Genomic DNA, 57,516 nt, shown 5'->3' on the forward strand with positions numbered 1-57,516 from the left:
TAGTTGGAAGAAAACTCGTATTATTGAACAAGACGATATTGAAACGTTGGCAACATCGGAAGAAGCTTTGATCGAAGTGGGCGAAAGAAGAGCCTAATCGCTTGTCAGTATTGGCTTAATCAGTCTCCGTACATTAGAGTTTTCTGTTTTATGAGTGGTAACCTAGCGGTGTATTTCTCCACCTATAAGTTACTGCTTTATCATGCAAAAAATTATCTCAGCCTTGATTATATCCATATTGCTTTCAGCTTGTGGTGGCGAAGAATCTGACACTCCCGATACGAATATTTCCATTCCAACATCCCCTTTTGCTACGGAAGTCGTGGATAGCATGACTAAAGCGAACGAAGCTATTTTGTTAAACGCTTCTGCAGAAGCCAGTTGGTCGAAAAGCGGGCACATTACACAAGGGCTACCGAGAGGGGATGCTGCACCAGCATGGTGGGCAGATTCTGTGCTTGACGACAGAATGAAAACATCCGCCTCATGGAGTGCACTCACGGGCTGGTTTACGATATTTGAATCGAACACCAATACAGATCAACACGTGAAGATCTACTACAGCGATTTTGAAATTTGGCTGCTAAAAGGTAGTGATGTAAACCACGCTTTTTGGGAAAAATTAGCTGTAACACCAACAACTTGGGCCTCATATTACGACTCCGATATTGTCACTTGGCAGGGCAGTGCGTTACCTGATGATAGTTCTGGCTACTACGAGTTTCAGCATCCGGATATCTTGCATGGCGGAACCAGTAAAGTGGCTTTCGATGGGGATGATGTTCTTGGAGTATTTGTTCGCACACAAGCTTGGCTTGATCGTGTAGATGAGGATGCCGAGTTGCTGATGAGTATCGGTGTGGATTACTACCCTACAGTCGACAGCTCTGTATCCAAGGGGGATTTTGCAAATGCAAATTATCTTCCTGGGGCAGGCACCAGCCGATTTGTCTATCTCACTACAGAACCCAAATGGTTCACAATGGCAAATGTAGCCGACGATGCTTTGGTCAACGTCGATAAGTCCAGCCCATTTTTCATCAATGGCGGTAAGACATACTTAACCATTGAAGAATGGATGAATAACCATCCACCACTCGATCAATGAGCGGTATTAGCCCGATTACTCTACATCACCAGACCACTCTTCTGGGTGGGTAAGACGAGTTTTGTCTTCAAAGGTTTCTGCGCGAATATCCTGCGGGTTGTAAATGGCACACGACTCCATTGACAAACAACCGCAGCCAATACAGCCACCAAGATCGTTTTTTAACGCCTGTAGCTGTTGAATACGGTGTTCGAGCATATCGCTCCAATTCGAAGCCATCTGCTCCCATTGTTGACGGCTAGGTGCCTGATGCTTCGGTAAATCTGCCAATGAGGCAGAGATCTCTTCTAATGTCAGACCGACCATTTGTGCCGCTTTGATTACGGCGATTCTGCGAAGAACATTTCTATGATATCGACGTTGATTACCTTGATTTCGCCAACTGAAGATCAATCCTTTTTGTTCGTAGAAGTGCAGGGTGGAGACATTCACACCAGAGCGTTTAGCCACTTCACCCACAGTCATCTCCATATCTAACTCTCCATTTTTTCTTGCTATTTATCTAAATTATAGGCAAATAACGCTTTACCTAAAGTTAACTTGAGGTATTAACCTGACTGCAAATTAATAGCAGATGGAATAGAAATATGGAAGCAACAGAAAAAACACGCGCAAGTGCTTATCTAACAGGGCGCTTCTTTGATGGTATATCGTCAGGACTGTTTATGATGGCGTTACCTTGGGTGATGCTCTCGGAACCCAATATGGGTGCGTTTGTCGCTATGGTTGCTTTGGTGTGTACTGCAATTTCTTTTTTCCTAACCCCGTTTTTTTCCACCTTGATTGACCGAAATTCAAGAAAGCAATTGCTGGTATTGGTACAGCTTCTGCAAGCGAGTACCGCTGCTTTTGTCACGCTGGCATACAGTTTCGGATTTGAATCTCATTGGTTGCTTGCAGTGGCACAACTTGTATTTTGGACTTCGAGTAATTTGGCGTGGACAACCAACAATGCGTTCACTCAGGAGAACTTTCATCAACATGAATATGCGGCTATCTCCGGCAAACAAGAAGTGATCATGCAGGTAACGACACTCGGTTCTGGTGCGTTGGGAGTTATGTTGCTCGAAATGTGGGGAATGTTGGAATTTTCTGCATTCGCGGCAATAGCCTCTGCAATTGCGAGTGTTAGCTACATATTGACGCCTTATCGCCAACAAATACGCGCTAGCCAAACCATCTCTTTTGTCGAACAAATGAAAGAGAGTAGGGATATCTTTACCTCAAAACCTCATTTTTACGCATTTTTAATGCTCTCAGCATTGAGTTACCCGATTCTCACCTTTCTGACCAAATTGGTACCGATATGGTTTGCTGAAACGGGTATCTCTGGCGACTGGTTTGCTGGCTATAACATCGCGTTTGGTATGGGATCACTAGTCACAGGCTTACTGGTCGGAAGATTTTTGGGGCTAGGTTCTCATCAGGGAATTATGGTTGGTGCAATGGGGTTGGCTACGATTATGCTTTTTGGTATGAGCTTATCACCAACCCCAATGATGTTGCTGATATTCACTTTTTTCTTTGGCACTTTTAACGCATTAAATCGAATCGCTCGGACAAACTGGATGCACCACAGTATCAGTATTCACCAACGCGGCCGAGCGGATGGTGGCTTACAAATGTTTGCCACGTTGGCACAAAGCATCAGCTATGTTGCCATCGCGTTTTTGAGTCATTTTGGTATTACTCAGTCAGGTTTCTTTCTTGCTTCAATGGTTATGGCGATAGCTGTGTTGTTAATGTTACGCCTGAGCAAAGCTTTGGAACTTAAAGTGAGTACGGTTTAATTTTGCGTTGGCTTTACTTCCCGGCTTAACATTAATGATGCTATGAACAACACCATACTACTCATTCCATTATTTTATGGGGCGAGTAGTTTTAAGGTTATATCAAAAAATGCTTTGGTCTGTTGGGGATCATAACGTTGCGGTTCTATCGGCGATACGATCATCCATCCATCGACGAGGGCACTCAACTGATCTGCGAGAAATGCAGCATCAATATCGGTTCTAATTTCGCCACGCGCTTGTCCTTGCTCTAAAGTCGCGGTTAATGAACTTCTCATTTTGACATACCACTTTTGCAGGTGCTGGGCGTAATTAGGATCTTGTCTTGCATAAACGAACAACTCAGCGACGATTGGAGCGACCTCTGAACTTTCACTGAGAGACCAGTTAAGCCAGTTATCTAATACAATTTTCACATCCCCATTTTCTCCTGCCAAAATGAGTTCAAATTGACCAAATAAATAATCAGTAGCAGCAATCAGCATCGCTTCTTTATTTTCAAAGTAGTAGGTCACAGCGCCAGTTGTACAACCTACTTTGGCGGCTACTTTGCGAAAAGAGATACCTTGGCATCCTTTCTCAGACAGCAACTCAATCACTGCATTAACAAGTTCATTTCGCTTTGAATCATGGTCACCAACAGGGCGGCCTCTTTTTTGTTTTGCAATGGCATTGTTGGGTTCTTGATCACTTTTGCTCATCTAAAGGTGTCCACTCGTTGCTTAGGTTTTGCCACACAGGCTAGTTTGGAATTTTCATTAAAGTAACAGGTGTTGTTAAAAAAGGGTAGTCATGTGTTGATCTGTTCCGATGATCGATGCTGAGCTAAGTCACTACTGGATAATTTAATTCTTCAGTTTAGTTGTGGGCGTTCATTAACTTAATGATTTTAAATTGATATTTTTGTTGTTTGTCATTTCTGCTTCTTATTCATTTTCATGATTCATATTTCATTAATAATTAATATAACAGGTGTTGTGTTAATTAATGATCTTGTAATAGAATCCCCTTAATCAAGGCGAAGTACACAATTTAGACAGCAGCATGTATTCGCCAGTAACCGTCCGTTTATTGTGGAGGAATACATGAATGACTTATGCCAACGTTTAAGGTGGACCGTGCTTGTATTGAGTACTGCGTTCATTATGGCGGGATGCGATCAGCAACAACCACACGAGAGCGAACAGGTTTCTAGACCTGTTAAGCTTTATACGTTAGGTGGTGATGCGCCTCAGATTTTATATAAATATCCAGGCAGTGTTACTGCAGTAAACAAATCGACTCTGGCTTTTGAGGTGCCCGGTAAAGTCACTGATATAAAAGTGAAGGAAGGTGATCTCGTTGTTGCCGGGCAAGTATTAGCCCAACTTGATCCCAGAGATTATCAGGCTCAGTTTGAAAGCGCCAAGATTGAAAAAGATGCCAGTCACAAGGATTATGAGCGATATAAAAAAGCCCTAGAATCCAATGCTGTAACCCCTCAGGCATTCGATCAGGCAAAGCGCAATATGGAAGTAGCACAAGCTGCATTCAAACAAGCAAAAAAAGCACTGGAAGATACGTCGTTACAAGCGCCTTTTTCTGGTCGAATTGCACGTAAAGACATTGAGAAGTTTGACACTGTCTACGCAAAACAACCGGTTATTCAACTGCATAGTGACTCTGCTTTGGAGATGGTTGTCGATGTACCAGAGGTTGATTGGGTACAAGGAGGAAGAGTCGCTTCAGCCAAAGACATTAATCTCTCAGAACAGCTGTTTGTTACCGTAAGTGCCTTACCGAATGAACGTTTCCCAGGTGTCATTAGTGAGTTCTCTAGCGTCGCTGATCCCATCACTCGTACTTACAAAGTCACCGTTGAGTTTAATGTGCCACAGAATATTTCATTGGGTTCGGGTATGAGTGGTCATGTCTTGTATCAACCCAAATCAACGGAGAACGCCAACATATATGTTCCGATAGAGGCGATTGTTGGTAACTCAGACAATAAAGCTTTCGTATGGTTATACGATGCTGATAAGGGTGTTGTTACAAAGCAAACAATAGAATTGGGCAACATTACAGCGAAGAAAGTCTTGGTGAAATCTGGGTTAAAGAAAGGGGACCGTATAGCGGTATCAGGTGTTCACAGTTTATTCGATGGCTATTCCGTGTATCCGCTGGAGGATTGAATCGATGAATATAGCGTCTATCGCAATTGAGAAGCGAGTTGTTACACTGGTCTTGACCGTCGTTATGTTGGTTACTGGTCTTATGGTTTTCAGAGATATGAGCCGACTAGAAGATCCAGAGTTCACGATAAAAGAAGCGCTGATTGTTACGCCGTACAAAGGGGCGACTGCTCTAGAAGTGGAGCAGGAAGTCACTGAATTACTAGAGAAATCCGTTCAGCAATTAGGGGAACTCGATAAAGTCACTTCTAAGTCTGAGCCCGGACTTTCTACGATCACGGTTTCAATCAAAGACAAATATAACAAGGAAACCCTACCTCAGGTTTGGAACAAACTTAGGCAAAAAGTGGGTGATGTTCAGCAATATCTTCCGCCCGGATCTGGGCCTTCTCTGGTTATTGATGATTTCGGTGATGTTTACAGTATCTTCATGGTTATTACGAGTGACGGATACAGTTACGGTGAATTGAAAAAATATGTCGATGATCTGCAACAGCAGCTTCTTCTCGTTGACGGTGTTGGCAAGATAAACACTTATGGCGAGCGTACGGAAGCGATTTTCGTTGAGTTTAATCGAGACAGATTAGCGCAGTTAGGCATCTCTTCGAATGTAATTGCACAGCAATTGAGTAGTAAAGGTGTTGTTGTAGACGCTGGTAATGCCAAGATTGGTTCTTCCTACGTTGCTATTTCGCCGACGGGAGGTTTGGAATCCGTTGCAGGTTTCGAATCGATGTTGATTACAGACGGTTCAAGCAAACAGTTCTACCTTCGTGATATTGCCAAAATAAAGCGAGGTTATGTTGACCCACCGTCGGCACTTATTCAGTTTGATGGAAAGTTAGGTATCGGTATAGGGATCTCAACCGTAACGGGCGGTAATGTCGTCGATATGGGTGAAGCTGTCCTGAGCAAATTGACTGAGCTAGAAGGTCAGCGACCTGCGGGAATTGAGTTTGGCTTCGTTTCTTTGCAGTCAGAAGCGGTAACAGAAGCCATTTCTGGTTTTATCGCGAGTTTAGTGGAAGCGGTAGCCATCGTAATCGCGGTATTGCTGATTTTTATGGGATTGCGTAGTGGCTTATTAATTGGCTTTATCCTCGTCCTTACTATTGCTGGTTCATTCCTATTTCTAGACCCTATGGGGGTGGCGTTAGAGCGGATTTCTCTCGGTGCTCTCATCATTGCTCTGGGTATGCTGGTTGATAATGCGATTGTGATCGTTGATGGCATTTTGATACGTATGCAGAAGGGGGAAAGCGCACGCAGCGCCGCCCCTATCGTCGTTAGTCAGTCGGCTTGGCCGTTATTGGCAGCGACATTAATTGCAATTTTGGCGTTTGCGGCAATTGGCACATCAAACGATGCCACGGGAGAGTACTGCCGTTCATTGTTTCAGGTAGTGATGGTGTCCTTGTTGCTAAGTTGGGTTACCGCAGTGACGGTGACGCCATTGCTGTGCGTTCTTTTTTTAAAACCGCCTAAGCAAGCCTCGGAATTAAACGATCCTTACGCTGGAAGATTCTATTCCAAATACAAACGACTGTTGAAACACTGTATTCGTCATCGATATTTAAGTTCCGCATCCGTTTTGGCGATATTTGCGGTTTCTCTCTGGGGCTTCTCATTCGTTAGCCAGAACTTTTTCCCTGATTCAACACGGGCGCAGTTCATGGTTGATATGTGGTTGCCGCAAGGCACGCACATTGACGAAACCAAGCAAAATGCGGGTTCAATTGAGCAGTATTTACGAGAGCAATCTCATGTCACTCATGTAACCACTATGACTGGGGAAGGCGCATTAAGGTTTTTGTTAACTTATGAACCTCAACAGCCTAATACGAGTTATGCTCAGTTTTTAGTCGACGTTGATGACTACAGAGCGATCAAAGAACTGATTCCAAAAGTTGAACAACAGCTAGCCGAGAAATATCCCAATGCTTTGATATACGCCTCTCCGTTTGCACTTGGTACCGCAGCTTTGGGCAAAATTCAGGCGAGAGTTAGTGGGCCTGATCCGGAGCAGTTAAGAACCATTGCTGACCAAATAACGGAGATATTTTCATCTGCACCTAATGCAAAAGCTATCCGCACGGACTGGCGACAGAAGATCAAAGTGGTCAAAGCGGTGTTACTGGAAGAGCAGGCGAATCTGAATGGTATATCTCGATCAATGGTGGCTGAAGCAATTAAAGAGTCATTCGAGGGAGTAACGACAGGCGTATTCAGAGAGAATGATCTGCTATTGCCCATTATTGTTCGGGCAGACGATAGTGTTAGATACGATATTGGTAGCTTGGGAAATATTCAGATCTGGAGCCCTTTCGCTCAGCGAATGATCCCTTTAAGGCAAGTGGTACAGTCATTTGAATTGGTTTTCGAAGATGGCTTAATCCTTCGTCGCAACAGAGAAAGAACCATAACAGTGTTTGCTGATCCCGTCGATGGAAATGCCAGTCAACTCTTTGCTCAATTACGCCCTCAAGTGGAGTCTATCTCGCTTCCCAAAGGCTATAAATTGGAATGGGGCGGTGAGTATGAAGAGCAAAATAAAGCGGAAGCTGGGATAGAAACAAGCATACCTTTGTTCATTCTGGCAATGATATTGCTGACTATTACTATGTTTAACTCGTTGCGACAAACGGTAGTGATATGGTTATGCGTGCCCCTTGCTTTAATCGGTGTGACCGTTGGTTTATTGGCAACGGATCAGCCATTCGGCTTTATGGCGTTATTAGGTTTTTTAAGCCTAATAGGGATGCTGATAAAGAATGCCATTGTTTTAGTAGAAGAGATCAACATAGAAACAAGATCTGGGAAAGTCCTGATGGAAGCGATTGTTGATTCCTGTGTGAGCCGTTTGCGTCCTGTCGCAATGGCTGCGCTCACCACTGCTTTGGGGATGACCCCTCTTATTTTCGATGCATTTTTTGTATCCATGGCAATCACTATCATTGGTGGGTTGGTCTTCGCTACCGTACTCACTATGGTTGTATTACCTATATTTTATGCCCTAGTTTTTAGAGCAGAAGATGGGCTCTAGGTTGGTTAAAATACAGCTGGCCGCGCTACTTTGATATAGCGAACACCGTTTAAAGATGAAAAAGTAAAAAAGCCACAAATTCCTGAGCGTTTGTGGCTTTTTGTTGGGAGTAATAATGTTGATGGTTAAGTCACCTTTCTCGTTTGATGCTTAAAATGGCGCGATTGCCTTGTCGATAGGCATCAATTTTGAGAGATAAAGAGCTAAAACGGGTAAATCCTTTTATTGTGTTATGAGCATGGGCTTTTTACTCTAGAACCCTGCCTATACTTAAAGCCTGCTGCGTATAATCTGAGGATTTTTAGTATGAGCTTACAACTCGCTTTCTTACTTACCTTCATCGCTGGAGGGGTATCCGTATGGTTGTTGATGAGAGTGTCCAAACAGTCTGAACGTGAAAGAGTGGCGGTTATCAATAACAAGATTCGTTCGGTTGGTGGAAGCGTTGTTAGTATTGATCTGATAAAACGCTCACGTTGTCCTTTTAGTTCTGAATATCAAGACCCCGATCTGGTTTATAAATTCTATAAGGTTACCTATGATATCGAGTTGGAAATAAAAGAGTGCTGGGCCGTTTTAGCAATGAAACAACGCAGCTATGGCCCCGGAAGCGCTATTGATTCGAACTGGATATGGCGAGATCTAGACTAACTTGCCGTACTTAAAGAAAGAGGAAATATGAGCAAAATCTATTTTGTATGTGGCTTCATTGGGTCTGGCAAGACCACTTATTCCAAAGAGCTTGCAGAAGCTCATGGTGCATTTCGCTTCTCAGTTGATGAATGGATGATTCCTCTTTACGGCGAGCATATGGAACGTGAAGTCTTTGACCATCGCTTAGCCACTCTCGAAGAATTATTTAAAAGCTCCGCTATGCAGCTTTTTTCGCTTGGTGTGCCCGTGATTTTCGATTTCGGTTTTTGGCGTAAAACTGATCGCAGTACTTTTATGGAGTGGGCATCGAGCATAGGTGTGGAGAGTGAAATGCACTATTTGGATGTTCCCTTTGAGGTTTGTAAACAAAGGGCAACCGCTCGCAACTCGAAGTTGGAAGGTAAGTCTTACGAAATGACGCCGGAGATGTTGGATTTATTCTGGTCTTGGTTTGAAACTCCTACAGCGGATGAAGATGTTGTTTGGGTTCATCGAGAGATAACTCCAACGGTATGACGGACAAGGTAGATGAATTTTTCAGTCACCCTATGGCTATGAATGACTTTTCTCCGCGCTGATCAAGGAGAAAAGTCATATGGAAGGTTAGGGCTCTGGGTGAAAACTAGTTCAGAGACACTTCAACATCGGAATGAATTTGGCAGGAGCAGGCGAGTACGAACCCGTCAGCGATTTCTTGTTCAGTTAAGGTTTCGCTACTGGTACGTGTGAAATCACCACTGGTGACTTTGCATTTGCAAGAACCACAAATACCGCTGCGACAAGCCGCAATGACAGGTACTTTGGCACTTTCTAACGCATCAATAAGCAGGCTTCCTGTAACGATTTTAGTCTCAGCTGCAAACGACGGTACAAATACGGTGGCATGTGCTAATGCCGCAGCTTTACTCTCGGTGTCTTCAACTTTTGGTTGTGTTGATTCAGCAGGCGTAAAGCTTTCTTGATAGAACAAGGTCATATCCATCCCCAACGCTGCTAAGTTATCTTTCATCGCTTGCATGAAGCCCACTGGGCCACACAAGAACGCCGTTCTAGAAGCGATATCCGGGCAGTAATTGGCAAGCGCTGCTTGGGTTAAACGTCCTTCCAAGTAATTCGTGTTCGCTGCATCCTCCAGCATAATGTCGAGTATGAAACGAGGGTGCTGCTGCTCCATTTGTTGTAGCTCAGCATGATAAATCAACTGCTCTGCACAGGTTGCTGCATGAATGAAATGTATCTCTGTGCGATCTTGGTTGTCTGCCAACAATGTTTTCGCCATCGACATAACCGGTGTTATTCCGCAACCCGCACTGAGCAACAAGATCTTATCGGTATGGGGCTGTCCAATGTGAAATTGCCCAGCGGGTGGAAGTACCTGCAATGATTGACCCACTTGTAAATGGTCATTGAGATAGTTCGATACTTTACCGCCAGCAACCCTTTTCACGGTAAATTGCATTTCGGTCTGGTTTGAAAGGGAGCTGAGAGAATACGCGCGGTACTCAGTGTAGCCATCTATCTCTACCCCTAGAGTCACAAATTGCCCTGAAATGAAATTAAAGGTTTTGTCTTGTTCTTCACTGGTTAAGGTAAAACTGATGCAATCCGGCGTTTCCTGCCATCTGCTTTTACAGATTAAGCGTGCAGCGCCTTGGCTCGGCCATTGAAATTGTTCCATAATCATCTCTTCAATAAGCACAGGTGGGCGATACCCACCTGTCATTAAACACATTTACGCAGCGGCTTTTTCGCCAAGGATTTGCGCAAGATCTTGTTCAACAGTCGAGATGGCTCTTAGGTCGAATTTGTCCTGAATAATGGCCATTAAGTTGTCAGTAAGGAATGCTGGTTGAGTTGGGCCGGTGTAAATACCTTTCACACCCAAAGCGAGTAAGGTAAGTAAAACCACAATGGCCTTTTGTTCAAACCAAGATAATACCAGTGTCAGAGGTAAGTCATTGACACCACAATCAAACTCTTCTGCCAGCGCTAATGCTAATTGAATCGCGGAGTAGGAGTCGTTACATTGACCAACATCGAGAAGACGAGGAATGCCGTTAATTTCACCATGTTGTTCTTTGTTAAAGCGGAATTTGCCGCAAGCGAGAGTCAATATCAGGCTGTCTTCTGGCGTTTGTTTGGTAAATTCGTTGTAGTAGTTGCGCTCTGCTTTATCGCCATCACAGCCGCCTACCAAGAAAAAGTGACTGATGTTGCCCTGTTTCACTTGATCAATCACAGCTGGTGCTGCTTCCATTAAGGCATTACGGCCGAATCCGACAGTGATCATCTGTTCAATTTCATCATGCTGGAATCCGTCCTGAGCTAATGCACATTCGATCACTGTTGAGAAATCATCACCTTCTAAATGAGATACGCCCGGCCAGCCGACAATGCTGCGAGTGAACAGGCGATCGGCGTATTGACCGACCTCTGGATTCAGTAAGCAGTTTGATGTCATCACAATCGCACCCGGGAAGTTAGCAAACTCTTTTTGCTGGTTTTGCCAAGCACTACCGTAGTTGCCCGCCAAATGAGGGTACTTGTTCAGCTCTGGGTAACCATGAGCAGGTAACATTTCACCATTGGTGTAGACGTTAATGCCTTTGCCTTCGGTTTGTTGCAGGATTTTTTCTAAGTCGTGCAGATCATGGCCAGAAACAAGAATGCACTTGCCTTTCTTTGTTTTAACGTTGACTTGCGTTGGTGCCGGGTGACCGAAAGTTTCCGTTTCGCCTTTATCTAATAGGGCCATGATCTTGTAGTTCATTAAGCCAATTTGCATTGAACAGTTGAGCAGTGCATTGAGATCTTGCGGTTCAGTACCTAACCAAGACATGATTTGATGATACTCAGTGTGGATCTCTACATCGCTTTGTCCTAAAACACGGGCGTGTTCTAAGTAGGCTGCTGCGCCTTTTAAGCCGTACAAGCAGAGTAAACGCAAACCCATCACATCAGGGTCGACGGTTTCATGACCACGGTTTACTGCGGCTAAAGGTGCAAACTTTAACAATGCTTCACGATCCGTTGGAAGTTCAAACTGAGCCGCTGGAGAGAGCTCAGGAATTGATTTGTCAGCTAACGTTGCGGCAGCTTTGACTCGCTGCTCTAAACTCTGTTTGTATTGATAAGCTTGGTTTGCGAACTCAACGATGCGCTTTTCATCAAAGTTTACGTTCGTCAGCGTTGCAAAGAAGGCTTTCGGTGCCCACTCGTCGATTTCAGTGTCGATAATTTGATATTCACGGCCAAGTTGAGCCCAGAATGAAACGCCTTGTAGCGTATAAACTAAAATATCTTGTAGATCAGAGACATCACTTGTTTTTCCACACATACCTTGCGAATACGCGCAACCTTTTGCGATAGGGGTTTGAATGGTTTGCTCACATTGAATACAGAACATAGTTGGGGCTCCAGTGATAAGTATTAAAATTGGCCGCTTAACGCGAAGGGAGCGTTAAGCGGCCTTTAAATTTCATCGCTGGTATTGCAGAGAGTATGCCAGTTTGTATCTTATTGATTTTATGTGGTTTTTGTTTTTTCTCTCAAAAATAACGTTGTTATAAAGACATCGTGCGTTGTGATTAATACAACGCTAAATGCTTATTTAGAGGATTCATAGGCTTGTACGCCCAATTTTTTGCCCATTTTGAACAAGTTACCTCTGTCCATCTGTAGAAATGCAGCCGCCTGAGACCAAACACCGTTGTTCAGTTGCAATGCATGTTCAATAAGCTGCTTTTGAAAGGCTTCTACCGCTTCGCGCATAGGCACTGAAGAGTTGGGAAGTTGAGGAGAGGCATTGCAATTCGCCTTTCCATTGGCGGATTGTTCAGACAAGTCAAAATCGTTCATAAAATGAAGAGGTTCAATCAGCTCTGATTGCGTTCTCATAGCGTGTAAGCCCGCACGCATTAAGGTGTGCTCCAGTTCCCTGACGTTACCTAACCAAGACTGCTTTTCTAATAATTGCAGTGCTTTAGGATGAATGTGTAGCGTTTTCAGGTGAAACTGACGGCGAATGTTATCCAGTATATGTCCCACTAAAACCGGAATGTCTCCTTCACGAGAGCGTAATGGAGGAACCTGAATCGGGAACACATTCAAACGGTGGAAAAGATCGGAACGAAAACGTCCTTCAGCCACTTCTTGAGCAAGGTCTCGGTTGGTGGCCGCGATGATGCGAACATCTACGATATGGTTTTTATCTGCCCCCACTCGTTGCACTTCACCTTGCTGAATCACACGCAACAGTTTGGCTTGTAACAACAGAGGCAGTTCACCGATTTCATCAAGGAAAATCGTGCCACCGTCAGCCAGTTCAAATTTACCCGCACGTGAAGTATTGGCACCGGTAAACGCCCCTTTTACGTGTCCAAACAGTTCACTTTCAGCAATGGATTCGGGTAACGCTGCGCAGTTTACATAAACCATAGGCTTGTCACTGCGCAGGCTCTGCGCGTGAACTTGGTGAGCAACCACTTCCTTGCCCGTACCTGTTTCGCCGCTGATCAAAACCGCGTAATTTGAGTGTGCCACCATCTCAATGTTGGCTCTGAGCCGCTTCATCTGGGGACTGACACCAACCAGTTTTCCGCCTTTGCTTCTCGCTTCGTCAATCAGCAATTGATTCACGGAATGTTGCTGACGATTGGCTTTATTCAATGCTTCAAACAGACTGATATTGCGAATGATCCCCGCAGCGAGCGCTGCAAAGGTCTCAATGGTTTTGTCTGGAATGCCGTTAAAAGCACCGGGTTTTGCAGCGTCCAGCGTTAGCGCACCAACCAAAGTATCGCCCACGTACAAGCTGCAACCCATGCAAGAGTGAACATCAATACTATGGTGGATATCTTCACTCAGTAAGCCGTCAAAAGGGTCGGGCAGGCTTGAATTCTCAGGGAAACGCACCGGTTTTCGGTTGGCTAAGATCATAGCCAAACGCGGGTGAACATCAGGTAGGAAGCGTCGCCCGAAAACCTCAGAGGACAAACCGCTGATGGCAATTGGTACTAAGTGCTTTTCGTTATCGAGTGTAAATAGAGCGCTGGCATCACAGGGAAGCAATTGTTGTAAGGCATCAATCAATTTTTGGTAGTGCTGAGTGGAAGGTTCTCCCATGTTCAGCTCTACCGCAATGTTCAACAGTACTTGTTCTATGGATGGTTTGATGACGTGTGTGTCCATTTGGGCTTCTACGTTGCGACAAAAACGTACTGATGATGTATTTATTACAACGCTATTGTCAAGCTTTTTAAATGTAAGTTATTAAAAATCAACAACTTAAAGTTGGCTTAATTCGTGCTATAGCTATTGCTTCGTTATTTAGATGTATTGCTAGGAATCGCTCGTTTATGCTCAACATCACCGATAAGAGTACAGAAGATAAAGTCATCCCCGTTTTGCGCTTAGGCTTCAGACCTTTCTTTTTATTTGGCAGCGTATATTCAGTTATCGCGATCGCCATTTGGGTATATGCCTTTCAACATGGTCAGCCCGCTCAATTAAGAGTTCCTGCTTTGTGGTGGCACGTTCATGAAATGTTTTTTGGCTTTGCCATGGCGATTGTGGCTGGTTTCTTATTGACCGCTGTTCAAAACTGGACAGGTGTGAACGGCACCAAAGACAAATGGTTAGGTGTGCTTGTTTTACTATGGATGCTGCCGAGAGTGTTGCTTTGGACAGACGTTCCGCTTTGGCTTACCTCTTCCATTGAAGCGCTGTTTCTTGCTTTAGTTGCGTATGAGATTTCGTTTCGAGTGGTGAAAGCTAAAGGCTACCGTAACCTGATCTTCTTGCCATTTTTTGTCTTGGCCATTGTGGCGAACTACGCCAGTTACGCAACCATCAAGGGCATGCCTCCTTTCCCTTCAATTGCGGTCTGGCAGGCGATGCTGTGGTGGTTTGTACTGCTCATTTCAATTATGGGCGGGCGAGTGATTCCGTTTTTCACCGCGCGTCGATTTAACTTCGAGAAAGCCGACACTCTTCTTTGGTTGGATGCCGCGGCCAATGTACCGTTGGTTATGTTATTTGCTTTAAGCTTTTTCCCGTTAACCAGTGAACAAGTTAGTCCAGCTATCATGCTATTCGCAGCGGCGATGCAATTGGTTCGTTGGCTACGTTGGAAGCCATGGACAACGCTAAAAGAGCCGTTAGTGTGGTCGTTACATCTAACTTATGCCTGCATTCCTTCTGGGCTGTTTATCAAAGCGTTAGCGGAATTAAATTGGATTCCTAACGGCCTGTTTGTATCCCACAACATGTTACACGTGATCGCTATCGGAGCGATTGGTGGGCTTATCTTATCGATGATCTCTCGTGTGACTATGGGGCATACAGGGCGAATGATTTATCAAGGCCCAAACATGTGGTTTGCGTTTGCAGCCATCGTGCTTGCTGCTTTTGTGCGAGGTTTTGGTGTCGCTTTCTGGCCGCAGCACATGTTGCTGATGGTGGATATCGCGGCAGCGCTTTGGATCATCGCATTCACTTTATTCATCCTGAAATTTGGCACCATGCTGTTACGCCCACGAGCTGACGGTCACCCAGGATAATCCCATCAACAGACAAACGTTCATAACCATTAGTCTTGCTCAACTATTCTTATTTCAATATGACGAATGGCTTGATGCGTTTGTTATTCAACGTTGAGACCTCAAGTTCTATAACTTGCTTATTATTAGTAACTAGATAATTACAAAGAAATTGCATAGGAAATTTCAAATGAAAGAAAGTCAAAAGTCATTAGTGTTAGCCACCGTTCCTGTTTTACGAGAAAGTGGTGTCGCACTGACTAGCTATTTTTATCAACGGATGCTCAAACACAATCCCGAGCTGAAAAACGTCTTCAATCAATCACATCAAAAAACCGGCAATCAGCCTCACGCTTTAGCTATGGCAGTGCTTGCTTATGCTGAAAACATTCATGATCCTTCCGTATTGTTGTCGGTTGTTGAGCGTATAGCTCACAAACACACCAGTTTAGGTATCCGAGCTGAGCAGTATAGTATTGTCGGTAAACACCTTTTAGCTTCAATCAAAGAAGTACTGGGTGATGCTGCAAGCGATGAATTGATCGATGCTTGGGCTGCGGCTTACCAACAGTTGGCCAATCTGTTTATTGATGTGGAATCTAAGCTTTATCAGGCATCTGTAGAAAAGGCGCAAGGCTGGACAGGGGGGCGTCCATTCCGCGTTCGCAGCAAAGTGGCAGAAAGTGAAGAAATCACTTCTTTCTATCTTGAGCCGACAGATGGCGGAACACTACCGGTATTCAAACCGGGGCAGTACATCAGTGTTCGCGTGTTTGTCAAAGAAACGGGCCTGTATCAGCCTCGTCAGTACAGTTTGTCTCAAGCACCCAATGAGGAGACACTGCGAATTTCAATCAAAAAAGAGTCCGCGGCAGAGCACAAACCTGCTGGGCTTGTGTCTAACCATATGCATGGAGAAATCCAACAGGGCGATGTGATTGAAGTCTCTGCACCGTATGGCGAATTTGTGCTGAATGAACAGAGCGAGCGTCCAATCGTGCTGCTGAGTGGCGGTGTGGGTATTACGCCGATGATGGCAATGAGCAGCTATCTGAATAAGAAAGATGCTCTAGGCTCAGTGCATTTCATTCATAGTGCTCGCAACCCTCAAGTTCATGCATTTAAGTCGGTCACTGATGAGTATGCCGAAAAAGGGATGAAGGTGAACTATTTCTATGACCACGGAGCTAATCAGGACAACGGTGCACAACAAGCTCCGTTCGATCTAACTCATGTTTTGCCGCAAGATTTTACCCAAGCGGATTACTACCTGTGTGGGCCAATGGCGTTCATGTCTCATTACATGACACAGCTTCGTCAACTAGGTGTATCGGAGACGCAAATATATGCAGAAGCGTTTGGTTCTGGTGGCGTAGCCTAATATGAAAATCCCCCAAGCCGTAAAGCTTGGGGGATATGAATTACTTAATATTCAGTGTTGAAGTCATGATTTACCTTCTTCCTCAATATCGGCGTTGATAATGACGATGTCATCGTGGTCGCCGTCAATTTCGTCGTCTTGGTAATCACTGTCGTCCTTTTCGCTCTCTTCTTCTGCTTCAAACGAAGGTGTCATTTCTTCCTGAACGCTTTCCACATCGACACGAGGGTCAAGTGCTACTGCAAGAGGGGAGGACACTAAGTCACCCGTGGCCATAATGTAGTCTTCCGATACGTAGACTTCGGCCTTTTTCTGGCGAGCATTGATGTATTGCAAACGGAAAAACATCACTAAGGTACATGCAGCCATGAAGCCATAAAGCATGTTGTTGCCAAACCACTGCATGATGGTGGAAGCAATCAGTGGCCCGATAGAGGCTCCGAGACCGAATGTCAGTAAGATAGTGGCGGATAATCCTACACGCTCTCCTTGTTCAACACGCGAGTTTGCTAACGCCGTCGCCAGAGGATACAAGGTGAATCCCAAAATACCGAATAGGAAAGTCATGACCAGAGATAAATGGTTCTCATATGGCAGAACGGCAATAGCCGCCGTTAAACCACCGAGCAATACACAGTTAATTCGAATTAGGCTGCTACGGGAAATCATGTCGGAGAGCTTACCCATAGGCCATTGAGCCAACAAACCCGCCATGATAGTCGCCGTCATGTACGTTGCAACTTGGTCTGGATGCATACCAAGGTTACTTGTGTAAGCAGGGGCAAGCCCATAGAAAGAACCGACGATCATACCGCCTATAGCCACGGTGGTCAGTGCCTGAGGCGCTTTTTTCCAGTAGTAAGTGATTTGCAGCGGTGCAGGAACTAATGGATCTGGGTGAATTCGTTTCGTCAGCGCAATGGGCACAATACACAAAGCAAAACAGATAGCGATAAGCAGTATCGGCTCTAACCCGAGATCTGGGTAGAAGCTGATTGCGCCTTGGCCGAGAATCAACCCCAAATAGGAGACAATCATATAGCTGGCAAATACAGCACCACGTTGGCTGTTATCTGCCTGCTCATTGAGCCAGCTTTCCAACACCATGTACTGACACATCATTCCGATACCAATGATCAGTCTGAGAATAATCCAGATTGATAAGTCATCCACCAATGCGTGCCCAAGTGCAGACGCTGTGACTATGCCAGCACTGGCGACAAAAGCACGAATGTGGCCAACTTGAGCGACCAATCGGTGTCCGATTTTAGAACCTGCAACTAGCCCTGCGTAATACGCAGACATCATGGCCCCAATCCATAATTCAGGGACTTGCATTGCTGAAAGTCTAAGACCTAAATAGGTTGTGAGTAAGCCACTCGCTAAAACGGTGAGTAGTGTTGTGAGGTATAGTGCTGAGAAAGTACGTAGCGGGTTTGTCATTTAATATCCCTAAGGTGCCTACCTGCGTTGAGTCGATTATTAGAATTTATGGAGGGGGAAAAGAGCATCTAGTTCTAATGAGTCTAACGGTTATACAACTGTTATTAAATAAGCAATTTTCTGATTTTTTTGGTTAATCGAACGTCTGTCTTTTAGGTTTATCAGCGAGCAAGCAGCTTAACCATAACCTTAATAAGCGTTTTATAAAAAGTAGGGCTGCATAACGCAGCCCTACTTTATAGATCACAAGAGGAATCGGTGACTATGACTCTTAAACACCTTCTTTCACTATCAATCTGTTCTTATTGTCTCTGTTTGCCAACACTTGCTGGTGATGATCGATGTTACCCATGGTTTTTGCCATGCGGTCATACAGCACGACATTCACTGTAGCCGCAAGGTTCATACAGCCGGTGGTCGGAACATAGACAACATGATGAGCTTTGTCGACGACCTCTTGCGGTAGAGAACCATCTTCTGGACCGAACACGTATATCGCTTTATCTGGGTGCGCAAAGTGAGGGAGTGGGACAGCGCCAATTGCCAGCTCAACGCATACGATCTCAACATCATCAGCAATAGCTGCGGTGAGATCTTCCATTTCCACCAGACCAATTCGCTCGTGGGCATGTTTTGTATCCGTTTGGAACTTTGCGGCTCGGTTATAGCGTGTTCCGTTGTAACGAACTTGCGTTGCGTTGTAGCAACCTGCTGCGCGCAATACTGCGCCTACGTTGGTTGGGTTTTTAGGGTTATGCAGTCCAATAATGGCTGTCGACTCTGTTGTCATTACTGTCTTTCACTTCTGATTTCTTTAGGTGAGAGTATAAAACTCACGAGTGAGCCGAATTATGGCCTTAAACCTGAAAAAGTACTATGGATGAATGAGTATTTTATACAGCCTATAGCGTGATTTCGAAGCGCAAAACCGATCATTGTGGGTAACAATTTTTATAACCAGTTCCAGTATTCGCAGCCCAACAATAGGAAAGATCTCTATTGTTTGTCAGCGATTTCTTGCTTTGTTCTCCGTATGAGCTAAATCAGGAATTGATATGCTCAAGTTGCATAACATAATATGCTCAAGTCGCATAATATAGAAAAGTGGAGTCGAAGTGGTGAACGATGAAATGAATGAAATTTATCAACATGTAATATCTCAAAATGGTGATTTTGAGCTTTTCCGCACGGAAGATGGCAATTTTATGATTAATACAGATGCTTTAACCATTGAATTCCCTAGTCAAGCGGTGGTGTTAAGAATCAATCCTCATTCAAATGCAAAGGCAGAAAATGGTGCAAGCATGAGTGTGAAATGGGGCTTTGGGCACCAGATTCATTTTACTGCTCGTTTAGCGAAGTCGACCGCTTATAAGATTTCTCGAATGTTCCCTGAACTACAAATGATCCACTGCCCTGAAGATCCTATTCGATTGATTTGAGTTGGCAGTGATTGAATAACCCCGTTTCGTTGACGAACAACTTCGCACTAACTCTCAAACTCTTCTTCTATCTCTTCTCTTTCCAGAGTTACCCATTCGTAAAGGGTGATTAATTCTGTCTTATTCCTGCTAAACAATAGGCTTGTTTTCTAGAATTTTGTGTGCAACTTCTCAAAACTTATCTGTATTAATAAGTTAATGAATTTCATAAAAATAACGGTTGATTGCTCCGAGATAAAGTGCGAAGGTCAGTTTGATTTTATGAACTGGTTGCATATTGAGTTTCTACGCTCAGAATAGGGAGAAAACGGTAATGAATAAGTTTATAGCATTGATGCTATCGTTCATGTTTGTCGGCTATGCGCATGCATATAGTGATTCGCAAATAGCGACGGCGGAAAAATTGTTGGGCACTATGAAAGTCGATGAACAAATGCTGGGCGGTTTTGAGAGCATGCTTCCGATCGTCAATCAACTGGCTGACAATCTACGACTCAATGATGAAGAAACGGTTGAATTGAAGAACATTTATCGCGATTGGTTCAATAATGATTTGGACAGGGAAGGGCTCAAAAGACAGATTGCGGTTCTTTATGCGCAAACTTTTACGGTCGGTGAAATGGAAGACATTATTCGTTTCTTTGAAAGTCCAACAGGGCAAAAACTGGTGGTTACTACACCAACATTGACTCAAAAAGGCGCTCAATTGGGCATGAACGAAGCGCAAAATAAACAGCATTTATTGTTGGAAAAGCTGACACCGTTTATTGAAAAACATCAGGCGAAATAGTCTGGTTTGTCATAAACATAACTGCACGGAGGCAACATGAAGCAATTAGGAAAACTGTTCTTTTTCTGCGGGAAAATGGGTGCAGGTAAATCGACCTATTCCAAAGTTGTTGCTGCTGAAAACAGTGCAGTACTTGTCTCTGAAGATGAGTGGTTGGCCGCTCATTTCCCCAATCAGATTCAGACCTTTGATGACTACATTCAGTTTTCTACGGCAATTAAACCGTTCATCAAGCGCCATATTCAAAGCATTTTGAAAACAGGGACGAATGTGGTGATGGATTTTCCTGCCAACACAGCCCGACAAAGACAGTGGTTTATTTCTATATGCTCAGAATTAGGATGTGAGCATGAGTTAATGTTTCTGGATCTTACAGACGGCCAATGTCTGTCTCAAATAGCAAAGCGACGAACTGAGCAGCCAGAGCGAGCACAGTTCGATACGGATGCCGTTTTTCATCATGTGACTCAGTATTTCGAACCTCCAACCAGCGATGAGAATTTGAATATCGTGCGAGTGGAAAGAAGCTAAATTAATTGCGTTTTTAATGGACTATTACGGGAGCAAAAATGCAGCTAGCAAAAGCATTTCAATATAAACAATGGGCAAACGCTGAGTTACTTGTGTTAGGTGAACAGCAGTTTGACAAGTTACCGCAAGATGATGCGATTTTCTTTGTCCGAATTCTCAACCATACCACTGTGGTTGATAGTCTTTTTATCAGCCGAATTTTGGGTGAACCAGAGAAATACAGTGCTGATAATACCGTTGAAACACCTACGATCGCAGAACTTCGTCAGACGATGGAAGAGAATGATTCATGGCTAGTGAACTACGCTCAGTCGCTAACGCCCGAAGAGCTTCAGAGAAGCATCGTTTTTAAATTTGTCGATGGCGACTTAGGAACACTGACGGTGGAAGAAATTCTTTTGCACTTGTTGACACACGGTAGTAATCACAGAGGTATGGCTTCCAGAACTTTGGCTGCGAACGGTCTTGAGCGTCCGAAAGATACCTTTACTCGTTACCTGCATCAGGCCGAACCTTCACGCAGGCAAAACTAGTTTCAGTTCTTGCTATCACACACTTCTGTAGGTTGAATGAAGGCTGAAGATAGTTCTATCTTCACCTATAGAGAATCGAAACGTCACCGAGTTGGAAAGCTGATCTACTTTGCTGACAAATCAAAACACTCGGAATAACTTACGCACTCTTCGCAACTTGGCGAACGACAAACATAGTCACCTCCGTTTTCACACAGTTGACGGTACAAAAAGCGCTTCCAGCGCATGTTATTGACGTTTTTGGCGTGCAGTGATGGAAAAAAGTCTCGAAACAGAGCCGTTAGACGAGGGCGTTCAGGCATACCTAAATCTCGCCATAAATGCTGACTGCCCAAACAAGCACTGGCTAAGACGGTGACCATTTCGCAGCCAAAAGTAACGTCTGGATTGAGCGACTCAACCAACAGCCTCTCAAGCTCTTCCAACTCACTGATTCGAATATTGAGCAGCTCCAATCGCAGCTGGAGCTTCGATTCTACCTCTTGTGATAGTTGTGGGCATTGATAACCAATGGATACCATCAAAGAGTCAAATTCGCGCGGGTTTAAACCCATGAAAAGAGGCAGGGCTGTTTCGCCCCTTTGATAGCTCTCTACTATTGGCTGCCAATAGTCGTGAATCACGTTATCCATCATGTGTGGCCTCGCTATTTTTTTGCACTAGCCTGTTGCGACATCTGATTAGCAACGATAGCGGGCATTAAACTGCCTATCGGGTTGAGAGGATTTCTAGTGCTATCAAGAATGGCTTCCTCAACAGGGCAGATGCTTGCACATTGTGGATTGTCGTAATGCGCCGAACACTCATCACACCGTTTGGGATGGATATGGAATTGATTCGCGAGCTCCGCATCTGGATAGACGGCTTGATTTGGGCACACCACCATACATGCGTGGCAGCCAACACATTTATTGCTGATGACAAAGCTCATAGTCAGCCTCCCTGTTTTGGTTTGCGATAAGATCTTGGGCAATGCTCTCCAAGCTGGTTGCGACTGGCTGAAAAGCAAAGTCTACATTGGGTTGAACGCCCAGTTTTTCCAAGTCTCGCCATGGGGTAATGCCTATGCGTGCACTCAGTACCATCTGACAGTCAGCGATAGTTTCAATCAGAGCTTGTTTATCGACATCGCTGCCATCATCACAGTCATCTTTCCCGTTGCAGTACAACTCAACATGGCGTGTTTCCTGATAGAGAAACTGTTGTGATTCCTCACTGAACAGGTAAATTTCAAAACGTGTCGCATGACCAAAATGGAGCTGAATATGTTCGCTGCCGCTACCATCACTGGCAATCGCGACACGGAATTTATTCTCATTTGACGGCTTGCTTATATTCGCTAGATCGTTCTCATGCGATTGGGAAGCGCTAGAGCATGGTGATTCGCCGTTGCCCAGCATACCGACAGCATCCGCTCGGCACTGCTGGCAGTGGGTCATTTGTGGCATGTGATCACCACACTGCTCACGGGCAAGAGCAACTTCTTCTTCGGTTGGCCCTCGTTGACCACTTAAACCAAAATAGGTGCCGTGGCTTGGATCTGAGATCAAAGGCATGATGTTGTGCAGCAGTGCACCCCGTTGTTTAACAGCTTCAGATACCGCTGCCACGTGGTGGTCATTGATACCGGGAATCAACACGGTATTCACCTTCACTAACATGCCAGCCAAAGCAGCCATTTCAAGACCAAGCAACTGCCTTTCAATTAAGGTCTGCGCCGCTTCTCTGCCTCGCAAGCGCTGATTATTGAAATAGATCCAAGGATAGATTTTTTCACCGATATCTGGGTCGACAGTGTTAATGGTAATGGTCAGATGGTGAACGCCCACTTCGGCTAATTGCTCAACGTGGTCAGCTAACGCCAAACCATTGGTTGAAATACACAACTGAACATCAGGCTGAACTTCTTTCAATAAACGCAGCGTTGTGAAGGTCGCTTTCGGGTTTGCCAACGCATCACCCGGTCCGGCTATGCCGGCTACTGTCAAATTCGGCGCTCGCTTTTTAATGGCATTGAACTGCTTTAATGCACCGCTGCTGTCCATTACGCGTGAAACCACACCGGGGCGTGACTCATTACTACAGTCATATTTGCGGTTGCAGTAGTTACATTGGATATTACAGGCAGGCGCTACAGGCAGATGCATCCGAGCATACTGGTGCGCTTCTTTGGAGTAACAAGGGTGCTGCTGAATTTTTTCTTGTACCTGTTTGGTAAAGAAATGGTGCACCTTATCTTGGGTTGAGTGTTGCGGCCCGACAGCGCGAGAATGACTTTCCATGTCTACCTCTTGTTTACTGCTGAAATCAAACGATAGGGTTGCTCTGCAAGCTTTGTTCCTGTGTAAAAATGCTATTATTCAATTACTTATATTATTGTCCGGTAAGGTTTGTCTGCCACAATGTCTGAAAGCAGACAAAGGTTCCCAGTTGTTGTTCGCACTCCGAGCTAAATTTGTTTCATTTCGATGTTCATAATTTGGATACGGTAGGCGATTTGACGCGGCGTCATGTTCAGCAGTCTTGCCGCCTTTGCTTTTACCCATCCTGAACGCTCAAGTGCGTCTATTACCATCTCTCTTTCATCACCTGTTGGAATATCTTGCGGCGAATGAGGATAGTCTGGCATTGATGCCCCGTTCATCGGCGAGACATGAGTAGCCGTATGATGGGAGGAGTGATTATGATTGTTAACGGGATGGTGAAGCGTTGGCTGAGCCGGTGCCTGGAACACTGGCTGAGATTTATTGAGAGAAATCAGCTCTGGGCCAATCACGCCGGATTCGCATAATACCGACGCTCGTTCTAACGTATTTTCCAGCTCACGTACGTTACCCGGCCAATGATGTGACATCATCAGACGGATCGCTTCATCGCTCAGTGTCAGCTTACGTTGTTGGGCTTTGCTGAGGTTTTGCATCATGTGTTCAGCTAGCTCTGGTATATCTTGCAAACGCTCACGTAGTGGTGGCAGATACATAGGCATAACGTTTAGGCGATAATAGAGATCCTCACGGAAATTTCCTTGCGCCACCTCCTGTTCAAGGTAGCGGTTGGTTGCCGCGATGATTCGAACGTTAACCGAAATCGTCGAGGTTCCGCCCACACGCTCAAACTCTTTCTCCTGCAATACTCGTAACAACTTTGCTTGAAAGGCAGGACTGGTTTCGCCAATTTCATCAAGAAAAATGGTACCGCTGTCGGCCATTTCAAAGCGTCCTTTGCGCTGTTTTATCGCGCCAGTAAATGCGCCTTTTTCGTGACCGAACAACTCGGATTCGAGTAAGTTATCGGGCAGCGCCGCGCAGTTCAGTTTTACAAAGGGTAAGTTTGCCCTTGGTGAATTGTAGTGAATGGCGTTGGCTACCAACTCTTTACCTGTACCGGATTCGCCGCGAATAAGTACCGTAGAATCCCAACGAGAGACCAGTCGGATCTGCTCGAAAATCTGACGCATGGTTTTAGTGTGTCCAACCAAATTGCGGAAGCTGTAATTATTGCGAACCTTACGTCTAAGATTATCTCGTTCGTCCACTAATTGCTGCTGGTGAGTTTCTACCTTGTAGGCCAGTTGAACGTTTTTGGCTATCAAGTTGGCAATCATATTCAGGAAGTTGGTTTGTAAGGTGATAACGCCTTCAACAAACTTTGGCGGCTGAGCTGATAAAGCACCAATCACTTTGCCATTGGCGTCTTTCAAAGGGACGCAGATAAATGGTTTGTCGTAATCATACAGTGCCAGTTTGTCTGCAAAACGTTGGTCGCGACCCAGATTGTGAATCACAATTGAGCTGCCTTGACGCAGTACTTCGCCGACCAACCCTTCGCCCACTTTGTAGGAGACCTGTTTGTGCTGCGCTGCCGCATTCGGTTGCGGAGAGTGAACCGACTTGATTAGCAGAATGTCGCGAGCAGTGTCGAGTATCGTCAACATTCCGCATTGTAAAGCGCATTCGTCATGCAGTACTTGCAGGATCTTATCCGACGATTCCACATAGTTGAGGCTAGTGTTCAGTACACTGGAAATCTTGTACATGGCCGCCAGCAATTGACGTTCTAAATTCAATAAAGTCATTTCGTCTGTCATAGTCGATCACCATTGGCTGATGGGAAAAGTAAGACAGATGTGCGCGCCACGTAAGCGCTCACTATTGCTGACTTTGATGGTCGCTGAGTGTTCATTGAGAACCTGCTGCACAATCGACAGCCCGATTCCTCGGCAACCCGTCTGGTGTTTGGGTTTGGTACTGAAGAAAGGTTGGAATATTTTGAGTCGTTGCGACTCTTCAATACCAATACCGCTGTCTTCCACAATCACCTTAATTTCACCGTCACTTTCGTAAGTGCAAATGATGATGGTTCGGTCGCTGGTTTTCGCCGCTTGGATGGCATCAATCGCGTTATCAATCAGTTGCTTTAATGCCAGAATTAGTCGGTGAGACATCCCATTAATAGCTGAGAGACGAGGAGCCAGTATGAGTTCCAAATTCGACGATGACTTGAGCAGTTCATCAGTGCTGATATCACTGACATCTCGAATTACCTGATTGAGATTTACTGGCTGAAACGCTTCGCTGGTGCGCTCGGGAATCGCAAGTTTGATATCTTGCATTGCATCCAGCGCGATATCCATCGCATCATCCATCGCGACTAAGCCAGGGCAGGATGGATTGGTGCGTTTGAGTATTCTTACCGCAGATTCAATCATATTGAATGGACCTTGCAACTGATGCAGTGTTCCCATCAACGCTTCCTGCATAGCATGCACGTATTTGTTGTCGCGAGCCATCAGCTTCATTGCATTGATGCGGCGTTCTTCCACCAGTTGTTTCTCGCGTGTTCTTTCTGAAATCGCGATGACCGTATAGTCATCATCTTCAGGCATAAAGTAAGCATCCACGCTGCTGGCGGCAACTGGCGTTTTCACCAAAGCGTATTCAAACCAACGTTCGCGAGAGTGTTCGCAGGATTCGATGTATACCCCTTTGTAACGGCTATCCTTTTTGCCGAGGAAATCGGCTACCGAGTCATGCCCGTAGTCATTGAGCAAACTGTTGAGCAGCGCATCAATCGGAGACTGCCCAATGCTCTTTTCAATATTAATGAACTTCTGATTACTAAACAGAACACGGTGTGAGCTATCAATCAGTGCGATGGCGATAGGTGCAGCATTCAGCACTGCCTGAAACATCGTAAACTGGTTTTTCTGTTCGGTAATCAGTTGGTGACGCTCGGTTATGTCTTTATGAATGGCGTAATAGCAAATTTCACCTTGAGGATGTGACAGGCGTGAAATGGAGATTTCTGCAATATACGCTTCACCGCTTTTCTTACGGTTAACCAACTGTCCCTGCCAGTGATTCCCTTCCGATATGGTTTTCCATAAGTTTTCGTACACGCTTCTTGGTGTGGCTTTGTAAGAGAGAAGAGAAGAGTTTCTGCCGATGAGCTCACTAAAACTGTAGCCTGTGATATCCGAGAATGTTTGGTTCACAAACAGGATAGTGCCTTTGTGGTCAGTGATGCTGATCGCGACTGGCGCATGTGAGACGATCTGTTCGAATGCTTGGTAATTGAAAATAGGCGGAGTTGCGCCTTCTAAGAGTGTGTCTACTTGTCCCATAAGTGCCATCCTTCGCTCTGTTTGGTCCTTTGTCACAAGCAACAATGCATTTCTTATTCCATGTAAAAAGTATGGGAATGGTTGAGCTTCACTAACATCATCTTGTTTGATTTAAGACAAACGAAAGATAAATTTTGAACTTTGTCACCTTTCTTACAAAAGAAATTTAGCCTGAAAATGAACGCTTAATCTTGCGTTAACAGTGGTGTTTTCAGGGCTGCGCGAATCAATTTAGTGCAAAAAAAGCCTCTGGCATAACGTATGCACCAAGCTAGGGAAAGGTCAATTGACCCTAGATGCAATTACCCTAGTAGAAAAGGAATGAAGTTATGTCAGAAGGATTGATTATTTTGCTCAGTGCCGCGTTCGTGAATAACGTGGTATTGGCTAAGTTTCTCGGTCTGTGTCCGTTCATGGGTGTTTCGAGCAAGATCAGCAGCGCAGTGGGAATGGGGGTGGCGACCACGTTCGTACTCACCATAGCAACGGTTTCAACTTGGCTGCTTGAGTTCTACATATTGCGTCCATTAGGGCTCGAATTTATGCGTATCATCTCTTTCATCCTTGTGATTGCGGCTGTGGTTCAATTCACCGAGTTGTACGTAAAGAAAAGCTTTCCGGCGCTCTATCAGGCTCTGGGGGTTTACCTTCCACTTATTACTACCAACTGCGCCGTATTTGGTGTCGCGCTGCTCGCCGTTCAGGATGACCTTTCTTTTATCGATACTCTGATGTTCAGCGTTGGCTCGGCAGCCGGTTTCTTAATCGTCATTACTCTCTTTGCGGGCTTACGTAGTCAGCTAATACTCAGCCATGTTCCTGTTGCATTTAAAGGAACACCTATCGCTTTTATTACGGCAGGGTTTCTATCCATGGCCTTTATGGGCTTTTCAGGAATGGCGTAACGTATAGATCTAATGTTTGGGTGCGGTCAAGGAGGACTGTCGATGTTAATCATAGCTTTGGTGTTTTTTGTCTGTCTGGGTGCATTACTGGGTATTGCCCTTGGTTATGCCGCCATCTTGTTTCGAGTAGAGAGCAACCCACTGGTTGATCAAATCGAAGCCATTTTGCCCGGAGGTCAATGTGGACAGTGCGGTGAAGCTGGCTGTCGTCAAGCGGCTGAAAAAATGGTGGCAGGAGAGCTTAATCCGAATGCTTGCCCACCTGGCGGTGCGAACTTAGCTCTGTCAGTTGCCGAGATGTTGGGAGTGTCGATTGATGTCGCCGAACAAGATAAGCCTTTAGTGGCATACATCGTAGAAAGCCAGTGTACGGGGTGTAACCGTTGTTATAAAGCGTGTCCGTTTGATGCCATCGTTGGCGCGCCAAAACAACTGCATACTGTCATTAAAGACGTATGTACCGGATGCCAGTTGTGTCAGAAAGCCTGCTCTCAAGGCTGCTTATCTATGGTTGAAGTTCAGCCAGATGCCGCGAGTTGGTACTGGCCAAAGCCAACATTATCTGTCGTTGTTTAGGAGTAAAATATGTTGAGTTTTAGCGGCCATCCGTTTAGTGGAGGCGTTCATCCGAAAGCTTACAAAGAGCTAACCAGTGATAAGAAAATTGACACGGGTTTCTGGCCTCGCAATGTATTTATGCCTTTGCAATTGCGCAATGGTGCGCGTTTAAAACCGCTGGTGGCAGTGGGTGAGCATGTCTATCGCGGTCAGAAAATCGCGGTTGGGCATACCGATATGGTGGCTCCGGTTCATTCGCCAGTGAATGGCATTGTTACTGCAATCACAGAGCATTTAACTACCCATCCTGCCAAAGTGAAGTGCGATACCATCATTATTCGTGCGAACGAAGATCGCCAATGGGGGAAACCCGCTTCCAGTGGCAGCATTACCAACCTTGATCCTGAAACTATTATCGAGCGAGTAAAAGAAGCAGGCATTGTTGGTTTAGGGGGAGCCGGTTTCCCAACCGCCGCTAAGCTGATGTTCGCACGCAAAGCCAAAGTGGAAACGCTCATTATCAATGGCGGTGAGTGCGAACCCTATCTCACCTGTGATGACCTCACAATGCAGACCTATCCTTCTGAAATCATCGCTGGAATAAAGTTAATGATGACAGCGAGTGGCGCTAGAGAAGCCATCGTTGGAATCGAAGACAATAAACGTGATGCCTTTGATGAAATGTTCCACGCCGCCAGTGCGGAGCCTGAGATTGAAATACGTATGGTGCCGAGTGTTTACCCTATGGGTTCAGAAAAACACATGATTAAAACTCTGACAGGGCATGAAGTGCCAGCCGGTGGTTTATCAACTCAAATTGGCATTCTGGTTAACAACATTGCGACGGCTCGTGCTGTTTATCACGCGGTGCGTTTTGAGCGTCCTCTGGTGTCGCGCATTGTGACCGTGTCAGGTAAGGGTATTGAGCAGCCATGCAATATCGATATACCCATCGGTACGCCAGTGAATGATGTGATCAACTATTGTGGTGGTTTAAGTGATAGTACCGAACGTTTGATCTTTGGTGGACCGATGATGGGACAAGTGATCCCGTCACTTCAGGCTGCGATAGATAAAACTGTCGGAGGCATTCTTGCTCTCACTGAAGATGAAGTCATTGATGAATACAAACATCAGGAGTGTATTCGCTGTGGTCAATGTGTACGTGCATGTCCGATGAATCTTATGCCGTTTCAAATGGCAGCATACACAAGAGTTTCTGACTTCAAACGTACTCAAGAGCTTGGGGTGCAAAATTGTCTCTCTTGTGGAGCATGCAGCTACGTTTGCCCATCTTCCATTCCTTTAGTGCAGTACTTTATGCACGCGAAAGGGGTGATTAATTCTAATGCTCAGCAAGAGAGAAAATCCGCTCAGGTCAAAGCACTTAATGAAGCGCGCAAGCAGCGTTTGCAAGCAGAAGCGATTGCTGTTGCTGCAGCAAAATCGGTGAAACGTCCTTCGCGTCCAGCTCGCGGGGCGGCATCTACTGAGCGTTCAAACTTAGCAATGGCTGAAGACAAACCGGCAAGACCAACAAGACCTACCAGAGTCGCTCGCAACCAAGTTGCTGATGCGGTTGAAGATACTGTGTCGTTAACTTCTGAGAAACCTGTTCGCCCTGCACGCCCACCCAGACCTCAACGTAAAACGAAGGAGGAGCAAGCATGATTAAATATGACGCAGCGATAGGGCCGTTTGCCCACAATGCGAACTCCAGTACTCGCATTATGTACACCGTGATTTTGACCTTGCTGCCAGCCTGCATTTTTGGCTTCTTTCAGTTTGGTTTAAACAGTGTGGCGTTAATGTTTGCAACCTGCGTTACTGCTGTGGTGGCGGAATGGCTCTGTTTGATGGCGATGAAAAAGAACCCCATTGCCTGTATGGATGGTTCGGCTTTGCTCACTGGTATCTTACTCTCGATGAGTCTGCCACCAACGTTTCCAGTGATGCTTGGGGTATTTGGTTCTGTTTTTGCCATTGCTTTGGGCAAACACATCTATGGCGGATTAGGGCAAAACCTTTTCAATCCGGCGATGTTAGCGCGCGTGATGTTGTTGATCTGTTTTCCTGTCGAAATGACGCTTTGGGCTGATCCAACACCGATCGATTTAAGCAATAACTTGGTTTCGGTTCCTGCTGCTTGGTTTCATTTTGATGGTGTGACTTCAGCCACTGCCCTCAGTACAGAGCGTACAGCACCTATCGCATTTCTTGACCTCTTGTTAGGAAAGCAATCAGGCAGTTTTGGTGAAACCAATGCACTCTTTATCTTGCTTGGCGGTGTGTATTTGCTCTACCGCCGTATCATCCACTGGGCGATTCCGGCCAGTTTTATGTTAGGTCTAGGAGCTCCAGCTCTTGCAGCGCACCTTATTTCGCCTGATACCTATCTGCCGTTTTGGATTCAATGGACCAGTGGTGGCGCAATGCTCGGCGCGTTCTACATCGCCACAGATCTGGTGACATCGCCAACCAGTGTTCGTGGTCAGATGCTGTACGGCTTGGGATGCGGATTCTTAGTCTGGCTAATTCGAACATTTGGCAGCTATCCCGAAGGCGTGGCGTTTGCGGTCTTGATGATGAACGCCGCCAGCCCGCTTATTGATTACTACATGCGCCCGAATGTGTTTGGCCGTCGTTCAGTGGTGGAGAAATCATCATGATGCAGCAGATTGAAAAATGGAAAGAACAGGTTGGTTATCAAGCGGGCTTGTTGGCGGTGACCTGTGGTTTGGCCGCAATATTTCTGGTGTCAACACAGTGGGTAACCCAACCATTAATTGAGCAGCGCATTGCTGAAGATCAGAATGCATTGCTCAACGAAGTGTTGGCCGGTCAAGAATACAGCAATGATGTGTTCGCCAGCGGAAAAGTCATTGAGTATCAAGGCACGCAGTTTGATTTGTTCCCTGTCGAGAACAGTCAACATAAGGTGATTAGCTGGGTTATTCGCGGGGTGCAAGACGGTTACAGCGGCCCCATCAGCTATTTGGTGGGAACTACACCAAAAGGTGAAATTCTCGGGGTGCGAATCATCAGCCACAGTGAAACACCTGGGCTGGGGGACAAGATCGAATTAGCGAAAAGCTCTTGGATTTTGAGCTTTGCTAAACGTTCGCTAGAAAACACACTGCTTTGGGCAGTGAAAAAAGATGGCGGTGACTTTGACCAGTTTAGCGGTGCAACGATAACCCCTCGTAGCGTAGTGAAAGGGGTTCATAAAGCGCTCCTCGCTTTGGCACAAGAACAGGAGGCAAACCATGAGTGATTGTTCTTCAAGTAGTAAGCCAAAAACTGAATACAAAAATATCATTCAACAAGGTCTGTGGAGTAACAACATCATCCTCAGCCAGTCGTTAGCGTTATGCCCACTGTTGGCAGTCACCAGCAGTGCCACGAACGGATTAGGTTTGGGGCTGGCGACCATGGTGGTGATGGTGCTCTCGAATGCCCTCAACTCCCTGGCAAAAGGCGTGATAAGTAAAGCGGTTCGGATTCCCGTTAACGTTATCATCATCGCGACTCTTGTGACCGTTATCGATGCTTTACTGAACGCCTATCTGCATCCACTGCATAAAGTGTTGGGGCTTTTTATTCCGCTCATCGTTACCAACTGCGCAATTTTAGGACGAGTAGAGTCCTATGCCAGTCGCTCTCCGTTAGTGCCTTCCATCATTGATGGTGTATTTATGGGTTTAGGTTTCACTTGGGTTCTGACCGTGCTAGGGGGCATCCGTGAAGTGGTCGGTAGCGGCACTTTATTTAGCAATGCGAGCTTGTTGCTCGGAAAGAGCTTTTCCTTTTTAGAAACCACCGTCATTCCTGATTACCACGGCTTGTTACTGGTGATTCTGCCGCCCGGCGGTTTCCTCGCATTAGGTTTAGTGTTGGCGTTGAAACAGAAACTGATGGCCGTTGTCGAGACAAGTCGCCTAGAAAAACTGGATGTTCAAGGAGAGCAAGGATGAAAGTGAGTGTGGTGTATGCCTTGCCAAGTGAGCAAGTGTGGCTGCCTGTAACGGTGGACGAACAGGCGACGGTGTTAAGTGCCATTCATGGTTCGAAGATTTTAGAAATGTATCCGAGTATTGCACTCGACAGCCAAAAGGTCGGCGTATTCGGCAAGATCACCACCCTCGATGCGCCATTAAAAAATGGTGACCGAGTGGAAATTTATCGACCTCTCATATGGAAACCGGAGGACGACGATGACGAAGATGATTGATGTCGTGTTTGTGACAATTTGTCGATTGTAAGGTTTTTATTATTTGTAACTGTTTGAAAATAAAGAGATGGAATTCGGAATGGCAATTGCAACAGTGATGATGAATACAAAATCACAGCAACTGTCAGGACATATTTTTCAAAGGAGTGATGTATGGCTAAAGTAGGCATTTTTTTTGGTACCGATACAGGTAGCACACGCAAAATGGCGAAGCTGATTCAAAAGCAACTGGGTGATGAGATTGCAGATAAACCAAAGAACATCAACCGAGTCGATGTGGATGAATTCACCAGCTATGAATGTTTGATTCTCGGTACACCGACACTAGGGCAAGGGCAACTACCGGGTTTGTCGACGGATTGCCAAGAGGAGAGCTGGGAAGAGTTTCTTCCTAAGTTCGCCGATATGGATCTGACGGGCAAAAAAGTTGCTCTATATGGCTTAGGTGATCAAGTGAGCTATAGCAATGAATTCGTAGATGCGCTTGGTGAACTCTATGATTACGTGGCTAACTGTGGCGCAGAAATGGTTGGATTCTGGCCAACGGAAGGTTACGAGTTCAACGCATCTAATGCCGTTGATGGTGATGACTTCGTGGGTTTGGTGATCGATAAGGATAACCAAGCGAGCCTAACAGATCAGCGTATCGCAGGCTGGGTAGAGCAGCTAACCTCTGAAATGGGTCTTTAACTCATTGTCGATGAAAAAATGATTGGGCAGTGATAAACAAACCTTGTGTGCCAAGGATGGCACGCTAGAGCCCCATGGAAGGGTTCATGCGTGTTTGTGTTTACTGCCTAATCAGTTAGTTAATAAAGTATTTCAATACCAGTTTCTTAACGGTGGCTGGTGCGTTCCCACATTACGCAGACTTACAGGCAGTCAGGATGTTTAGCTCTTAGTCTTTTGATGGAGCATTTAAACAAGAAAGCAGCCACCGTTAAGTTTTTTTATTGTCTCTTCGTGTTAGAATCCGCGGCTCAATTTAGAGCAGGCGAACAAAAGCTGTTCTATCTTTTTCGTAAATTAATCTTTTCAGAGTCGATTCATGTCATTTGCAAAACTAGGATTGAGTGAAGCACTGTCAAAAGCAGTGGCGGATCTTGGTTATCAGAAACCTACATCTATTCAAACCAAAGCCATTCCAGTGATTTTGCAAGGGCAGGATTTGATCGCCGCTGCACAAACAGGTACAGGTAAAACTGCCAGTTTTGTGCTACCAATATTGGAAAAGTTACAACGCGGAAAAACACAGAAGAAAAAACGTGTTCGTGCACTGATTTTGGTACCAACTCGTGAGCTGGCCATTCAGGTTGCAGACAAAGTAAAAGAGTACGGTCAGTTTACCGAGCTCACTTCGCTTGCGATGTACGGTGGCGTAGACGAAAAGGCGCAAAAACAGGCGTTGATTGATGGTGTTGATGTGCTGGTGGCGACACCGGGACGTCTTCTGGATATGTACGGTCAACGCGCGGTCTATTTCGAAGAAATCGAAATGCTGGTGCTGGATGAAGCTGACCGCATGTTAGACATGGGCTTTATCGAATCGATTAACAAAATCATCGACCGTGTGCCAAGAGATGCGCAGAGTTTACTCTTTTCTGCCACTTTGTCTCACAAGGTGCGTGACCTTGCTAAAACGGCAGTGAACGATCCGTATGAAATTTCGATTGCGGCGAATCAGGCTTCGAAGTCTAACATTGAACAGTGGTTAATCACCGTCGACAAAGACATGAAGTCAGCGCTACTCAGTCATCTGATAAAAGAAAATCAGTGGGATCAGGCTTTGATTTTCATTGAGACTAAACACGGTGCGGCCAAGCTGGTATCACAGCTAGAAAAGCGTGAAATCGCGGCTGAAGCGTTCCACAGTGGTCGCAGTCAGGAAGTGCGTACGCGCTTACTGGAAGATTTCAAAAACGGCAAAATTAAGTACCTAGTGGCGACGGGTGTGGCTGCGCGCGGTATCGACATTGAAGAGCTTTCACGAGTGGTGAATTATGATTTGCCATTCCCAGCAGACGAATACGTTCACCGCATTGGCCGTACTGGTCGTGCAAATGCTCGTGGTGAGGCGATTTCTTTCGTATCGAAAGACAACTTCAAGAATCTTTGCATGATTGAGAGCCGTTTAGGCCACCTGATTGAGCGTCGTGAAGTGGAAGGTTTCCAACCTCGTAAACCAGTACCTATCTCTATTCTGAACTATGTGCCTAAGCATAAGCGTCCTAAAGAGTAATTGTAATAGACGCTTAAGTTATGTTGAACGTCATCCCAGATAATATCTAATGTTGCTCTGGGATGATTTGAAAGTAGATAATATACCAGACTAAATTAATTTCAGCTTTAGATCCCAGCCATTTTCGGTGACCACTTTTATCAACTCTCTGTGTAATTCCGCGTTACTAAATCGAACCAAGTTTCCTGTTGAGTCCATGAGATAAGTTGCCGTTGATACATAACCAGATTGAGAACTCACAGAAAATGAAAAGTTGTTACACCCTATCAGCGAAGAGCTTGAAACTAGATGGTCTTTGAATCTAACTAAATGCTTACTATCATCGAACCATAGCTTCATATAGTACGTTTGTTGTATGTTTTGGCTCTGGGTTAGTGAGATAAAATCAGCATTCATATAGGGGGATGTTAACACTAAGAAATCATCATGGTGTTCAGCAGTTAACTTACAGTTTTTTAGATTCAGTTGCTTAATCTTTTCTACTAATTTGTCTTCGCTGAGCGGATTTTGGTGTAGAGCTTTAAACATGAATAGTTTGTTAGAAAGAAAAAACATCAGAGGGAAAAAGCCAATAACAAAAGCCAGTACCATCCCTACTAAATACTCTGTTGTCAGTGAGTCTTCTAACACGTTAGTAACTAAAAATGGTAACGAAAAATAACCAAGAATAATGACAAAACCGAGGAAAAATTTTTTTATCATTGATAAGCCTTTAAAGTGAGTTTATGGTTGGTAAAGGTTACGTCGGACGTACCTTAATTTATGGTTAGAATTATGTTTGTTTTTCAGGTGATATTGTCAGAATAAAGTATGGTTTTAGTGTTAATTATAGTCTTTTGTGTATGTGTTAGGTTTTGTCCATTGTCATCATCAGGTGCTATACGAAGGATCGTAAAGATCTAAAATCCAAATAGGCTAACTGAGTAAGTTCGATTATCGTTTGTCTGCTTCGTTTATTTAGATGTGCTCTGTAGCGGTCGGCGGCAGTTTTGATTTGAACTTTATAACTTTCGACCATTTGATTGGCATCATAGGCACGACAATCAACAAAATACCCAGCGCGGTTAGTAAGTCTGGAATTTCATCAAACCACATAATACCGAACCAAGTGACAAACACTAAGCCGGAGTATTCCGCTAATGCAATTCTGTTGGCTTCTACTTTCTTATAAGCAATAACAACCAGTGCGTGATAAGCCAATACCAATAGGTTGATAACGACAATCCAACCTAAGTGTACCCAGCTAATTTCAGACCAGCCAGGGATAGCCAGAACCAATGCTAGCGGTAGTGTCATTACGTTGGTCCAAAACAGTGTACTGATCAATGGCTGATTTTCCGGTAGACGGCGGATTAATATATTGCCCATCCCCATTGATAATGCGCAACCAAGTCCCGCTAAACCCGCCCAATGGAATTGCTCTGGGCGCAGTACCACTAACACGCCAATGAAACCGATGGACGTAGTAATGATCTGTTTCATTCCCGGACGTTCGCTCAATAGCAGCACAGAAAGCGGTAGCATCAAAATCGGACCAACATAAAAGATAGCGTTTGCCGTGGCGAGCGGAATGTAGGTAATCGTTATCATGGCGCACGCACTGCCGAGTAAGATCAACTGTGCTCGGGTGAATGCGATTTTACAGCGACCCTGATGACGCTGTTCTTTAGGTAGCCTCCACCATAATGGCAGTAACATCAGTGTACCGATCAGTTGGCGGATAAAAACGTATTGGAAAGTTGGAACTTCGCCATTGAGGATTTTTAACGATACATCTGAAAATGATGCAACAAGGTTCGCGAGCACTAGCAATAAAATAGCTCGCGTAATGGTGTTCGACATGAAAAAGGATGCCTGAGTAGTTAGCCAGTCACGGAAAGTGGCGCTATTGTAGAGGAAAGTTTGTAATTGAAAAGCTGTTTTAAATCTAAGTGAGTCGAGTTAATTCCAATGAACTCACTCGACTTAGAAGCTGTGGCTGAATTGCATGGCAAAGAGTAATGCATCAGAACGAGTGGTTGCTTCAATACGTGGAACAGCGACATGCTCCTCCAAATATTCTGTGATAGCGACATCTTCACCAATAAGATACGTCATACCGAAATCGATACTGGTATTGGCTGACCAATGATAGGTAGCTCCTGCTGATAGCCAGTGACGGTTTGAATCAGGGATCGAGATAGATTGCAGTTGATCGACCGGTGTTTTGTCGAACATATATCCTGTACGTAGTGCCCAGTTATCGGTTGCATACCAAGTTGCACCCAGAGAGTAGTGGTAAGAGTCCTGCCATTGGAACTCTTTTAACGCGGTATCATCTGCTTTAAGTGAGTCAAATCTAGACCAGCTAATCCATTGTACTGAGTAGTGCAGAGCAACGTCAGGTAGCACACGATGATATCCAGAGAACTCGGCGATATCTGGCAGCGGTATATAGAGATTATCGAATGTTTGGCCGACATAATGAATGTCACCTTGTGCTTCAATTTCTGGGCTGTATTTATAGCTCAAGCCAAAGCGGTTGTTGTCATTGACCTCATACATCATTCCAACGTTTGCACCCACACCAACACCTGAAGCTTCGACACTTAGCGCGTTACCTTGTACACCACTGCATCGTTCAGAAGTTCCTGAGCCGGGTACCGTTGCGCTTAAACAAACCTCCAAGCCCATATCGCGATATAGGGTCCCGATACCGTAAATCACATCAATACCACCACCAAAACTCAGGTGTTCATTCATTTTGTACCCCAAACTAATGCCAGCATTCATGCTGGTGACTTTGGTTGTACCACCAAACACTGCGGCAGCGTAGTCGGGTTCAAATTCGATGTCGGTGCCGAAATTGGAATAGGCTGACAGACCTAAATACCAGTCGTCGTTCAGGCGATGTATGTAATAAATATTAGGTACCACAGCTTGCTTACCGATACCTTCAACATCATCGACATCGGTGACGGTTGGGGACGCGTAAGGTGAGACCTCAAGAGATAAACTTGGATTGAAGAGAGTGCCGTTATTGACGGCATGTATATTTCCACCAATTTGCGCTGAATGGTATTGCGCATCTTTGATGGTTGAATCTGGACGAACATAAGTCAAACCCATAGACATGGCATCGCGTTTAAACAGCGTCATCGCTGCAACATTGCGACTGAGTACCGAAGCATTATCACCAATGACGGCATCGCCAGCGAAAGCTCGGCCTAGGCCTGTCGCCGAGTGTTCATTAACCTGAAATCCTGCCGCTCCAGCGCTCGCAGAGATCAAGCTTGCACATGTAATTGCTGACAGAGATGTAATCAGTGACGTTTTTTTCATTGGAGTAGTACCTCGAACAATTGGAGGCTGGATTTAATCCAATGAAAGTACGGAAACAGATCAGTCCAGTGGGTATTTGACGCCTTTCTGACGGGAGCTGACTTGTTATTTACACAACCGTGGATTTTGCGTAGGAATGGGCTGACTTACGCTCGCCAGTTTCTGTTTACTAATGAAATCAAAGAGTGACTCTACAAATTTGATGGTTTGTGTAAGAATGCCCCCCATCTATAGGATCGCTCGATCTTGGCAAAGTTTCTCACAATTAGAGTCTTTTAAGGCAGCATGATGGAATATTTAAGTAGTACCACTCTTATTGCTATGTTTCTGATATTTGTTGGTTCGTATGTTCAAACAGCAATAGGATTTGGTTTAGCCATTGTTGCAGCGCCACTTTTATTCTCGGTTTCACCTGATTACGTACCTGCCCCCATTGTTATTTGTGCGCTGTTTATCTCATTATTGAATGCCATTAAGCTACGTTCGGACATTTCAATTGGTGGATTGAAAATGGCACTGATTGGTCGTGTTCCCGGTTCAATCGCTGGTGGCTTTTTACTGGTAATGGTATCAAGCGATGTTCTGGCGTTGTGGCTGGGATTATTGGTGTGGTTTGCGGTGGTTGTGAGTTTGCTTCCATACCGTATCGAACCGACACCAGGACGAATGGTCGTCGCTGGCTTTTTCTCCGGCTTCTTCGGTACCAGCAGCTCTATTGGTGGTCCACCGATGGCGTTACTGTTACAACACCAAGAAGCGAATCAGTTACGCGGGAATCTTTCGGCTTTCTTTTTATTTAGTTCCATCATCTCATTGGCTATTCAAGTGCCAGCGGGATACCTCAACATGCATCATGTCATGTTGAGCATTCCTTTGTTACCTGCCGCCTGGTTAGGTTATGCGCTCGCTCGTAAGACAACCCATGCGTTACCTAAAGAGAAAATTCGAATCGGTGCATTAGCGCTTTGTTTGATCAGCGGTACTACCGCAATATGGCGTAGCTTTATGTGATATACCTTGGCAGTTCTCGATCTCTCAGGGGGAATTCATCTTCTGTTAAGGAAGGTTCAACAATACTCTTTTCATCAAACCTTATGGGAAAAAGCGGATTTATGCGCCAACCGCAAGTCTTTTCTTGCTGGCTCTAGTAGCATTAGCGGATTCAGCCATTTAGGTCTGAGATTTCTTTATTTTTAAATGAGTCGCTTATTAAAGCGTTGCTTCTTTAAGCTAAGTGGTTAAATCGTACTTAGTTGTTATTGGACACAGAAGCTTAGCAATTTGCGTCTCAAATCAGAGGTTTTAATGAGAACGATCGGTAATATTATTTGGTTTTTATGTGGCGGTGTCGTGATGGGACTGGCATGGTGGCTGGTTGGCCTACTTGCGTTTGTCAGCCTGGTTGGTATTCCATGGGGACGCGCATGTTTCGTTATCGGTACGTTCTCATTCTTCCCGTTTGGTAAAGAAGCGGTTTATCGCAACGAACTGACGTTCCGTGAAGATGTTGGTACTGGCATTTTAGGCAAGATAGGTAATGTTATTTGGTTCTTTCTTGCAGGTATCTGGTTGGCTATTGGTCACGTGCTGTCAGCGGTGGCGTGTTTTGTCACCATCATTGGGATTCCGTTCGCATTGCAACATCTGAAATTGGCAGTGATTTCACTGGCACCTATTGGCCAAACGATTGTGTCAAAAGAAGTGGCCTACGGTGCTAGATACGGTGGTCACCATTAATTTTTTATAGTCGTAATGGTTAGTTTGGTATCTGGGCGCTTAATACGCTTTGATACCAAACTGGCGCAATTTCTCAGGCAAGACATCATCCAACTGATGGACTTCATCTGCCGAAATCTCAATTAAATTGAATTCATGAGCAGCGTACAGCTGACGCGTTTTTTCCTGCTCTCTCAGAGAAACTTCACCACTGTCGGTTCCCCAATACTGAATGTAGACCTTACCTAATGGTAGGTAAAAGTCGCTCATCACTGGCTCTTCAATAGGCAGTGGACGTTGATATGCGTGCATCACGCCCGCCAGATAAAGCCAGTTATCAATGAGTAACTCACCTGTCGAACGTACGTAATGGCCGTCCAAGGTTCGGTGTTTGGCTTCGAACTTTTGGCGGAAACTGGAATAGGATTTATCCGTTGCGTGCGTTTGTGCGTCTTGCCCTAAGAACTCGACCACAGACTGACGCAGGTGGGGGTTGTGACGGATAGAGTCATGCCATACCACAAATTTTTGCTGAGATGATTTATCTTCACGTTGTTTCGCACCAACACGAATGCCTGACGGGGTGGCGATCCATCCTTCGTCTTCTTTTTTTATCCAACCCAGTTCGCTGAATAGTTGATTGACCTTTTTAGGATTGAGTTTGAAATACTCACCTACTTGGGTTGCGGTTAAGGTGTTACCGCCGGTGGCCATTAAGTCGATAAGTAAGTTTTCCGGCCAAACGACAAATTTGCCGAATTTAGGATGTTCAACGTATTCCCCACCGAATTTCGCGCCAAGATCGGTAAGCAGCCATTGACCTTCATGGCGACTGAGATAGCCTGCTTTAGATAGGTCAGAAAATAGCTGCTTCGCATCGACATTGCGAAGTTTGGCTAATGCAGAAGTGGAGAGTTTGTCGGACATAGCGCTTCCTTTCAGTGATTTAAGCCCATTCAATCAGCTTCAAGGCAAATGCTCAACTCTGTTATTCGCTACTAGTTTGAAACTGTGATTTACAATGTAAATGAGCGAGTTAACAAGGGAACTAGAGGCACAGTCTAGACTAGCGACGTTGGCAAGAGGTGCAGCCCCGACAGGCTGAACGCGTATGGGGATCTAACCTTCCACGCTGGACTTTACAATAAGCGTTCTTTAATGCACGTCTCGCGGCAAACCAATCATCGGGTTTTTGCATGATCACATAACCATTGAATATTTTTGTTACCTGTATGCGGTATTCGTTGATAAAACGGCTATCAAATTCGATTTCGAAATATTCGAGAGCCTGCTCGATAGAGGTAAAACTCGCGATAGTTTTAAGGATGTCTGGCTGGCTCATAGGTATAGTCGAGAGAGGAATTTGGAATCATGGTAAAAGAGTTTGCGTGAACATACTTTGATATTCGCTAAATCTAATGGCATCAAACTTTTATCTTCCGTATGTTGTTAATCATTCATTTAATCGCAGCATAATCTTCAACTTATTCTAAGTTAAGATTAACCAGTCAGTTCTGCTTTAAGGGTTAAAAATGTCTAAACAAGTAGTTATTCTGCTCCATGGGGTAGGAAGTAATGGTGAAGATTTAAGTACATTAGGGGATTTTTGGCATCCATTGCTGCCAAATACTCTGTTTTTATCGCCTAACGCGCCTTTTGCTTTTGATCAAGCCAACGTGGGTTATCAATGGTTCAGTCTTATTGGCGTTACAGCGGAAAATCGACCGCAGCGTATTGCCGAGGCGAGAAGGGCATTTGATAAGACGATTAAAGGTCTGCTTGCTGAAAACAACGTAGATTTCGCCACAGACAAAGTGGTGTTTGTCGGTTTTTCACAAGGCTCAATTATGTCGTTAGATGCATTGGTAAGTGCGCGTTACCCATTGGCTGGCGTGGTAGCATTTTCAGGGCGCCTTTCTTCTCCGCAGCCTTATGTAACCAATTCAGATACTCCGGTGTTGTTAATTCATGGTCAGAGCGACCCAGTAATTCCTTGGACTGAAAGCCAGAACGCGGCGAAGCTACTCAGCCAGTCAAACTTCAACGTTGAAGAGAGTTATGAGCCAGAGACAGAACATACGATCTCTTCTGAAGGCGCAATATTGGCAGCTCAGTTCATTCAACGGTGTTTTGCTTAGTTGGTTTGTTTGTGCCAATTAAGAGAGTCAGTAGAAACAAATGCGCCTTATTAGGGGTGATGTCTATCACAAAATCTGCTACTATTGCGCCAGTTTGAAAAGTTGGCTAATTGCCAACTTTTTTCTTGTTTACTACTTAGGAATTTTACGTGCTAACAACTGCAAACATCACCATGCAATTTGGCGATAAGCCATTATTTGAAAATATCTCGATCAAATTCGGTAATGGCAACCGTTACGGCCTTATTGGAGCGAATGGTTGTGGTAAATCAACATTCATGAAGATCTTAGGTGGTGAACTTGAACCATCTTCAGGCAACGTTTCTGTTGATCCTAACGAGCGTATGGCGAAACTGGGTCAGGATCAGTTCGCGTTCGAAAAATACACCGTAGTAGACACCGTTATCATGGGTCACAAAGAACTTTGGGCTGTGAAAGAAGAGCGTGACCATATTTACGCACTTCCAGAAATGTCTGATGAAGACGGTATGCGTGTAGGCGACCTAGAAACTGAATTCGCAGAGATGGATGGTTACTCAGCTGAAGCGCGTGCAGGAGAGTTGCTGCTTGGTCTGGGTATACCAGAAGAACAACATTTCGGTTTAATGAGTGAGATTGCACCGGGTCTAAAACTTCGTGTGTTATTGGCTCAGGTTCTATTTGCTGAACCAGAAGTTATGCTACTAGACGAACCAACCAACAACTTGGACATGCATACTATCGCGTGGTTGGAGCAGGTTCTGTTATCACGTAACTGCACAATGATCATCATTTCGCACGACCGTCACTTCCTAAATACTGTGTGTACTCACATGGCGGATTTAGACTACGGTGAACTGCGCCTATTCCACGGTAACTACGACGAATACATGATCGCCGCTGAACAAGCGCGTGATCGTCTGCATGCAGATAACGCGAAGAAGAAAGCTCAAATGGCGGAACTTCAAACCTTCGTAAGCCGCTTCTCTGCAAACGCATCGAAAGCAAAACAAGCAACTTCTCGTCAGAAGCAGCTAGACAAGATCCAACTTGAAGAAGTGAAACCTTCAAGCCGTCAGAACCCGTTTATCCGTTTTGAACAGGAAAAAGAGCTGTTCCGTAACGCGTTAGAAGTGACTGGTCTAAAACAAGGTTATGGCGACAACATCCTGTTCAATGACATTAACCTGATGGTTGAAGTGGGTGAGCGCATTGCGATCATCGGTGAAAACGGTATCGGTAAGTCGACACTGCTTAACACACTCGCGGGCGCTATGGCTCCGATGGACGGTGTGATTAAGTGGTCTGAAAACAACAATATCGGCTTCTATGCTCAGGATCATGCGCACGATTTCGAACAGGACATGAGCCTGCTTGACTGGATGGGTCAATGGAAAAAAGATGGTGACGATGAGCAAACAGTTCGCGGCATCCTAGGTCGTATGCTGTTCTCACAAAATGACATCAAGAAATCGGTAAAAGTGATTTCGGGTGGTGAGCAAGGTCGTATGTTGTTTGGTAAGTTGATCATGCAAAAACCAAACATCATGCTAATGGACGAACCGACCAACCACATGGATATGGAATCGATCGAGTCTTTGAACTTAGCACTAGAAAACTACAAAGGTACGCTACTGTTCGTTTCTCATGACCGTCAATTCGTATCGTCTATTGCTACGCGTATCATCGAAATCACTAAAGATGGCGTGAATGACTTCCACGGTACTTACGATGAGTACTTGGCGAAGCAAGGCTTAACGGGCTAATTCCTTAAGGATTAGACAGTCACAAGCATTATCGAAAGGGGACAGAGATTTATCTGTCCCCTTTTTTGTCTCTTTTTATCGTTGAGACTGTTCTTACCTCTCTGTTTGCGGTAGCATCTCCGGCCTTTTTTAAAGTTGGAGGCTTAAGATGTATATCGGTTTTGACTACGGTACCGCGAACTGCTCTGTGGCAAGTATGGATGGCAACGACCCAAAGTTGCATCTATTAGAGAAAGACAGTTTTTACATCCCTTCAACGTTAGCGGCTCCTACGCGTGATTCGGTGGCAGAACATCTGTTTCGTCATCGTGATCTTGCGCCTTTAGATGCTACAGGCGAGCAACGCCTTCGCCGCGCCATTGCGGCAAATCGTGAAGAAGATATTGATCTTCAGTTTGATGATGTGATGTTTGGTCAGGCTGCGCTTGATTTGTACTTATCAGACCCACACGAAGTCTATTATGTAAAATCTCCAAAATCTTTCCTTGGTGCTATGGGGCTGCGTGAAGCTCAGTTGGGTTTCTTCGAGGACTTAGTCTGCGCCATGATGGCGAACATCAAATCACAAGCGGAAAACAGCGCCCAGCAAGTGATTACAGATGCTGTGATTGGTCGTCCTGTCAACTTCCAAGGCCGAGGCGGTGAGGCTTCCAACTTACAAGCCGAAACGATCTTACGTCGTGCCTCGACCCGAGCGGGTTTTCGCCATATCGAATTTCAGTTTGAACCTGTTGCGGCAGGCTTAGAATATGAAGCGTCACTTACGGAAGACAAAACGGTATTGGTGGTGGATATCGGTGGTGGTACAACTGACTGTTCATTAATCAAAATGGGACCATCTTGGGCAGGCAAAGCCGACCGTAATGACAGCCTGATTGCGCACACTGGCCAGCGTATTGGTGGTAACGATCTTGATATTCATATGACGTTTAAGCAACTGATGCATCCTTTTGGTTTTGGCAGCAGAACGCTGTCAGGGCTGGAAATGCCACTGACTCAGTTCTGGAATCCAATTGCGATTAACGATGTGAGTGCTCAGGCGAAGTTTTTTGCCAAAGCGAACCTAAAAGATCTGAAACATCTGCACAAAGAAGCGGCCGAGCCTGAAAAGCTAGCGCGTTTGCTTTCGGTTTATCACGATACGTTGGGTTATAGCTTGGTGAAGAAAGCGGAAGAAGCGAAAATTGCGCTCTCTGATTCACAGGTGTTCACGGCGCAGCTTAAAGTGTTGTCAGAACTCATCGAAGTTGATATTCGCTTAGATGAAATGATTGAAGCGATCGAAGTGCCAAAAAGCAAAATGGTCGAACTGGTATCTGAAGCGGTAGCACTCGGCGGAACGAAACCAGATGTGATCTTTATGACGGGTGGTTCGGCTCGCTCGCCGATACTGCGCAGTGCGGTAGAACAAGTGCTGCCGAATATACCAGTGGTCAGTGGCAACTATTTTGGCTCGGTAACCGCTGGCCTTGCTCGTTGGGCAAAAGTCTGTTTCGAGTAATCAATGACGTCTTCTACTATAGATTTTCATGTCTAACAGCCTCTCTCTGAGGCTGTTTTTGTATTTTATCTATTTCATTGCAATAAGTTACCAGTCAGAGATATTGAAATTCTCTGCTCGTGTTTATGCCATCTGATTAGTATCATAGCGAAGTCTTATCCCTTAGAAGGAACAGAACTCGATGAGCAAAACTCGCATTCTAATCTCAGACTCCACTAACCCTTGGTTTAACTTAGCTGTAGAAGATACCATTTTTCGCTCTATGCCTTCTGACCAAAGGGTACTGTTTCTATGGCGTAATGCCGACACTGTGGTGATTGGTCGTGCACAAAACCCGTGGAGGGAGTGTAAGACAGATAGAATGGAGCAAGACGGTGTGAAGCTTGCTCGTCGTCAGACTGGCGGAGGCGCGGTATTTCATGACCTAGGTAATACCAACTTTACCTTTATGGCAGCAAAGCCAGAGTATGACAAAGAAATCTCGACCAATATTGTGCTGGGGGCTTTGGCTAAGTTGGGCATTAACGGGGTGGCAAATGGTCGCAATGATTTAGTGATTGAAGATGAAGCGGGTATTAAGAAGTTCTCGGGATCGGCATATCGAGAAACTTTAGACCGAGGATTTCATCACGGCACTTTGTTGCTTAGTGCTGATCTGAATCGCCTTTCAGATTACCTCAATCCCGATGAGAAAAAGTTGCAAGCGAAGGGGATTACTTCCGTTAAATCTCGTGTGATTAATCTCAATACGGTTAAGCCAGACATTAACCATGCTTTGGTGTGTGAAGCAATTATCGAAGCTTATCTAGAGTATTATGACGAGTCGGTTACTGCAGAGTGGATTTCACCGGAAAACTTTCACGATTTACCGACATTTAGTGAGAAATTCGCCGTCCAGCAGAGTTGGGATTGGAATTTCGGACAAACGCCACCGTTTACTCATCGCATGGATGAACGTTTCACATGGGGTGGCGTAGATGTGTACCTAGATGTAGAGAAGGGGAGTATCCTCGAAGCGAAAATCTTCAGCGATATGTTAGACCCACTTCCAATGGAACTGTTAGCGCAGGAGCTGGTGAAGCTGAGTTACAACAGATCAAGCATTGAGCCGTGTATTACTTCACTGGCTTTGCAAATGCCTCAATACTCAGAAGTGCTGAATGAGTTTAAACCGTGGTTTATCAATCAGATTGATTAGCGTGTAGGGTTTAAAATTCAAGGGTAAAAGATGAAAACCGAGCCTAGCAGCTCGGTTTTTCGTTACTCTTCAGGATAGTCCCGGCGTTGGTTGTGCTTATCTTGTTGAACCTGCCAGTGTTCGTTTGGGTCATAGGCTTCATCACATAAATCGATGGTGAATCCCATATCCTGAACTTCTTTTAAAGTGAGGTTATCTGCCAGTTGAGTGACCTGCCCAGTTTTATTTCGTAATTCCATATACCCTCCTATTGTGCATTCTAGGAATAGAGCAGCAACGAGTTAAGTATAGGCGAAAGTGGCCCTTTTAGAGTGAACTGTGGATTTTATTACAGAGTGCTTCCGCTAGCTGATGGCTGGCTAGATTGCGCTCGATGACGGATGTGGCAAGAGAGCCTTTCTCCACAACGCTTATCCAGTCATTGATCATGTGTGCAAAGCCTTTGCTTTCTAACATTGGAGTCCAGTCTTTGAGTGACAATGACGCTTGTTGGTTCTCCGTCCAGCGTTTACCTGAAACGAAGGAGTCAAATTCATACGCTTCATTAACCAAATGAGCCTGTACGCGCTCGCCAGTGATGCCATACTGACGGTTCATTGATGCCTGCAATAGTGTTTCGCCGTGCTGCCACTGCACATCAATACGTGCTAACTGGTTTCCAGACATGTGATGCGAGACATACACATCTTGCAGATCGGCTTTTGCGAATAGGTTAACGCTGTCTAAAGGGTGGATAAAATCATCAAAAATAAAGGTTCGAATATCACCCGTTAAGTTGTAGCGATGTTTTTCCCAACGTAGCACTCGTAAGTTGTCGAGAGTGCCCAGATGTAACCCCGACAGATGTTGATTAAAAAGCGGAATATGTCGGCGATTAAAACCGACATATAACGGCTGATTGTGTTTTTGAGCTAATTCGTAAAGTGCTTCGCATGCTTGAGCACTGTCAGCGAGTGGCTTATCTACAAACGTAGGAATACCATGGCTAAGAAAGTAGCTTGCGATTTCCGGATGGACGGCTGTTGCAGCATGGATCATCACCGCGTCCACATTAAAGCCAAGCAACTCTTTGTAATCACGACAGTACGATGAAACTCGGTATTGGTTTGCGAGTGTCTTAAGTGAGTGTTCACTACGAGTACAAAATACGAGTTCGATGTCGGGAATGGATGTGATTACAGGGAGATAGGCCTTTTGCGCGATATCACCTAGGCCAACAATACCGATTTTCATTGCACGTTCTCATTTAACGAATATTGGTCAGAAGGCTAACATGCTGATGAAAAAACGGTAGTGCCATGATTTAAAAGTGGGAATGCTAGGGCATTAACTTTAGACAAATGTTTAAAAAGGACTCTCTTTATTGAGGTCGTTGCATATTTCAATAATCGCTAAAGATAAACCTGATTTAATCATGCGCTGCTGGCGTTGAAGCTGCAAATGGTAAAAGTCGAGGTCGATGTCTAAGTCTGGATCTACGGTATCAAAAGGAACCATTCCTGACTTTTTCACTAGGTTCAGTTCTTTAATTTGCGAAACGATGTTTGGATCGGTAAAAGTGTACTCAGAACCGTCTTTGTTCAGTAGATTACGAATTTTTATAAAGCACTCAATATCATGGTAGACATCATCTGCAACAACGCCTAAACCATAAAGCAGTTTAAGTCTGACTGAACGATTTCCTAATGGGCCGGTGTCTTGCAGAAGAGGGCCGACTACAGATTGAACAGCGAAATTATCTTTACGAAAAATCCTTTCCATCAGGTCGTTTATGGCATCACTGAATATGTCTACGGCAGCAATGAAATAACCACGAACGGATGGTGCATCATTCAATCGTTCTAATATTTCAGTTTCGTTAATTGTGTTTACCATATAATGTTCTAATCGAATTTTGGGCTAGAGGGCTGAAAGCCAGCCCTCTAAAGTTGTCGCTTTATATAAAGTTCATTCTCTGTTTAGAGCTGAGAGTATAAAGCTTCAATTTGCTGTATTTCTTTGCAGTTCTCATTCAATCCAGTGTAATGCGCTAGAGTCTTTTTCACGCCAACTTCTTGAAGAGATGCTTGTAGTTCTACTGCTTGTGGGTCGCTATCATTGGTGTATTTCAATGCAGCCGCCACGCCTTTAAGCAGAGTACCATTTGCTACGTTGTACTCAATAGTACCTAGCAAAGGTTTAATGAGTCGATCATTTGGTCCCAATTTTCTTATTGGTTGGCGACCAACGCGATCCACTTCGTCAACAAGGTAAGGATTTGCAAAACGACCTAGAATCTTTTCGATATAGGCTGCGTGTTTTTCTCTTTCAAACCCGTAACGATTAATCAGTACTTCACCGCTTTCTTCCATCGCTTGTTTCACTTCGCTACGAATAGCTGGGTCTTCGATGGCTTCACGGATCGTTTTATGGCCTGCAATGTTGCCTAAATAAGCCGTCACACAGTGACCCGTATTCAGGGTAAACAGCTTACGCTCTACAAACGCCATTAGGTTGTCTGTGCATTCCATGCCCGGAATGTTAGGAATGTCGCCTTTGAATTGCGTCTCGTCGACAATCCACTCGCTGAATGTTTCTACGGTAACGGCTAGCGGGTCGGTTTCCCCATCTTCCGCTGGAGGAACGATACGGTCTACCGCTGAGTCAACAAAGCCAACAAACTGCTCTACCTGTTTCTTCACATCTTCAGCAAGAAGTTCAAATACCGCTTCTTTTAATTGAGTGGTACCACGAACCATGTTTTCACAGGCAATAATGTTTAGAGGCGAAGTCTTACCGCTATTGACTCTTTTTTCAAGCCCCTGAGCCAATGTTTTTGCAATGATTCTTAAAACTGTAGGTCCAACCGCAGTCGTAATAATGTCTGCTTCTTCAATACAGTCGACTACCGCTGGATCATTAGAATTAATAGCAGTGACACCGGTTACAATCTCTGTAACGCAATCAGCGCCTACTACTTTTACAGGATATTCTTTTCGTTCAATCAGTGCATTTACAACCACTTGATTGACGTCTGTGAATGTAACGTGAATGTTTGCGTCTGCGAGTAACTTACCAATAAAACCGCGGCCAATATTGCCGGCACCAAAATGCAACGCTTTCATAACATACCTTCCAAAAATTCAAATTTAAAAGAAGGCCAGTCGGGGGGGACCGGCCTTAAGTTCATCGTGTAGGAGCATGGCTCAAAACGCTAATTAGCCATTCAATATACGAAGAACATCACCAGGGTTAGTTGTGGTCTTCAAACACTCGATAGCTTCTTCGTCATCAAGTGAGTTGGTGATAGCAGTGATAACTTGAATATGTTCATCACCTTGCGCAGCAATACCGATAACTAACTTCGCCACATCGTCTTCGTCTTCACCCCACTGAACACCTTCAGGGAATTGGCAAAAGACGATGCCGGTTTTCTTAACGTACTGTTTAGTTTCGATAGTTCCGTGAGGAACAGCGATGGACTCACCCAGATATGTAGACACCAATTGCTCTCGCGCTAGCATGCCGTCGACATACTCAGGTGCTACATTGCCTAGTCTTACAAGTTGTTCACCAGCAAACTTGATCACCTCTTCTTTGCTCTTCGGAGTTAAGCCCAAGAAGATGTTTTCATTGGATAGCTTTAGTGTTTTATCTTCACTAGAGTTAGTGTTTGCTGGTGCTTCAGGCTTTTTTAGTGCGCCCTCTTTAGCCGCGGTAAGTTCTGCAACCAAGTTGTCGTACAAAGCGTTATCAAGGAAGTTTGATAGCGAAATGTGCTTCGCATTAGCCGCATGCTTACGTGCACGGTCAGTAAGATCTCGGTGAGTGACAACGATATCTACATCGTTTGGAAGGTTGTTAATTGCTAAGTTTGTTACTTCGATGTCTAGATTTGCAGCATCAACTTTCTTACGTAGCAAGCTCGCACCCATTGCGCTTGAACCCATACCTGCGTCACAAGCTACGATGATTTTACGAACGGCGCCCATATTGATGTTTGCAGCAGCAGGCTCTTGACCTTTAGAAGACGCTTTCATGTCTTGCATTTGGCTAGTTGCTTGCTCTAGAGAATCGTCATCTTCAGTTGTTTGCTTCTGAGTTTTCATCAGTAGTGATGCAACAAAGAATGAAACAGCCGCTGAACAGATTACTGATAGGATAACGCCAGTGAATGCAGATTTTGGTGTCATCAGTAGAACTGCGAAGATAGAACCAGGAGATGCTGGAGACACCAGACCTGAACTAAACATTACGTTAGTGAATACACCAGTCATACCACCTGCCATTACAGCAAGGATAAGACGAGGGTTCATCAATACATATGGGAAGTAAATTTCGTGGATACCACCGAAGAAGTGGATGATCGATGCACCAGCCGCAGACTGTTTAGCACTACCTTTACCGAATACCATGTAAGCGATAAGTAGACCCATACCCGGACCAGGGTTTGCTTCGATAAGGAAGAAGATTGATTTACCCAGTTCTTCAGACTGTTGGATACCAAGTGGGGTGAAGATACCGTGGTTGATTGCGTTGTTCAGGAATAGAATCTTCGCAGGTTCAACAAAGATTGAAGTCAGAGGTAGAAGACCATTTTCAACCAGTACGTGTACGCCACCAGCCAGAGCAGTAGATAATACTTTAACTGAAGGACCGATAACTAAGTATGCGATGATCGCACAGATCATACCGATGATACCTGCAGAGAAGTTATTCACCAGCATTTCGAAGCCGCTTTTCACTTTACCGTGAACAGCATGGTCGAATTTTTTGATAGCAAGTGCACCAAGAGGACCGGCAATCATTGCACCCATAAACATTGGGATGTCAGTACCAACAATGACACCCATAGTGGTTACTGCACCAACAACTGCACCACGATCGCCTGCAACCATTTTACCACCGGTATAACCGATAAGTAGTGGTAGCAAGTAAGTGATCATAGGACCTACCATGCTGGATAGTGTTTCATTTGGAATCCAGCCAGTTGGAATAAATAGTGCTGTAATAAAACCCCAAGCGATAAATGCGCCGATGTTCGGCATTACCATATTGGAAAGGAATCGGCCAAAATTTTGTACCTTGACCTTTGCTTCTGGTGATAACATAAGTTTACCCCGTTCGATGTTCTGATTAGTTTTGTTGTAGTAACGGTTCGCCAAAACCGCTGATTGAATAACACTCAATAAATCTACCACACAATTTCTAGTTGGCTCTGAGAACGGGGTTTTTGTGATCAACCAATCATAATTGATGCCCTTCAAATAATTTCTTTGTGATCTCCTTCATTTTTCTACTATGTAATTTTGTTACAAATTGTTTAATTGAAAAATGTCAATTGATATTTAATGTTTCATATCACGTTTTAATTAAAAAAACATTTTTATAAATATAGATCAAAATCACAAATACATTAAATTAAATACTTTCTTGGAATTTTAAGGTGACAAATCTCACACTTATTAATTTATTTCGCACTTTGAAATAAATTAATAAATAATTAATGAGATATTTGTAATTTAGATACAGAACTTTCGTTGAGCTAAAGGTGACCAAAAGTTGGCTTTTGGTTTTTTCTTATTGTTAGTAAAACGGACAAGTTTGAAGGTCACTTCGGTGTTGGATTATCACCTCTTTTGTCAGTTTGTTTTGTTCAACTAGAAAGCAATTAGCTGTAGGCCGACAAGGGGCTCAATGAAGAGCTCTGATTTGCTTGTGGGTAGAATCTTATTATTTAGATCCTCTAATTGGCATCATTGTGCATGAACATAAGTAAAGTCTAAATCAAATCAGTCACTTAGTTTCATATCTACTCTCGTTTCCCGAATTATTAATAAGCAGGGAATGTCGCTCAGAAGTGTGAATTGGAAGCAACTACGGTAACCAAGTGGTTTAGCCAGTGGCATTTCCTTGCTAGAATTCCGCCACTTTCAATAGGGACACTAGAATTTGTGAATGAAAGAGAACGTAATAGTTTCCGTTTCGTCTATTAACGGAACACGGCATTTCCATCTCGGGAAGCTCTATCGGTACTGCTTGAAAGGTGTTGGTTATTTGCTTCTTGCCAGTGTACTTGCCACGGGGGCATTTATTTATAAGCTGGTCAACGATGCTTATTTTGCTCGCTTAAAGCAGATTGAGTTGGAAAATAAGTCACTAACGCTGTCTGAGGAAGTTTCTTCTCTCAAAAATTTAAAAGAGAGTTTAGAGGGTGACTTACTGGAGCGAGAAGAAAAAATACAGCTTGTGTCAGATAAGCTAGGTGACCTTGAGAAAGTACTCGGAATGGGAGATACATCTTCCGAATTGGAGTCTCGTTTAGATACGGCTGCAATTACATCGTCAGTCAGGATGGTGATGTTGACTCAAATTCCAAGCGGTTCTCCCGTACAAAAAGGACGTATTTCGTCTAGTTATGGTAAAAGGGTTCATCCAGTTACCGGTAAGACTGCGTTCCATAGAGGACAAGATTTCGCGGTAAATACTGGCACGCCAATATATGCGCCAGCAGATGGTGTTGTAGAAATTACCCGTAAGAGTAATCAAGGCTCTGGCAACTTTCTGCGTTTATTGCATATGCATGGGTTTAGCAGTTCATTTTCACATTTAAAAAAGTTCGCAGTTAAAAGTGGCGACTTTGTACAAAAAGGTGACTTGATAGCATATTCGGGTAACAGTGGTCTTTCTTCAGGGCCACATTTACATTATGAAATTCGATTCGTCGGTCGTTCATTAGACCCTAAGCCTTTTGTTCATTGGGGGATAAATAACTTTGAGACGATATTTAGTGAGGTTAAAGGTATTCGATGGGAATCTTTGGTAAATCAAGTCGAGCTAAGAGTCAGCACTCAGCTACCACTCTCATTGCAAAGGGCTGCTCAATCAACGGAAAATTCCGGGTAGAAAGCAATATGCAAGTGGATGGCACAGTTGAAGGTGAAATTCACGTGGATAAAACTTTGATCATTAGCGAATCAGGTCGTGCTATTGGCGAAATATTTGCCCAGCATCTTGTTATTAACGGTGAGTTTGAAGGGACATGCCACGCGGCTAAGATAGAAATACTTAAACGCGGTAAAGTTACCGGTACAATCTACAGCGATGATTTAAGTATCGAGCAGGGTGGCCGCTTCAATGGCGTTACGCATCCGGCAGAGAACAGCGCTGATAACAAGTCAGTGGTTGAACTCGCAGATAAGGTAAAAGAAGTGAAAGCTCAAGAGACTAAGGTTCAAGAGATGAAAGATCACGAACCTAAAGTCGCTGCGAAGAAGTAATGATTTAAAGTGATAAAAAATCCGCCCATTGAGGCGGATTTTTTTGAACGGCGAGTAACTAGATTACTGCTTATTTTAGAGATTTCTTGTGTTCTGCTTTACAAACAGCGGCTGTAAACACCACGTCAGTTGAACTGTTTAGCGCAGTTTCAGCAGAATCTTGAATCACACCGATGATGAAGCCAACCGCGACAACTTGCATTGCTACATCATTTGAAATACCAAACAGTCCACATGCTAGTGGAATCAGAAGTAGTGAACCACCAGCAACACCAGATGCACCACAAGCTGATATCGCAGCAACCATACTTAGCAGAACAGCCGTTAACATATCAACTTCAATACCTAGCGTATTTACTGCAGCAAGCGTAAGCACAGTAATTGTGATTGCAGCACCTGCCATGTTGATGGTCGCGCCTAGAGGAATAGATACAGAGTAAGTATCTTCATCCAGATCTAACTTCTCACAAAGTGCCATGTTTACAGGAATGTTTGCTGCGCTTGAACGAGTAAAGAACGCAGTCACACCACTTTCACGCAAACATTGCAGAACAAGTGGGTATGGGTTTTCGCCCGTTTTAACGTATACGATCAATGGGTTAACGACCAGAGCAATAATTGCCATTGCACCCAATAGAACAGCAAGAAGCTGAGCATAGCCTGCTAAAGCGCCGAAACCTGTAGTTGCAAATGTAGATGCAACTAGGCCGAAGATACCGAATGGTGCTAGACGAATGATGAAGCGAACGATTTGAGAAACACCGTGGCTCAGATCTTCAAACACTGCTTTTGTTGTCGCTGATGCGTGATGTAGTGCTAAACCTAAACCTACACCCCAAGCCAAAATGCCAATGTAGTTTGCTGTCATCAGGGCATTTACAGGGTTATCAACCAATTTAAACAGAAGTGTGTTCAGAACTTCTGCAATACCTTGTGGAGGGTTTGCACCTTCAGCGCCCGCAACAAGTGTCAAAGTTGTTGGGAACATGAAACTCAGTGCAACAGCGGTTAACGCTGCAGTAAATGTGCCTAGTAGATACAAAGCTACAATAGGACGCATGTACGTGTGTTGGTTTTTCTTTTGATTTGCAATCGACGCGGCTACCAAGATGAAAACAAGTATTGGTGCTACGGCTTTTAGAGCACCGACAAAAAGGTTACCAAGTAAGCCCACACTTTGCGCAGAATCAGGAGAAACAGTCGCTACGATAGCACCTAAAATGATACCAACGAGGATCTGAAGCACCAGATTGCCGCGAGCGAAACGGGCAAAAATATTGTTGCTTTGCATAATTATCCCTGCAATGAATAAATAGTTTGAATTGTAATGTTTACAGCAGTACTTACTGTAGGGGGTAATATTAACGTTGCAGGACAATGTGTCTAGGATTTATTTATAGATAGAATAATATTTAACATGGATGTTGAATTTCGACACATTTTTGATGAAATGTTGCGTATTTGTAGCGTATATATTTTATAAAAATAAAGGGTGAAACATCACCCTTTGCTAATGTTCTGGATTAATATCCTTTTTCCCTAGATTGTTTTTCCTTCATCACGCTTTTGACGTGTTTATGAAAATCTTTCTCTTTGGAACGCCTTTCTGCAATGGATTCACTATTGCGTGCTTGCTCGGAAAGAAGTTTGCGATAGTTACGCAGCCTCCTTTCATCAAGCTCTTCACTTTCTATGGCTTTTAGAACGGCACAACCCGGCTCGCTAATGTGCTTGCAGTCGCTAAAGCGGCACTTGTCCGCCAAATTGGCAACGTCTGCAAATACTTCTTCGATGCCTTGTTCACAATCACTGATTTGAATCTCTCGCATTCCCGGTGTATCAAGTAACAATGCGCCGGACGGCATAGAAAGCAGTGAACGTGATGTGGTTGTGTGGCGGCCTTTACTATCGTGTTCACGAATACCACTGGTCTCTTGTATGTCACTACCCATCAGCGTATTCACTAAGGTAGATTTACCCACACCAGAAGATCCCATAACAGCTATCGTTTTTCCAACTTTGCACCATGCTTTCAGATTCTGGCAGCTCTCGCTGGATAGCGCGTTGATGGATTCCACGTTCAGCATTGGATTGAGTGCTTGAACCTGCAGTTTCTTGTCATCCGCATCGTCACATAGATCGGCTTTAGTCAGAACAATAACAGGCTCTACCTGAGCTTCTTTTGCAAGAGCCAGATAGCGTTCTATTCGACTGAGATTAAAGTCCTGATTGAGCGATGAGACGATAAACACGGTATCGACGTTGGAAGCGATAAGTTGTTCGTAAGACTTAATACCCGCGGCTTTTCTACTAAAAAGCGACTGGCGTTCAAGCAACTTGACAAACTGGTTCGTTTCACGGTCGAGCAATATCCAGTCTCCAACGGTCATTGGAGGCAGTTTTGCGTGTATATCTAAGTGAATTTCGCCATTTTCTGTCCAACAAATGTAGCCAGTACGGTGATGTTCACTAATACGCGCGGGAATTGCCGTTTCTAATTCATCCCAGCTTAATTGTTGCTGGTAAACAGGTCGCCATCCTAATTGTGGCAAAGAAAGTGACAAAGTTTCGTTTAAACTCATTTGGTTACCCCAGACACGCGTAGGTACGCTGTCTTATAACGCAATTAAATATGACTAGGGTCGAATAAAGGTGTGACCCCGGTTTAGTTAAACACCGGGCAATTCAAGGGAGAGAAAGAGTGGAAGGTTAAGCTTTCTTCTCTGAAGTTGCGCGGTGGGTTTTTAATACAATCATTAAAATCTCCTAATTATTTCTGGTTGAAACGCATGCAAATGATAGCAGAAGAGGCGGGAATACCCACCTCTTTTTTATGGTTTGAATCATACAAAAATTGGACTGAGCAAGTCGCTAACTTCGTATTAGTGGTGTTCCATCTTCATGCCACTCATGACCTTTTTAACAGGTGCTTTAAATGTTAGTTGTTCACCATTTTTAAAAGTCACTTGAACATCGATTTGTTCATTTTCAGCCAGTGGTTTTGGCAGGTTAAATAGCATGATGTGGAAGCTACCCGGCTTCAGTTCCAACTTGCCCTTAGCTGGAACTTTTAACTCGGGAACCTGACGCATTTTCATCACATCACCTTCAGTGATGACATCGTGCAGTTCCACCTTTCCGGCTGCCTCTGTAGTTGCTGAAACAATGTATCGGTCAGTGTCGCTTCGGTTCACAATGTCACCAAATACTGCGCTGGTTACTGCGGTAGGAGGCGTCGCTCTCGCGTAAGGGTTATGAACCATGATGTCCATTTTCGCGTAGGCTAAAGGGCTTGCTAGTAAGCTGATAAGTAACAGGGCTTTACCTTTCATTGTTTCATCCTTTTGTTGGTTGAGTGACTTCTTTTATGGCTTCCACTATTGGCGCAGGATTCTGCGTATGTGGGACTTTTGTTATTAGAGTGCCATCGGGCTTCAAGAAATAAAAATAGGAGCTATGGTCAAGTGTGTACTTAAGCTCCGAGTTTGGTAATTCGGTTTTACGAAAAATCACACCATATCGATTTGCCAGGGAGGTTGTGATATCCAGAGAGCCTGAAAGACCTTCTATCATTGCATGAAAGTAGTGAGCGTACGTTGCAGAAGATTCCGCATCATCGCGCTCTGGGTCTAATGATACAAACATGGGTCTTAGCTG

General features: G+C 44.6%; 56 protein-coding genes (2 of these 56 running past the window's edge). 30 read left to right on the forward strand and 26 right to left on the reverse strand.

What is annotated here, in order from left to right:
• Both HUO09_RS07145 and HUO09_RS07150 read left to right on the forward strand, forming a co-directional pair.
• Positions 1–97, forward strand: partial view of an MATE family efflux transporter gene (locus HUO09_RS07145; protein WP_167410200.1) — the final stretch only. The gene continues 1,328 nt to the left of window position 1, outside the view; 97 of the gene's 1,425 nt are visible here — the last part of the coding sequence; the start codon falls outside the window, past its left edge; its stop codon occupies positions 95–97.
• A 105-nt stretch (positions 98–202) separates the two neighbouring features.
• Entirely contained in the window at positions 203–1,108 is a 906-nt protein-coding gene (locus HUO09_RS07150; RefSeq protein WP_188233482.1) for a hypothetical protein, read from the forward strand.
• A 15-nt stretch (positions 1,109–1,123) separates the two neighbouring features.
• Here HUO09_RS07150 and soxR read toward each other — a convergent pair whose 3' ends face one another.
• A complete protein-coding gene (soxR, locus tag HUO09_RS07155) occupies positions 1,124–1,579 on the reverse strand; it encodes a redox-sensitive transcriptional activator SoxR (protein WP_167410202.1) in 456 nt (151 codons plus the stop codon).
• Positions 1,580–1,695: 116 nt separating this feature from the next.
• On the opposite strand from soxR, the gene HUO09_RS07160 reads away from it, so the two are divergent.
• Complete coding sequence (locus HUO09_RS07160) at positions 1,696–2,898, forward strand: MFS transporter (RefSeq protein WP_188233483.1); 1,203 nt, start codon at positions 1,696–1,698, stop codon at positions 2,896–2,898.
• Between the two features lie 74 nt (positions 2,899–2,972).
• On the opposite strand, the gene HUO09_RS07165 is transcribed toward HUO09_RS07160, so the two are convergent.
• Complete coding sequence (locus HUO09_RS07165) at positions 2,973–3,599, reverse strand: TetR/AcrR family transcriptional regulator (RefSeq protein WP_167410204.1); 627 nt, start codon at positions 3,597–3,599, stop codon at positions 2,973–2,975.
• A gap of 384 nt (positions 3,600–3,983) precedes the next feature.
• On the opposite strand from HUO09_RS07165, the gene HUO09_RS07170 reads away from it, so the two are divergent.
• The 4 genes from HUO09_RS07170 to HUO09_RS07185 all read left to right on the forward strand — a co-directional run bounded on the left by HUO09_RS07170 (position 3,984) and on the right by HUO09_RS07185 (position 9,282).
• Positions 3,984–5,069 (forward strand): efflux RND transporter periplasmic adaptor subunit, encoded by a 1,086-nt coding sequence (locus HUO09_RS07170; RefSeq protein ID WP_188233484.1) that lies wholly within the window; start codon positions 3,984–3,986, stop codon positions 5,067–5,069.
• 4 nt (positions 5,070–5,073) lie between these two features.
• The gene (locus HUO09_RS07175) at positions 5,074–8,112 is read left to right on the forward strand and encodes an efflux RND transporter permease subunit (RefSeq protein WP_188233485.1); all 3,039 of its coding nucleotides are present in this window, start codon (positions 5,074–5,076) and stop codon (positions 8,110–8,112) included.
• A 306-nt stretch (positions 8,113–8,418) separates the two neighbouring features.
• Positions 8,419–8,763 carry a hypothetical protein gene (locus tag HUO09_RS07180; protein WP_188233486.1) on the forward strand — a complete coding sequence of 115 codons (345 nt, stop codon included), beginning with the start codon at positions 8,419–8,421 and terminating at the stop codon, positions 8,761–8,763.
• A gap of 27 nt (positions 8,764–8,790) precedes the next feature.
• On the forward strand, positions 8,791–9,282 hold the full coding sequence (locus HUO09_RS07185; protein WP_188233487.1) for an ATP-binding protein: 492 nt from the start codon (positions 8,791–8,793) through the stop codon (positions 9,280–9,282).
• A 106-nt stretch (positions 9,283–9,388) separates the two neighbouring features.
• Here the strand turns inward: HUO09_RS07185 and HUO09_RS07190 are convergent, their stop codons facing one another.
• The 3 genes from HUO09_RS07190 to norR form a co-directional block, all read right to left on the reverse strand.
• Positions 9,389–10,444, reverse strand: coding sequence for a hybrid-cluster NAD(P)-dependent oxidoreductase (locus tag HUO09_RS07190; RefSeq protein ID WP_188233488.1), 1,056 nt, complete (start codon positions 10,442–10,444; stop codon positions 9,389–9,391).
• Between the two features lie 54 nt (positions 10,445–10,498).
• Complete coding sequence (gene hcp, locus HUO09_RS07195) at positions 10,499–12,172, reverse strand: hydroxylamine reductase (RefSeq protein ID WP_188233489.1); 1,674 nt, start codon at positions 12,170–12,172, stop codon at positions 10,499–10,501.
• A gap of 200 nt (positions 12,173–12,372) precedes the next feature.
• Positions 12,373–13,941, reverse strand: coding sequence for a nitric oxide reductase transcriptional regulator NorR (gene norR, locus HUO09_RS07200; RefSeq protein WP_188233784.1), 1,569 nt, complete (start codon positions 13,939–13,941; stop codon positions 12,373–12,375).
• A gap of 182 nt (positions 13,942–14,123) precedes the next feature.
• Between norR and HUO09_RS07205 the strand changes: the two genes are divergently transcribed.
• Positions 14,124–15,326 carry an NnrS family protein gene (locus HUO09_RS07205; protein ID WP_188233490.1) on the forward strand — a complete coding sequence of 401 codons (1,203 nt, stop codon included), beginning with the start codon at positions 14,124–14,126 and terminating at the stop codon, positions 15,324–15,326.
• 169 nt (positions 15,327–15,495) lie between these two features.
• Positions 15,496–16,686 (forward strand): NO-inducible flavohemoprotein, encoded by a 1,191-nt coding sequence (gene hmpA / locus HUO09_RS07210; RefSeq protein WP_188233491.1) that lies wholly within the window; start codon positions 15,496–15,498, stop codon positions 16,684–16,686.
• Between the two features lie 63 nt (positions 16,687–16,749).
• Here the strand turns inward: hmpA and HUO09_RS07215 are convergent, their stop codons facing one another.
• Both HUO09_RS07215 and HUO09_RS07220 read right to left on the reverse strand, forming a co-directional pair.
• Positions 16,750–18,129 carry an MFS transporter gene (locus tag HUO09_RS07215; RefSeq protein ID WP_188233492.1) on the reverse strand — a complete coding sequence of 460 codons (1,380 nt, stop codon included), beginning with the start codon at positions 18,127–18,129 and terminating at the stop codon, positions 16,750–16,752.
• Positions 18,130–18,400: 271 nt separating this feature from the next.
• Positions 18,401–18,919 (reverse strand): RNA methyltransferase, encoded by a 519-nt coding sequence (locus HUO09_RS07220; RefSeq protein ID WP_188233493.1) that lies wholly within the window; start codon positions 18,917–18,919, stop codon positions 18,401–18,403.
• 325 nt (positions 18,920–19,244) lie between these two features.
• Between HUO09_RS07220 and HUO09_RS07225 the strand changes: the two genes are divergently transcribed.
• The 4 genes from HUO09_RS07225 (at position 19,245) to HUO09_RS07240 (ending at position 21,425) form a co-directional block, all read left to right on the forward strand.
• Positions 19,245–19,571 carry a hypothetical protein gene (locus HUO09_RS07225; protein WP_188233494.1) on the forward strand — a complete coding sequence of 109 codons (327 nt, stop codon included), beginning with the start codon at positions 19,245–19,247 and terminating at the stop codon, positions 19,569–19,571.
• Between the two features lie 313 nt (positions 19,572–19,884).
• Complete coding sequence (locus tag HUO09_RS07230; RefSeq protein ID WP_167410216.1) at positions 19,885–20,361, forward strand: DUF2059 domain-containing protein; 477 nt, start codon at positions 19,885–19,887, stop codon at positions 20,359–20,361.
• 36 nt (positions 20,362–20,397) lie between these two features.
• A complete protein-coding gene (locus HUO09_RS07235; RefSeq protein WP_167410217.1) occupies positions 20,398–20,892 on the forward strand; it encodes an ATP-binding protein in 495 nt (164 codons plus the stop codon).
• 38 nt (positions 20,893–20,930) lie between these two features.
• Positions 20,931–21,425 (forward strand): DinB family protein, encoded by a 495-nt coding sequence (locus HUO09_RS07240; protein WP_188233495.1) that lies wholly within the window; start codon positions 20,931–20,933, stop codon positions 21,423–21,425.
• Between the two features lie 104 nt (positions 21,426–21,529).
• On the opposite strand, the gene HUO09_RS07245 is transcribed toward HUO09_RS07240, so the two are convergent.
• The 5 genes from HUO09_RS07245 to nifL all read right to left on the reverse strand — a co-directional run bounded on the left by HUO09_RS07245 (position 21,530) and on the right by nifL (position 27,048).
• The gene (locus HUO09_RS07245; protein ID WP_188233496.1) at positions 21,530–22,060 is read right to left on the reverse strand and encodes a nitrogen fixation protein NifQ; all 531 of its coding nucleotides are present in this window, start codon (positions 22,058–22,060) and stop codon (positions 21,530–21,532) included.
• 11 nt (positions 22,061–22,071) lie between these two features.
• Positions 22,072–22,356: a 4Fe-4S dicluster domain-containing protein gene (locus HUO09_RS07250; protein ID WP_188233497.1), complete on the reverse strand. Its 285-nt coding sequence runs from the start codon at positions 22,354–22,356 to the stop codon at positions 22,072–22,074.
• Positions 22,334–23,707 carry a nitrogenase cofactor biosynthesis protein NifB gene (gene nifB / locus HUO09_RS07255; RefSeq protein ID WP_188233498.1) on the reverse strand — a complete coding sequence of 458 codons (1,374 nt, stop codon included), beginning with the start codon at positions 23,705–23,707 and terminating at the stop codon, positions 22,334–22,336. Before nifB ends, HUO09_RS07250 begins: the two co-directional genes overlap by 23 nt.
• A 167-nt stretch (positions 23,708–23,874) precedes the next feature.
• A complete protein-coding gene (nifA, locus tag HUO09_RS07260; protein ID WP_188233499.1) occupies positions 23,875–25,512 on the reverse strand; it encodes a nif-specific transcriptional activator NifA in 1,638 nt (545 codons plus the stop codon).
• Positions 25,513–25,518: 6 nt separating this feature from the next.
• Positions 25,519–27,048, reverse strand: a complete 1,530-nt coding sequence (gene nifL / locus HUO09_RS07265; RefSeq protein ID WP_167410223.1) for a nitrogen fixation negative regulator NifL — start codon at positions 27,046–27,048, stop codon at positions 25,519–25,521.
• 329 nt (positions 27,049–27,377) lie between these two features.
• Between nifL and rsxA the strand changes: the two genes are divergently transcribed.
• The 9 genes from rsxA (at position 27,378) to HUO09_RS07310 (ending at position 34,981) form a co-directional block, all read left to right on the forward strand.
• A complete protein-coding gene (gene rsxA / locus HUO09_RS07270) occupies positions 27,378–27,953 on the forward strand; it encodes an electron transport complex subunit RsxA (RefSeq protein ID WP_167410224.1) in 576 nt (191 codons plus the stop codon).
• Between the two features lie 42 nt (positions 27,954–27,995).
• Entirely contained in the window at positions 27,996–28,529 is a 534-nt protein-coding gene (locus HUO09_RS07275; RefSeq protein WP_167410225.1) for an RnfABCDGE type electron transport complex subunit B, read from the forward strand.
• Positions 28,530–28,538: 9 nt separating this feature from the next.
• Positions 28,539–30,182, forward strand: a complete 1,644-nt coding sequence (rsxC, locus tag HUO09_RS07280; protein WP_188233500.1) for an electron transport complex subunit RsxC — start codon at positions 28,539–28,541, stop codon at positions 30,180–30,182.
• A complete protein-coding gene (locus tag HUO09_RS07285; RefSeq protein WP_188233501.1) occupies positions 30,179–31,180 on the forward strand; it encodes an RnfABCDGE type electron transport complex subunit D in 1,002 nt (333 codons plus the stop codon). The genes rsxC and HUO09_RS07285 overlap by 4 nt, the downstream gene beginning before the upstream one ends.
• Positions 31,177–31,785 carry an RnfABCDGE type electron transport complex subunit G gene (locus HUO09_RS07290; protein WP_188233502.1) on the forward strand — a complete coding sequence of 203 codons (609 nt, stop codon included), beginning with the start codon at positions 31,177–31,179 and terminating at the stop codon, positions 31,783–31,785. Before HUO09_RS07285 ends, HUO09_RS07290 begins: the two co-directional genes overlap by 4 nt.
• Positions 31,778–32,485, forward strand: a complete 708-nt coding sequence (locus HUO09_RS07295; RefSeq protein WP_167410229.1) for an electron transport complex subunit E — start codon at positions 31,778–31,780, stop codon at positions 32,483–32,485. Before HUO09_RS07290 ends, HUO09_RS07295 begins: the two co-directional genes overlap by 8 nt.
• Complete coding sequence (locus HUO09_RS07300) at positions 32,482–32,742, forward strand: RnfH family protein (protein ID WP_188233503.1); 261 nt, start codon at positions 32,482–32,484, stop codon at positions 32,740–32,742. Before HUO09_RS07295 ends, HUO09_RS07300 begins: the two co-directional genes overlap by 4 nt.
• 153 nt (positions 32,743–32,895) lie before the next feature.
• A complete protein-coding gene (locus HUO09_RS07305) occupies positions 32,896–33,432 on the forward strand; it encodes a flavodoxin (RefSeq protein WP_188233504.1) in 537 nt (178 codons plus the stop codon).
• 358 nt (positions 33,433–33,790) lie between these two features.
• Positions 33,791–34,981, forward strand: a complete 1,191-nt coding sequence (locus tag HUO09_RS07310; RefSeq protein ID WP_167410232.1) for a DEAD/DEAH box helicase — start codon at positions 33,791–33,793, stop codon at positions 34,979–34,981.
• A 90-nt stretch (positions 34,982–35,071) separates the two neighbouring features.
• Here HUO09_RS07310 and HUO09_RS07315 read toward each other — a convergent pair whose 3' ends face one another.
• The 3 genes from HUO09_RS07315 to HUO09_RS07325 form a co-directional block, all read right to left on the reverse strand.
• Positions 35,072–35,683 (reverse strand): hypothetical protein, encoded by a 612-nt coding sequence (locus tag HUO09_RS07315; RefSeq protein WP_167410233.1) that lies wholly within the window; start codon positions 35,681–35,683, stop codon positions 35,072–35,074.
• Positions 35,684–35,938: 255 nt separating this feature from the next.
• Positions 35,939–36,823, reverse strand: coding sequence for a DMT family transporter (locus HUO09_RS07320; protein ID WP_188233505.1), 885 nt, complete (start codon positions 36,821–36,823; stop codon positions 35,939–35,941).
• A 123-nt stretch (positions 36,824–36,946) separates the two neighbouring features.
• Entirely contained in the window at positions 36,947–38,302 is a 1,356-nt protein-coding gene (locus HUO09_RS07325; protein ID WP_188233506.1) for an OmpP1/FadL family transporter, read from the reverse strand.
• 288 nt (positions 38,303–38,590) lie between these two features.
• Between HUO09_RS07325 and HUO09_RS07330 the strand changes: the two genes are divergently transcribed.
• Together HUO09_RS07330 and HUO09_RS07335 are read left to right on the forward strand one after the other, a co-directional pair.
• Positions 38,591–39,313 carry a sulfite exporter TauE/SafE family protein gene (locus HUO09_RS07330; RefSeq protein ID WP_167410236.1) on the forward strand — a complete coding sequence of 241 codons (723 nt, stop codon included), beginning with the start codon at positions 38,591–38,593 and terminating at the stop codon, positions 39,311–39,313.
• Between the two features lie 294 nt (positions 39,314–39,607).
• Positions 39,608–40,039, forward strand: a complete 432-nt coding sequence (locus HUO09_RS07335) for a YccF domain-containing protein (RefSeq protein WP_188233507.1) — start codon at positions 39,608–39,610, stop codon at positions 40,037–40,039.
• A 39-nt stretch (positions 40,040–40,078) separates the two neighbouring features.
• On the opposite strand, the gene HUO09_RS07340 is transcribed toward HUO09_RS07335, so the two are convergent.
• Positions 40,079–40,945 carry a glycerol kinase gene (locus tag HUO09_RS07340; protein ID WP_167410238.1) on the reverse strand — a complete coding sequence of 289 codons (867 nt, stop codon included), beginning with the start codon at positions 40,943–40,945 and terminating at the stop codon, positions 40,079–40,081.
• A gap of 139 nt (positions 40,946–41,084) precedes the next feature.
• Complete coding sequence (locus HUO09_RS07345; RefSeq protein ID WP_188233508.1) at positions 41,085–41,360, reverse strand: nitrogenase-stabilizing/protective protein NifW; 276 nt, start codon at positions 41,358–41,360, stop codon at positions 41,085–41,087.
• Between the two features lie 190 nt (positions 41,361–41,550).
• On the opposite strand from HUO09_RS07345, the gene HUO09_RS07350 reads away from it, so the two are divergent.
• The 4 genes from HUO09_RS07350 to HUO09_RS07365 all read left to right on the forward strand — a co-directional run bounded on the left by HUO09_RS07350 (position 41,551) and on the right by HUO09_RS07365 (position 46,600).
• Positions 41,551–42,156: an alpha/beta hydrolase gene (locus HUO09_RS07350; protein WP_188233509.1), complete on the forward strand. Its 606-nt coding sequence runs from the start codon at positions 41,551–41,553 to the stop codon at positions 42,154–42,156.
• Positions 42,157–42,305: 149 nt separating this feature from the next.
• Positions 42,306–43,901 (forward strand): ABC-F family ATPase, encoded by a 1,596-nt coding sequence (locus HUO09_RS07355; protein WP_167410241.1) that lies wholly within the window; start codon positions 42,306–42,308, stop codon positions 43,899–43,901.
• Positions 43,902–44,049: 148 nt separating this feature from the next.
• Positions 44,050–45,402 (forward strand): molecular chaperone, encoded by a 1,353-nt coding sequence (yegD, locus tag HUO09_RS07360; RefSeq protein WP_188233510.1) that lies wholly within the window; start codon positions 44,050–44,052, stop codon positions 45,400–45,402.
• Positions 45,403–45,583: 181 nt separating this feature from the next.
• Positions 45,584–46,600 (forward strand): lipoate--protein ligase, encoded by a 1,017-nt coding sequence (locus tag HUO09_RS07365; RefSeq protein WP_188233511.1) that lies wholly within the window; start codon positions 45,584–45,586, stop codon positions 46,598–46,600.
• 62 nt (positions 46,601–46,662) lie between these two features.
• Here the strand turns inward: HUO09_RS07365 and HUO09_RS07370 are convergent, their stop codons facing one another.
• The 5 genes from HUO09_RS07370 to HUO09_RS07390 all read right to left on the reverse strand — a co-directional run bounded on the left by HUO09_RS07370 (position 46,663) and on the right by HUO09_RS07390 (position 51,690).
• On the reverse strand, positions 46,663–46,839 hold the full coding sequence (locus tag HUO09_RS07370) for a hypothetical protein (protein WP_167410244.1): 177 nt from the start codon (positions 46,837–46,839) through the stop codon (positions 46,663–46,665).
• Positions 46,840–46,906: 67 nt separating this feature from the next.
• Entirely contained in the window at positions 46,907–47,833 is a 927-nt protein-coding gene (locus tag HUO09_RS07375; RefSeq protein WP_188233512.1) for a Gfo/Idh/MocA family protein, read from the reverse strand.
• Positions 47,834–47,944: 111 nt separating this feature from the next.
• Positions 47,945–48,475: an MltR family transcriptional regulator gene (locus tag HUO09_RS07380; protein ID WP_188233513.1), complete on the reverse strand. Its 531-nt coding sequence runs from the start codon at positions 48,473–48,475 to the stop codon at positions 47,945–47,947.
• An 83-nt stretch (positions 48,476–48,558) separates the two neighbouring features.
• The gene (locus HUO09_RS07385; protein ID WP_188233514.1) at positions 48,559–49,704 is read right to left on the reverse strand and encodes a mannitol-1-phosphate 5-dehydrogenase; all 1,146 of its coding nucleotides are present in this window, start codon (positions 49,702–49,704) and stop codon (positions 48,559–48,561) included.
• 93 nt (positions 49,705–49,797) lie between these two features.
• On the reverse strand, positions 49,798–51,690 hold the full coding sequence (locus tag HUO09_RS07390) for a PTS mannitol transporter subunit IICBA (RefSeq protein WP_167410341.1): 1,893 nt from the start codon (positions 51,688–51,690) through the stop codon (positions 49,798–49,800).
• A gap of 847 nt (positions 51,691–52,537) precedes the next feature.
• On the opposite strand from HUO09_RS07390, the gene HUO09_RS07395 reads away from it, so the two are divergent.
• Positions 52,538–53,485, forward strand: coding sequence for a peptidoglycan DD-metalloendopeptidase family protein (locus HUO09_RS07395; protein WP_167410248.1), 948 nt, complete (start codon positions 52,538–52,540; stop codon positions 53,483–53,485).
• A gap of 8 nt (positions 53,486–53,493) precedes the next feature.
• On the forward strand, positions 53,494–53,859 hold the full coding sequence (locus HUO09_RS07400) for a polymer-forming cytoskeletal protein (protein ID WP_254869174.1): 366 nt from the start codon (positions 53,494–53,496) through the stop codon (positions 53,857–53,859).
• A gap of 70 nt (positions 53,860–53,929) precedes the next feature.
• Here HUO09_RS07400 and sstT read toward each other — a convergent pair whose 3' ends face one another.
• From sstT to HUO09_RS07420, 4 genes are all read right to left on the reverse strand, one after another.
• On the reverse strand, positions 53,930–55,150 hold the full coding sequence (gene sstT / locus HUO09_RS07405) for a serine/threonine transporter SstT (RefSeq protein ID WP_167410250.1): 1,221 nt from the start codon (positions 55,148–55,150) through the stop codon (positions 53,930–53,932).
• A 232-nt stretch (positions 55,151–55,382) separates the two neighbouring features.
• On the reverse strand, positions 55,383–56,441 hold the full coding sequence (rsgA, locus tag HUO09_RS07410; RefSeq protein ID WP_188233515.1) for a ribosome small subunit-dependent GTPase A: 1,059 nt from the start codon (positions 56,439–56,441) through the stop codon (positions 55,383–55,385).
• A gap of 300 nt (positions 56,442–56,741) precedes the next feature.
• The gene (locus HUO09_RS07415; protein ID WP_188233516.1) at positions 56,742–57,191 is read right to left on the reverse strand and encodes a copper chaperone PCu(A)C; all 450 of its coding nucleotides are present in this window, start codon (positions 57,189–57,191) and stop codon (positions 56,742–56,744) included.
• Between the two features lie 4 nt (positions 57,192–57,195).
• Positions 57,196–57,516 carry the 3' portion of an SCO family protein gene (locus HUO09_RS07420; protein ID WP_188233517.1) on the reverse strand. Its footprint extends 282 nt past the window's final position, so the window shows 321 of its 603 coding nt (coding positions 283–603); the start codon falls outside the window, past its right edge; the stop codon is at positions 57,196–57,198.

Origin of the sequence: Vibrio sp. Y2-5, from assembly GCF_014596725.1 — a bacterium.
Taxonomy (GTDB): Bacteria; Pseudomonadota; Gammaproteobacteria; order Enterobacterales; family Vibrionaceae; genus Vibrio.

What these genes read in the sequence shown, in the direction of transcription:
- HUO09_RS07365 (WP_188233511.1), top strand. Translation starts at nt 45,584, where the DNA reads ATGAGCAAAACTCGCATTCTAATCTCAGACTCCACTAACCCTTGGTTT.
- HUO09_RS07240 (WP_188233495.1), top strand. Translation starts at nt 20,931, where the DNA reads ATGCAGCTAGCAAAAGCATTTCAATATAAACAATGGGCAAACGCTGAG.
- HUO09_RS07170 (WP_188233484.1), top strand. Translation starts at nt 3,984, where the DNA reads ATGAATGACTTATGCCAACGTTTAAGGTGGACCGTGCTTGTATTGAGT.
- HUO09_RS07375 (WP_188233512.1), bottom strand. Translation starts at nt 47,833, where the DNA reads ATGAAAATCGGTATTGTTGGCCTAGGTGATATCGCGCAAAAGGCCTAT.
- HUO09_RS07305 (WP_188233504.1), top strand. Translation starts at nt 32,896, where the DNA reads ATGGCTAAAGTAGGCATTTTTTTTGGTACCGATACAGGTAGCACACGC.
- HUO09_RS07165 (WP_167410204.1), bottom strand. Translation starts at nt 3,599, where the DNA reads ATGAGCAAAAGTGATCAAGAACCCAACAATGCCATTGCAAAACAAAAA.
- rsxA (WP_167410224.1), top strand. Translation starts at nt 27,378, where the DNA reads ATGTCAGAAGGATTGATTATTTTGCTCAGTGCCGCGTTCGTGAATAAC.
- HUO09_RS07230 (WP_167410216.1), top strand. Translation starts at nt 19,885, where the DNA reads ATGAATAAGTTTATAGCATTGATGCTATCGTTCATGTTTGTCGGCTAT.
- HUO09_RS07310 (WP_167410232.1), top strand. Translation starts at nt 33,791, where the DNA reads ATGTCATTTGCAAAACTAGGATTGAGTGAAGCACTGTCAAAAGCAGTG.
- HUO09_RS07150 (WP_188233482.1), top strand. Translation starts at nt 203, where the DNA reads ATGCAAAAAATTATCTCAGCCTTGATTATATCCATATTGCTTTCAGCT.
- nifL (WP_167410223.1), bottom strand. Translation starts at nt 27,048, where the DNA reads ATGGGACAAGTAGACACACTCTTAGAAGGCGCAACTCCGCCTATTTTC.
- HUO09_RS07175 (WP_188233485.1), top strand. Translation starts at nt 5,074, where the DNA reads ATGAATATAGCGTCTATCGCAATTGAGAAGCGAGTTGTTACACTGGTC.
- HUO09_RS07335 (WP_188233507.1), top strand. Translation starts at nt 39,608, where the DNA reads ATGAGAACGATCGGTAATATTATTTGGTTTTTATGTGGCGGTGTCGTG.
- HUO09_RS07315 (WP_167410233.1), bottom strand. Translation starts at nt 35,683, where the DNA reads ATGATAAAAAAATTTTTCCTCGGTTTTGTCATTATTCTTGGTTATTTT.
- HUO09_RS07395 (WP_167410248.1), top strand. Translation starts at nt 52,538, where the DNA reads ATGAAAGAGAACGTAATAGTTTCCGTTTCGTCTATTAACGGAACACGG.
- HUO09_RS07285 (WP_188233501.1), top strand. Translation starts at nt 30,179, where the DNA reads ATGATTAAATATGACGCAGCGATAGGGCCGTTTGCCCACAATGCGAAC.
- HUO09_RS07250 (WP_188233497.1), bottom strand. Translation starts at nt 22,356, where the DNA reads ATGAGCTTTGTCATCAGCAATAAATGTGTTGGCTGCCACGCATGTATG.
- HUO09_RS07235 (WP_167410217.1), top strand. Translation starts at nt 20,398, where the DNA reads ATGAAGCAATTAGGAAAACTGTTCTTTTTCTGCGGGAAAATGGGTGCA.
- nifB (WP_188233498.1), bottom strand. Translation starts at nt 23,707, where the DNA reads ATGGAAAGTCATTCTCGCGCTGTCGGGCCGCAACACTCAACCCAAGAT.
- soxR (WP_167410202.1), bottom strand. Translation starts at nt 1,579, where the DNA reads ATGGAGATGACTGTGGGTGAAGTGGCTAAACGCTCTGGTGTGAATGTC.
- HUO09_RS07290 (WP_188233502.1), top strand. Translation starts at nt 31,177, where the DNA reads ATGATGCAGCAGATTGAAAAATGGAAAGAACAGGTTGGTTATCAAGCG.
- HUO09_RS07415 (WP_188233516.1), bottom strand. Translation starts at nt 57,191, where the DNA reads ATGAAAGGTAAAGCCCTGTTACTTATCAGCTTACTAGCAAGCCCTTTA.
- HUO09_RS07160 (WP_188233483.1), top strand. Translation starts at nt 1,696, where the DNA reads ATGGAAGCAACAGAAAAAACACGCGCAAGTGCTTATCTAACAGGGCGC.
- HUO09_RS07205 (WP_188233490.1), top strand. Translation starts at nt 14,124, where the DNA reads ATGCTCAACATCACCGATAAGAGTACAGAAGATAAAGTCATCCCCGTT.
- HUO09_RS07245 (WP_188233496.1), bottom strand. Translation starts at nt 22,060, where the DNA reads ATGATGGATAACGTGATTCACGACTATTGGCAGCCAATAGTAGAGAGC.
- HUO09_RS07300 (WP_188233503.1), top strand. Translation starts at nt 32,482, where the DNA reads ATGAAAGTGAGTGTGGTGTATGCCTTGCCAAGTGAGCAAGTGTGGCTG.
- rsxC (WP_188233500.1), top strand. Translation starts at nt 28,539, where the DNA reads ATGTTGAGTTTTAGCGGCCATCCGTTTAGTGGAGGCGTTCATCCGAAA.
- HUO09_RS07320 (WP_188233505.1), bottom strand. Translation starts at nt 36,823, where the DNA reads ATGTCGAACACCATTACGCGAGCTATTTTATTGCTAGTGCTCGCGAAC.
- HUO09_RS07385 (WP_188233514.1), bottom strand. Translation starts at nt 49,704, where the DNA reads ATGAAAGCGTTGCATTTTGGTGCCGGCAATATTGGCCGCGGTTTTATT.
- HUO09_RS07190 (WP_188233488.1), bottom strand. Translation starts at nt 10,444, where the DNA reads ATGGAACAATTTCAATGGCCGAGCCAAGGCGCTGCACGCTTAATCTGT.
- HUO09_RS07400 (WP_254869174.1), top strand. Translation starts at nt 53,494, where the DNA reads ATGCAAGTGGATGGCACAGTTGAAGGTGAAATTCACGTGGATAAAACT.
- nifA (WP_188233499.1), bottom strand. Translation starts at nt 25,512, where the DNA reads ATGACAGACGAAATGACTTTATTGAATTTAGAACGTCAATTGCTGGCG.
- sstT (WP_167410250.1), bottom strand. Translation starts at nt 55,150, where the DNA reads ATGCAAAGCAACAATATTTTTGCCCGTTTCGCTCGCGGCAATCTGGTG.
- hcp (WP_188233489.1), bottom strand. Translation starts at nt 12,172, where the DNA reads ATGTTCTGTATTCAATGTGAGCAAACCATTCAAACCCCTATCGCAAAA.
- HUO09_RS07295 (WP_167410229.1), top strand. Translation starts at nt 31,778, where the DNA reads ATGAGTGATTGTTCTTCAAGTAGTAAGCCAAAAACTGAATACAAAAAT.
- HUO09_RS07340 (WP_167410238.1), bottom strand. Translation starts at nt 40,945, where the DNA reads ATGTCCGACAAACTCTCCACTTCTGCATTAGCCAAACTTCGCAATGTC.
- HUO09_RS07345 (WP_188233508.1), bottom strand. Translation starts at nt 41,360, where the DNA reads ATGAGCCAGCCAGACATCCTTAAAACTATCGCGAGTTTTACCTCTATC.
- rsgA (WP_188233515.1), bottom strand. Translation starts at nt 56,441, where the DNA reads ATGAGTTTAAACGAAACTTTGTCACTTTCTTTGCCACAATTAGGATGG.
- HUO09_RS07220 (WP_188233493.1), bottom strand. Translation starts at nt 18,919, where the DNA reads ATGACAACAGAGTCGACAGCCATTATTGGACTGCATAACCCTAAAAAC.
- HUO09_RS07185 (WP_188233487.1), top strand. Translation starts at nt 8,791, where the DNA reads ATGAGCAAAATCTATTTTGTATGTGGCTTCATTGGGTCTGGCAAGACC.
- HUO09_RS07390 (WP_167410341.1), bottom strand. Translation starts at nt 51,690, where the DNA reads ATGTTATCACCAGAAGCAAAGGTCAAGGTACAAAATTTTGGCCGATTC.
- HUO09_RS07325 (WP_188233506.1), bottom strand. Translation starts at nt 38,302, where the DNA reads ATGAAAAAAACGTCACTGATTACATCTCTGTCAGCAATTACATGTGCA.
- HUO09_RS07180 (WP_188233486.1), top strand. Translation starts at nt 8,419, where the DNA reads ATGAGCTTACAACTCGCTTTCTTACTTACCTTCATCGCTGGAGGGGTA.
- HUO09_RS07215 (WP_188233492.1), bottom strand. Translation starts at nt 18,129, where the DNA reads ATGACAAACCCGCTACGTACTTTCTCAGCACTATACCTCACAACACTA.
- HUO09_RS07330 (WP_167410236.1), top strand. Translation starts at nt 38,591, where the DNA reads ATGGAATATTTAAGTAGTACCACTCTTATTGCTATGTTTCTGATATTT.
- HUO09_RS07350 (WP_188233509.1), top strand. Translation starts at nt 41,551, where the DNA reads ATGTCTAAACAAGTAGTTATTCTGCTCCATGGGGTAGGAAGTAATGGT.
- hmpA (WP_188233491.1), top strand. Translation starts at nt 15,496, where the DNA reads ATGAAAGAAAGTCAAAAGTCATTAGTGTTAGCCACCGTTCCTGTTTTA.
- yegD (WP_188233510.1), top strand. Translation starts at nt 44,050, where the DNA reads ATGTATATCGGTTTTGACTACGGTACCGCGAACTGCTCTGTGGCAAGT.
- HUO09_RS07370 (WP_167410244.1), bottom strand. Translation starts at nt 46,839, where the DNA reads ATGGAATTACGAAATAAAACTGGGCAGGTCACTCAACTGGCAGATAAC.
- HUO09_RS07275 (WP_167410225.1), top strand. Translation starts at nt 27,996, where the DNA reads ATGTTAATCATAGCTTTGGTGTTTTTTGTCTGTCTGGGTGCATTACTG.
- HUO09_RS07380 (WP_188233513.1), bottom strand. Translation starts at nt 48,475, where the DNA reads ATGGTAAACACAATTAACGAAACTGAAATATTAGAACGATTGAATGAT.